Below are 57,671 nucleotides of genomic sequence, written 5' to 3'. Positions count from 1 at the left end.
CCGCTAGCGTAAACTTACAGTCCGGCAGACGGCGTTGCGCCTGATCGAGCATCGCCTGTGAGCTGTCAAGGCCCGTCACCTGAGCCTCAGGCCAGTTCTGATGCAATAATTCAGTGCTGTTACCCGGGCCGCAGCCGAGGTCAGTGACATAAGCGGGGGATAAGAGGGGAATACGGTTGAGGAGTTCCTGCGCCGGGCGCGTGCGTTCAGCTTCGAACTGACGATAAAGATCGGGGTTCCAGTCTTTCATTATTCCTCGCTCAGGGATGAAGTGGCAGTCAGGTCTACTGTAGACCTGGCTACCACTGCGATAAATAACAAAATTGCGTCAAAATACTAAGCCGTGTTTAGCGCGCCTGTTTCACCGCAAGCCCCAGTTGCCACACCGCCATCGCATAATGGTTGCTGTGGTTATAACGGGTAATGGCATAGAAGTTCGGCAAGCCGTACCAGTACTGGTAACGCGTCCCCATATCGAATTTCAACAGGCTGACCTGCTGGTTATTATCCAGAGGGATAACCGGTGACAACCCGGCTTCTGCCAGTTTAGCCACGGTATAGCGGGTTTTAAACCCGCTTTCCAGACCGGGCGCCTGACCATTGGCCTCCACGGCAACGGTACCGTTAGTCAGCCAGCCGTGCGCCTGGAAGTAGTGCGCCACGCTGCCAATCGCATCAACCGGGTCCCACAGGTTAATATGCCCGTCGCCGTTGAAGTCCACCGCGTACTGCTTAAACGCAGAAGGCATAAACTGGCCGTAGCCCATTGCGCCAGCAAACGAGCCACGCAGATCAAGCGGGTCATCATCCTCTTCACGTGCCATCAGCAGGAAGGTTTCCAGCTCACCGCTGAAGTATTCAGCTCGGCGCGGGTAGTTAAAGGACAACGTTGCCAGAGCATCAAGAATACGTGTTTTCCCCATCACGCGGCCCCAACGGGTTTCCACGCCGATAATGCCAACAATGATTTCCGGTGGCACACCATAGGTCTGCTCTGCACGCTGCAAGGCGTCCTGATACTGATTCCAGAATGCCACGCCGTTCTGCACGTTATCCGGGGTAATAAATTTGCTGCGATAACGCATCCACGCGCCGTTTGGCCCGGTCGGTCCCTGCGCCGTGGGGGTTGGCGCCTGACGATCCATCAGGCGGACAATCCAGTCGAGATTCTTCGCCTGAGCCAGCACGTTGTGCAGCTGCTCGCGTTCAAAACCGTGCTTACGCACCATTTTGTCGATAAATGCATTGGCAGCCTGGTTATTGGCAAAATCGCCACCCAATACGGCCCCACTGTGGGAGGGTTCCAGCAGGAATCCACCGTTGCCTTTAAACGGATTGCCATGAGGTTCAGCCGGGGCCGTCTTCGGCTGGCTGCTACACGCGGTGAGTAATGCGAGGACAGGGAGAAGCGAAACCAGATAACGCATTAGATATCCATATTGCCGTTTAATAGTGTCAGAAACAGATGGTAAAGCATTGATGAGGAGGAGTTAAGCGGATTTACCAAACCTGATAAGGGATTGGTGTGAAAATCTCCCCTGCCCGGGCAGGCAGAGGAGAAAAGAGGATCACGCCTGGCGGAAGACGCTGAGATCCTGGTGCTGCGAAAACAGATCATCCAGCTCGTTCTGATGGGTGATCGCCACCACCGTTGTCCCCGGCAGTTCAGCGCGGACAAGCGTAAGCAGTTGACGGGCAGCCCCCTGATCGAGACTGCTGGTTGCCTCGTCCAGATACAGAGTATCAGGCCGGGCAATCAGCGCACGGGCAAACGCCAGCCGCTGGCGTTCACCGCCGGAAAATACCCGATCCCAGTTCTGCTGCTCCGCCAGCTTGTCACACCAGGCCGACAACCCGACCTTGTCCAGCACATCCCTCAGGAATGCGCTATCCAGCAACGGTGGCTGCGGATAGCAGAGAATCTCCGCCAGCGTCCCCTGCCCGAGATAGCTCTGCTGCGGCAGCAGCAAACTGCGCCCTTCCTGTGCCTGCCACTCTCCATCGTAATAAGGCCACAAGCCGTTCAGGGTACGCAACAACGTCGACTTGCCCAATCCGCTGCGACCAGAGAGCTTGCTCCAGCTACCGGGTACACACTGCAATACCACATTACGCATCAGCGGCTGCCCCTGCGGCGTAGTCAAAGAGAGATCGCGGACGTTCAGCGCTGGCCCCGTCGGTGGCGGTGCCTGCTGCGTCTGGTGCGCCTGGATTTCCGCCCGAAACTGGGAAAGACGTTGCATACTGGCCGACAACAGCGCCAGCTCATGGTACATACGAATAAACCAGCTCAGGCCACTATGTACCTGACCAAAGGCACTGCGTATTTGCATCAATCCGCCCAGCGTCACCGCTTTACTGAGAAATACAGGCAAAGCAGCAAATACCGGGACAATCAGGCTGATGCGCATATAGCCCGTGGTAAATAAACCGAGGTTACGCTTAGCATTCATCAGTGAGCGCCAGTTCTGCACAATGGCTATAAAATTACGCGTCAGGTGGCGTTTTTCCTGCTGTTCACCACCATACTGTGCAATCTGTTCAGCATGGTCATGCTTACGCAGCAGCGAGGCGCGGAAATCGGCTTCCGCCTTCTGTTTATGGTAGTTCAGACCGTGCAATTTTTTCCCGATCAGATGCGTCACCAGGCTGCCCACCAGCGTATAAATCAGCACCACCCATACCAGATAGCCTTTTATCACCCACTCGCGACCCAACAGCGTGAAATGCTGCACGCCGGAGAGCTGCCAGAGAATGATGACAAACGAGAACAGCTGCGCCACTACGATGAGGAAATTGACCGTAAGACTGACGGTTTTATCGACAAACAGCTCCACATCCTGCGCAATACGCTGATCGGGATTGTCGGTATTTCCGGTGAGCGACATACGATAGAACGCCCGCTTTGCCAGCCAGCTGTCCACCAGCTCTGACGTCAGCGCAGTACGCCAGCGAATAATCAGTAGCTCAGTAAACCAGTCCTGATAGACAAACACCCCGATATAAATCGCGATATAGACAAAGTAATCTTTGATCAGCGACCAGAGCAGGCCGCTGTCATACGCCCCCAGCGCGTCATAAAAGCTTTTCGTCCAGCTATTAAACAGTACGTTAAGCCAGACGATGGTCCCCCCCATCGCCACAATCACGGCAATCAGCAGCCAGCCCTGCCAGCTGCGGCGGTTACCCCAGAAGGGCCGACACAGCGCCCAGAATTGTTCGGCAACCCTCTTCACGGTTTACCCTGCTGCGGCAGAGAAATATGGAGCACCCGGTTATCGGCACTCAACAGGTGACCCGCGGCCTCACGCACGCCCGCCAGGGTAATGCTGTCGGCGAGCTGTGCCACGTCGCTCAGATAACGCGGATCGTCGAAGTGGCGATAACTGAGTTCCAGGCGGCGTTGCAGCGTGGTGATATCCTGCTTACGGGCATTTTCAGCACGGATAAAGAGGTGTTTTTGTTCATCCACCTGTTGCTGAGTGATCTGTTCTGGAAGCTGCGCAAGCACCTGTTCAGCCCGCTGCCACAACTCCTGCGCCCGCTGCGGGGAGCTGGTAAATGTCACTTCCGTTTCGATACGCTGATGCAGGTCCGACAGCTCGCTGTTCATTTGCAGGCGATAAATCCCCAGCGCATCGTCACGCAGGCTGTTTTTCAGCGCCTGATTCGCCAGATTACGCGCAATACTCACCTGCACGGCGGCCTGTGGCGACCAGCTGACGGGCGTAAAGCTCCAGGCTTTGACCTCGGCGCGGGGTTCGATATTCACCGCCACGTGGGCATCAAAACGCCCTGTACGCGGCAACTCAGGCGCGGTGGCGTTCATCGGCGCGCGCGGAATGGAAGCCAGATAACGCTCTGCCAGTGGCAATAGTTGTTCAGATGGCATATCAGCCAGTAAATACCAGGTGACCGGGGCCGATGCCGTGATGTGCCACTGCTGCAGTAAGGTGGTGGACTCCAGTTGCTTTAACGCTTGTGCATCCGGTGCCTGCCACCCTGGCTGACCATAGCGCAACAGACGGATCTGTCGTGCACGGCTATCCTGTACCGTTTGTCTCTGCGTTGTTTGCTGACGGGCCAGACGCATCATATTGTCTTTCATGATGCGGGTATCAATACCCGGTTCAACCTGCAGCGCATGGCTCAGCGCCAGCAGATTTTCCAGCTCACTCCGCGAACTCTGGCCGGAATACTGCAATGCTTCAGCCTGCTGAGAAACGGACAGTGACAGCGATCGCTGCTGTTTCCACGCCTGTAGCTGCTCACTCTGCCAGCCCTGCGGGCCACTTTGACCCACCAACTGTGCCGCCAGCTGCGCCTGCCACGGGTTCAGCCCCTGTGAACGGAAGCCAGCCACACTGCTGCCGGATAACCAGACCTTATCTCCTGCCAGCGGCGTACGCAGCCAGACCAGGCGATCGCCGTTGCTCAGTGTCCACTGCTCCACCTGCTGCGCGGGCCAGGTTTTCACCGCCGTACGTGCCCCCCGCGCCTTAACAGCGTTCAACACCATCACGGTATGATCCACGCTGCGTTCTGGCGCTGCCAGCGGCGCCTTTTTCAACTGCTGCTCCTGGCGTAAAACAGCCTGAACCGTCGGCAGAGTGAAAGGCGTCAGCCCTGGGACGCTGAACTGCACCAGACGGTCCGGGAGACTTAACCAGCGCTGAAACAGTGCATTCACCTGCTGATTATCAATGCTGTCTAACAGCATCAGCGCCTGACGGCCGCGCTGCTGGCTGCCGGTATAAGGCTTGTCCTGTGCCCAGACGGTCGCAATCTGCTGCACCCAGTCGGCAAACTCGCGCTGCTCCTCTTTGCCCGCCATACGCTGAGCGACGTCGCGGATATCCTGCTTCACTGCCGCAATATCCACATCACTCAAGCCATAGCGCCGCATACGCTCCTGCTCACGCAGTAGCACCGTCAGCGCGGCGGCATGACCATCGGGCATCACATCGGCAAACAGGCCCAGCGCCTGGGTCGTTTTACCGATATCGGATTTCCGCACCACCAGACTGCTGACCTCCACCGGCAGATCAGACTTCTGACGGCGCATCTGGCGGCTCCAGGCTGACAGCGCAATCTGGCTGGTCAGCCGCTCACGCAGCGTGGTTTGTCCGGGATTAAAACGCAGCACCAAAGACACCTGGCTGCTGCCGCTCTCGCTGTCTTGCAGACGTACCACTTTTAACTGCGGTTTCAGCGGCGGCTCATAATAATCGCGTGCCGGGACAGTGCCGGCAGGCAGTGTGGCGAAGGCCCGGTGTATTTCTGCGGCCACCTCAGCCGGTGCAAAATCACCGATAATCAGCAGGCGCATATTGCCGGGGTGATACCAGCGCTGATAGAACTGCTGAAGGGTACTGGCAGGCGTTGTCCGAATCGAGGCTTCAGTGCCAATAGTTGGACGTTCCGGGTAGCGCGAACCGTGACGAATAGCCTGCACGCGCTGCTGGTTCATCCGTGTTGCCACACCCAACTTGCCGCGCCACTCTTCCAGAATGATGCGACGTTCGTCATCAAGATCGCGCTGCGTCAGGCGCGCATGGCCTACCATCTGGCTCAATGCCTGAAAGGCGCTGTTCAGATCCTTTGCACCACCCGGCGGGCTCATCATATACAGCGTGCGTTCGTAGTTGGTCATCGCATTATAGTGTTGTGCCCGCACCCAGCCTTGCTGGTGCAGCTGCGTCGCAACGCCCTGCGGGTAAGCCGCGCTGGCGCGGAACACCATATGCTCCAGCATATGCGCCACGCCGGACTGATCGTCCTGCTCATCAATCGACCCCACGTCGACGCTCAGGCGCACATCCACCCGCTGTTTCTGGCCACTGAGCGGCACCAGCGTGTAACGCAGGCCGTTATCCAGAACGCCCTGAGTGATCTGAGGCAGCGGGCTGAGTGGCTCTGCCGCCCGCACGCTGCTGAAAGAAAAGAGCAGGCTGAGGAGTGCCACCAGCCCGCTGAATTGACGCCATTGCTTCATTGCATTTTTCCTGTGCCGGAGTACGCAAGCACGCACTCACGGTGTGCTGACAAACAGGGCAGACCGGATGACCTGCCCTGGTGAAGAGTTACCAGTTGTAGGCTACGCCCAGCCAGAACTGTCGCCCGGTTTTGTAGGTCACCGTTTTGGTATTTGCCCCGGTGGTTTGTGAGGTTTCAATCACGTTATCCAGCACGTTGATCACGTCCAGCGTCAGATCCACGCTCTGATCTTTGTACAGCGGCTGGGTGTAGTTAAAGCGCCAGTCGTAAGTGAAGTAATCTTTGTATTTGGTTTTCTGGTATTCAGTGGCACTCCCCTCGTAGCTACCGCAGGCGCTGTTCGCATCCGGGCAACTGACTGTCACGGTGGTGTAACCGTTATAGCCAGCGGTATAACCAAAATTCTGATTCCAGTTCAGGCGTAGCGCCGGGAAATAGGTGTTGAGGTTAACGAAGGCGTTCCACGGCGTGTTGAAGTCCAGCGCATCCATTTCGCCTTTCTCCATCAGGCGACCATTAAAGATCACTTTCTTTTCATCATCCTCTCCATTGCCTGAATCGTAGTAAGCCTGGGAGCTGGACTTATTGTTCACATAGCTGGCGCCGAGTGACCAGCTCAGGTCGGCCCAGGCAAAGTGGGTCGGGCTGATCGGTTCCGCGGTGAGGGAGAAAGTGCTGCCCTGGGTTTTGGCGTTGTTATCCAGCACGTAGTAACGCTTGCCTTCATCATTGGTAATCGTTTTACGGCCAAACTGGTCCTGCCCGCTGCGCCCGGTCCATTTCACCGTCAGCAGCGTATCCGCCACGCGCTGAGAGACCCCCAGCGACAGCTCATCGCTGTACGGCGTTTTCAGATCGGAGATATCATAATCAATGGATGCGGTACGCACCTCACCGTCAGTCCAGGCGGCACCGGCATTGGCGCGGGTCCGGATAGAGTAGGAGCTGATACCGGATCGCAGTTTATAGGCCAGCAGATTCTGCCCGTAGTAGCGGTTCGCCCCACCGAATACGCGGGTGGTACGGTCACCGAACACATCATAGGAGGCAGCAAAGCGCGGGGCCAGCGTCAGGTTTTTCAGGAAGTCGTCATACTGCGCGCGCACACCCGGCGTCACTTCCAGATTGCCGACGTTCATACTGTCCTGCAGATAGAGCGCATAGTTGGTGTAGTTGCCTTCCACTTCGCGGGCAGGATAGAGCGTCACGTTTTTATAATACTGCTCACCGTCGATGCAATAAGCATCGTCAGACTGGCAGACCGTACTCGCACTGACAGTTGGAGTACTGCGTGAGAAATAAACATCGTTGAAACGCTTATAGCGCGCACTGTAAATATCGACTTCCCAACCAAGATCAATTTGATGCTGAAACCCGGCGAATTTCACAGGATTCAGTTCATAATCCTGTTTCAACGTTGTGGTCCGTTTTTCGGTAGCAAAACTACCATAACCGCCAATCAGTGAGTTTTGATAGGTCCGTGTTGGTACCGCACTTACCCAGTCAATTGTGTCTGACACATAATTACCTGGCGTATAGTAACGACGCCAGGTAATCATGTTATCGGAGTCATGCTCAATCTTATTTTCCTCGAACTGATAACCCGCCAGGCTGGTCATCTTGCCCCAGTCAGCATTATGTTCCCATTCCATATTGGCGCGGTAGCCACCACCGGTGTTGGTATAATCTCCATTTTTCACGTCTTTTTTTAAATATTTAGACTCGTGCGGCGCATACATACCGGTCAGGCGGAACATATCGCCGTTATCGGCCAGATAGGTCCCTTTCAGTAAATAGGTTTCGGCCAGGCGTTCCTGATCGTGCCACTCGTCCAGGTAAGCATGATAATTCGGGATCGTCGACTTCTGACGGTTATAGGCAAAAATAAACCCGGCCTTATCGCTTAATGGCTGATTGGCGCTAAAGGAGTAAAATTCTTTTTTAAACTTCGGCTGCTGCGTCAGCTTGGTTGCCAGTTCAAAGTCCTCGACCTCGCTGGCGTCAATATGGTATCGCGTCCAGCTGTCGCGCGTGGTGCGGTAAGAAATTTTCCCGGAGGCCTTTTCTAAATTGGGGTCTTTTAAGCGTGCATCCACCACGCCGCCGGTAAAGTCGCCGTACTTGGCCGACACGTTGCTGTCGAACACTTCCAACTGCTCCACCAGCTCAGAGTTAATCCAGAACGACTGCGTACCGCCTGCAGGCAGGTCGGTGGGACTGTAACCGTCGGGCGTGTTGCTCAACTCACCGCCGTTCGCACCGGGATTGATGGTGTTATTATTCGATAACCCATCAATCATAAAGTTGTTGTTATAAAACTTCTCACCGTGGAATGAGACATTCTCCGGGGCCAGTTCGCCAGGGGTATTACTGCTGTCCGTGGTATTAGAGAAGCGCACATTGGGATTGTGCTTCAGCAATTCGGTAATACTGCCGTTGGCAGTGGGAAACTGCTTAATCTGCTCTGCCGTCAGAATTTGCGTGCCCATCGACTGGCTGGTTGGCGTGGAGCGCACCAGAATCGTATCTTCTGTCTCTGTTGCGTCCTGTTCCTGCTGTGTTTCTTTTTTGCTGCTGGTTTGCTGTTGCGTCAGGCTATCGTCCTGCTGCGCCCAGGTGGCGGCAGGCAATAACGAAACGGCCATTATCAGGCCAAGTTTTTTATTCACGTCTTTCCCCAGAGATAAATAAACCCGTCATACGTCAAGCCTCCTTATAAGGGCTCGAATTATTTTGGGTATAAGATACATAATGAAAATGGTTATTTATTTTTCCAGCTCAACCTGGCCGTTTAATTTGAAAACGATGGTGACCGTTTGATCGTTCACTTCCGCCTGGGTCTGATAACGCCAGCGGGACATATCTTTGGCGATCGCGGCAGCAAATACGCCGGTCGGTGTTTCGGACAATATGCGCACATCGGTAATCGTACCGCTGGCGGTAATATTGAATTTCACTCTGACGCGCCCTTCCACGCCCATCGCTTTAGCACGCTGCGGGTAATTCACCCGGCGATGTAAGGCTTTCACATTTTGAGTTGCGCTGCTTCCCGCCCCCACCTGCGCACGGCCGCTGTCGCTGCTGCCGGTTCTTGCCGCGCTGACACTGCTGGCGGCCCCTGCGGTCGTATCCGTCTGCGCCGTCTTCTCGCCGGACGTATCTGTCGCTTTCGCGATCGGTGCCTGAACCGGTTTAACCGTCTGCGGCGGGTTCTGTGGCTGGTTTTCTACGCGCCGCACGGGTGGAGCTTCGCGAACGGACTTCTGCTGCGGCGTTTCCACTTTCCGTGGCGCACTCTCACGTTTTTTCTCATTAGTCGCAGGCAGTTTAATCACTGCGTCAGGCTGGGCTAACGCAGGCATTTTTATCGCCCGGGAAGGCAATTCCGTCTCTGTTTTTTCCTGCGGCGCAGGCTCCGTCAGCGGTTCAGCGGTCGGGGCCACGGGCAATCTGTGGCTGGCCACGCTAACCATCGTCATTGCCACCACGCCGCCTTCAGCACCAGCCATTAATAACGCAGGCACATTATCGTTACGCAAAAAACCGGCAATCAGCGCCAGATGCAGCAGTAGCGACACCACGACAAACACCGGCATACGCCAGGCATACCGCGCCGTAAAAGGGGGCATAACGTTTGCGGTAATGGACTGTGGGTGACTCACTGCGCCTTTCTCCTGATCGCCTGCATCCGTCAGACAAATGACCTGGGTCAGGTGAAGCGCGGATCTGATAAACAAATCAGGCGACACCCGAAGCAGACCTGCCTCTGCGCTGACTCATAAGAGTGCAAGTAAGATCAATAAGTTATTAATCGTAATGTTAATGATAATTATTTTACAGATCATAATGATTATCAATTAATATTTACATCTCACTCGAAGTGCATGACAAAAAACACGTTAAAAATGAGAGTAATAATCACACAGGTTATTGAATAAGAAAGGAAAGAAGTAATACTTAAAGATATGTCAATTTACGTCAGCGAGGAGTGAGACAAGAGTGGCACCTTCAGTACCACTCAACGTCAGGGGACGAACAGATGTTATCGTCCCGCCAGGGCTGGCGGGAGTCAGGGGAAACAATTAGCGCTTATAATAAATCTCACCCTGTTTCGCCTGCAGGATTTTTCCTTCCGCGTTGGTGATCAACACGTAGTTGCCGCCCATATAAGTCCAGTGGCTATCGGCTTCCGGTGCTGGCAGGTGGCGCACCTTCCACTGAACGATTTCATATTGTTTAGTGCGGTAGACTTCAGGCACCACATCACCAATAGCAAAACGCTTAAAATCAGCAAAGAAGTATTGCAGATCGTAAGGGTCGTTCGGGTTCGTTTGTGGGGCGGTAGCCGGTGGATCCTGCGACAACGAGTTCTGGCTTTCCGGGGTTTGAACGGCAGGTGCCTGTACTTCAGGGGCCGCTTCTGCACTCTGCTCACCTTCCGCCCAGGCGGCAGGGACGCTGGATAACGCCGCAGCCGAGAACAGCGCAGAACACAGTACCACTTTCAACTTACGCATACTTTCTCCAAAAATTAGGCTATCTGGCAGCGATCAGCTGCGAAATCAACAAATATAAATATGGCGATAATCCATCATCAGCCGGTCCCATCAATGCCCGATAATACTTAGAGATCCCCGCAGCAAGATGGTTCCGACACAGTTACTTGCGATAATAATGTGATGTCGGTCAGACACCGCAGAAATTATTGTTAAGAAACATGACCTGACCTGTTTCCGGGCCCCGTCATGCCGCTGCCCTGATACGCCCCGGCAGACTATTTCGGCTGGCGCTGCACCTCGCGCCAGACCTTCAATGCCAGCATCACAAGGCCACCTGCGCCAATAACTAACAGCGCCCAGAGCAGCCCTTTCTTCCACAGTTCGCTTTTCTCTGCCCCGGCAGTGGCGGTTAATCGTTCCCGTCCCCCAAGGGTTTGTATTGATGACGTGGTTCCGGCATCAGGCAGAACCAGCCAACGATTGGTTTCCGGTGGGATCAGCGTATCCAGACTTATCGCCTGCGCTGCGGCAATCTTATTGCCCCACACCAGCATAAACGGTGGACTGCCCTGAGCATTAAACACCAGCTTTCGCACCTCGCGCTCCCCACTGACCAGCGGTGGCATCCCGCTCCACTGCTGGTTAATGCCTTTAACCCGGATCGCCTGAATCAGCTCCCCCTGCAGCACCAGCGGCACGGAGGCGCTTTCCCCCAGGCTGTAAACCACCTGTTTGCCCAGCGGATGCCAGCTGTCCTGCGCGCTGCTGCGGTAATCAATTTCCAGCGGTAACACCGCATTACTCTGGGCAGGTTTAATACTCACCCGGCTGAACGGCTGCGGCGATGACCAGCTGTATTCGGCTTCACTCTCTGACAGCGTTTTTACTGTCGGCGCCAGGGTCACGTAGTGCGAGCGTGGTAACGGGTTGGTCGACTTCTCAATCCCGGTGATAGCGCTGAGGTCGAGATTCGCGGGCTGCGCATCGTCTTTAAACACCAACATCAGGTAGCGCGCACGCGGGGTACGGCGGTCATAAGGCAGGTCGATGGTATCCAGCAACAGCCGATCGCTGCCAGAGGTGAGATCCATCAACGGCGCATCGTCGTTCAACGTATCCCAGCTTTTCAGATCCTGACTGTAAAGCACGCTGACCCGCGCCTGCCAGTTCTGCGGCAAACGCGTCCAGGTCAGTTTCAACCCACTTAGCCTCGGATAGAAGTCTTCCCCCTCCTGCGGCACTTCCAGCAACAAACTGCGTCCTGAGGATTTTTCGCCCTCTGTGGGCAGCGTCACCTCAATCCCATTGGCTGCTTTCACTGTGATCTGCGACTGACCGCTGGCTCCACGCTGCGGATTATCCAGCGGGAAGACGCGGAGCGGCCAGGTCTGACTCTGCGTCTCATGGGTCTCTGTCGAATAGAGAGCAAACGGCACCGTCACACCCTGGCTGTTAAACACCCGCAGGTCGCGCATATCGGGCCAGGCCGTTTGCTGGTACACATCGCCAGGCAATGCGACTTTGAAGAACGGCTCAGAGCCCTGGGTGGTCAGCGGCAGACCATAAGCATAATCCTTCGGCGCTTCGCCCGTCTTCGCGCTCACGCTGGCTGACAGGCACAGTGCGGCCAACAACAGTCCGTGACTCAACTTACTCTTCATGTTTTCCCTCATTGACTGTCACAGCATCCTCTTTATGTCCGGTTTTCGGTGGCAGGGGTGAAAAATACCCGGCAATCAGCACCAGGATTGCCACACCGATAAAGCCCACTGCACGCGCCAGGCCACCGCCATGCGCACTGTCGACCAGAATTAATTTAATAATTACCACACCCAGCAGACCTGCTCCGCCAAACCAACCCTGGCGATCACGGCATCGCGTTGACCACAGCATGATCATCAGTGCTGTCAGCATCCACAGCAGCGCAAAGGTGGTCTGCACCAGACGCGATGACCATAGTGCTTCTGCCTGCCACGCAATAGCACCGTAGTGAGCCAGCAAACGCATCACCAGACCATTGCCCCACCAGAACATCAGGGCTACCGCGGCCAGGCGCAAGGCGAAATCACACCACGGAAGCACAGCGGCAAAACGGTCACGCAGCAGCCCGCCCCACAGTAAAAGTGCAAATATCAGTACCAGTGCGCCCTCTTCCAATGGGTTGAGCAGGGGCAGATAGTGCCAGTCAATCATAACGCCGTCATGCAGGTTACCCAGCAGCAGCAATAACAGCGCACAGGGTGCCAGCGGCAGCAGCCCCAACGTGCTATATAAACGTTGATGAGCCGCAAACGGCCAGAGCCCCCGGCGTAGCGCCCACAGCATCAGCAGAATAATCCCGGCGATAAATACCATCAGTACAGCAATACGCCATTCATCCATGCCCCACGGCAGCTTATCCGTGATACGCCAGACCTCTATCCCTGTCGTCAGCAGCATCCAGAACAGCGATAAATGCAACCCCTGTTCCAGCATCAGAGGTTTCAGTCTGCCTTCTTCCCGCTTCAACAGTGCGTAAGCCACACTCAGCACTGGCAGCCAGACCAGATTGAGCCAACCTGCCGCCAGCAGGGAGTTATCGATCACCTGTTGATAAAGCACGACCAGCAGCATAGCCAGCCACAATAGCCACGGCATGTAACCCAGTTCAGGCCAGGCAAAACGTCGGCTGGCCAGATGCCAGGCAACGGCTGACAGGGCAATAAGCCCCAGTAGCGGGAACAGGAAGTCATCATCCGGGACAGGTGTGGCTGCCAGCCCACCGATCAGTGCCGCCAGCCACCAGAGAATGCCGCCGCACAGCAGCACGCGCGACACCACGTTGTTAGCGTTACGCCACAGCCAGGCCCCACCGAGCCAGGTCAGAGCCAGTACGGCAAATATCAGACTGAAGGAGAAAGCATAGATGCCATTGAAGCAGGCCATCAGCGCGGAACCCAGAGCCAGCAGCAGCAATCCGGTACCACTGTAGCTGACACGTGACTGGCGCTGCGACTGCCCCAGCCAAAGGATACCCAGCCCTTCCAGCGCCCAGGCCATTGACGTCCATTGTGCAGAGAGTGCCAGCGGGATCGCCAGGGTGGTGAACACGCCTCCTAACGCCAGCCCGGCAACGGCCAGCTGCCGCCCCAGCGCAGGATAGCGGCGCAACGCGACCCAGGCCAAAAGCAAATAAGCCAGACCAAAGCCCAGCGCGGAGAAGGCCGGACCAAACGCCCAGTGCTGCGTTATGTGGTACTGCATGCCAAAGCCGACCAGTGGCGGCCCGAACAGCAGTATGCCATCGATCACCTTCTCGCCTTTCACCTGTCCGCGCAGCGATAACCCCAGAGCCAACACGCCGAAAATCACCATATTGGCGATCAGGAACAGCTGGCAGCTCAGGTAAAATTCTGGCTGATAATCCTTCAGGCCCCACAATCCCGCCACGCCAAAGGAGAAGGCAAAGCCCAGCAGATTAAGCGGCCGCCAGGGCTGCCAGACGGTGATCGCCAGAATCCCCAGCGACAGTAGCAGGTAATAGGAGAACAGCGCGATATGACTGCCGCCGCCGGTAGACAGCAGCAGGGGAGAAAGATAACCGCCGATACTGGCCAGCATTGCCAGACTGAGGGCGCGTTGCAGTACGGCCAGGCCCACGCTGGCGGCACAGATCACCAGCATCAGGGCAAAGGCCAGCAAATGGGGTAGCAAGGCATACAACCGGAAGGCACCAAACACCGTAATATAAAGTGCTCCCACCGCCCCGCCCTGCAGGATCAACGCGTAGAGTGACTGTTTTGTCCTGAGCCGCCAACCCAGCCCCAGCATCGCCAGGCTGGCCAGCGCGGCACCCGCCAGGCGCAACTCGATGGGCAGCATATCGCGCTCAACCGAATATTTGAGCAGATAGGCCAAACCGAAGAACATCAACAGCACGCCCAGTTTCGCCAGCGGGTTGCCTTTCATAAACCAGGCCAGCAGGCCGGAAAGCAGGCCCGAGACCCTATCAGGCTGCTTATCATGCGGTTGAGGCTGAACGCGAACCGGAGTGACAGAGGGGGTTTTCGTGTTCTGCACGGCGACAGTAGGGGCTTCTTGCCGGAGGCGTTCCTCGCCCGCCCTGGCCGATGCCTCCGTCGGCACCACCCGTTTCGGTGCATCATCGACGGAGGTTTCACCCCGCTGCCATTTCGCCAGCTTCTGCTGTAACTGGGTGACCGTCTGTTTGAGTTGCACCAGCTCACGCTCATTACGTTTGCTGCGCGACAGTGAAATCATCACCATTATTGGCAGTACGACTACGGTGAATACAGCAACCAGCCCGGCAAAGAGCAGAAGCTCATCCATGACACCATCCCATGTGTGAAATAATAGTTACATTCTGACATGAAAAAGAAGAAGTCATGCAATAAATCAATGCGCCTTTTCCTGCGCAGTTTGCGGGATGCTTTCAATTTTTACCTGTGACAGCGCGTGACCCGCTGGGATAATATAGTCACATTACATATCCTGATGCCTGTCATGCCGTCATGTGCGCGTAAGACCCGGTTTTCACCCCTATCAGCCATCTCCTTGCCAGGATGCTTCATCATAGTTACTGTTTGATATGGCAAGGATTTTCAATGGATTGGAGCATTCCACCTGATGAACAACACCGAAAATTTATCCTCGCACACGCCGATGATGCAGCAGTATCTTCGCCTCAAGGCTGACCATCCGGAGATTCTGCTGTTCTATCGTATGGGCGACTTCTACGAACTGTTCTATGACGATGCAAAACGCGCCTCTCAGCTGCTGGAAATCTCCCTGACCAAACGCGGTGCCTCGGCCGGTGAACCGATCCCGATGGCGGGCGTGCCTTATCATTCACTGGAAAACTACCTGGCGAAGCTGGTACAGCTGGGCGAATCGGTGGCGATTTGCGAACAGATCGGTGATCCGGCATTAAGCAAAGGTCCGGTTGAGCGTAAAGTGGTGCGCATTGTCACCCCTGGCACCATCAGCGACGAAGCCCTGCTGAATGAACGTCAGGACAACCTGCTCGCGGCGATCTGGCAAAGCCAGCGCGGCTTTGGTTATGCCACACTCGATATCAGCTCCGGCCGTTTCCGCCTGGCTGAACCGACCGATATTGAAACCATGGCAGCCGAACTGCAACGTACCAACCCGGCAGAGCTGCTGTACCCGGAAGACTTCGCCGCGATGGCGTTGATTGAAAACCGTCGTGGCCTGCGCCGTCGTCCGCTGTGGGAATATGAGCTGGACACCGCGCGCCAGCAGCTGAATCTGCAGTTCGCCACCCGCGATCTCAGCGGTTTTGGCGTCGAACAGGCGTATCATGCCCTGCGCGCGGCGGGCTGCCTGTTGCAGTACGTCAAAGATACTCAGCGCACCTCGCTGCCACATATCCGTGCGCTGACGATGGAGCGCCAGCAGGATGGCATTATTATGGATGCCGCCACCCGCCGTAATCTGGAGATCACTCAGAACCTCTCGGGGGGCATTGAGAACACCCTCGCCTCGGTGTTGGATAAAACCGTGACGCCGATGGGCAGCCGTATGCTGAAACGCTGGCTGCATATGCCGGTGCGCGATACCCAGATCATTAGTCAACGCCAGCAGAGCATCAGTGCGTTGCAGGATCGCCATGAGGGCCTGACGCCATTGCTGCGTCAGGTCGGCGATCTGGAGCGAATTCTGGCGCGTCTGGCACTACGCACCGCACGTCCACGCGACCTGGCGCGTATGCGCCACGCTTTCCAGCAATTACCTTTACTGAACCGCGAGTTGGAAAATACCGAGATTGCGCACCTGCAAACCCTGCGCGGTCAAATGGGTGAATTTACCGAACTGCGCGAGCTGCTGGAACGCGCCATTATTGAGGCACCGCCTGTGCTGGTGCGCGATGGCGGTGTGATTGCCCCCGGCTACAATGACGAACTGGACGAATGGCGTGCGCTGGCCGACGGTGCGACCGACTATCTGGATCGTCTGGAGATCCGCGAACGCGAAAAACTGGGGCTGGATACGCTGAAGGTCGGCTTTAATGGCGTTCACGGCTATTACATCCAGGTCAGTCGCGGACAGAGTCATCTGGTACCTATCCACTATGTACGCCGTCAGACGCTGAAAAATGCCGAACGCTACATTATTCCTGAGCTGAAAGAATATGAAGATAAGGTGCTGACCTCCAAAGGGAAGGCGCTGTCGCTGGAGAAAGCGTTATACGACCAGCTGCTCGATATGCTGCTGCCGCATCTGGAAGCCCTGCAGGACAGTGCGGCTGCGCTGGCCGAACTGGATGTGTTAAGTAACCTGGCGGAACGCGCCTGGACGCTCAACTACAGCTGCCCGACACTGACCGATAAGCCGGGAATTAAACTGACCGGCGGCCGCCATCCGGTGGTGGAACAGGTACTGAAAGAGCCGTTTATCGCCAACCCACTGTCGCTCTCTCCTCAGCGTCGCATGCTGGTGGTAACCGGGCCTAACATGGGCGGTAAAAGTACCTATATGCGTCAGGCGGCGCTGATCACCCTGATGGCATACATCGGCAGCTTTGTGCCTGCAACCCAGGCCGTGATTGGCCCGGTGGACCGTATATTTACCCGCGTCGGTGCAGCCGACGATCTGGCTTCAGGCCGTTCAACCTTTATGGTCGAGATGACGGAAACCGCCAATATCCTGCATAACGCCACCGAATTCAGCCTGGTATTGATGGATGAGATTGGGCGCGGAACCTCAACCTATGATGGTCTGTCACTGGCCTGGGCCTGTGCCGAAAGTCTGGCCAGCCGCATCAAGGCGATGACTTTGTTTGCCACTCACTATTTCGAACTGACCACACTGCCGGAACAGATTGAAGGCGTGGCGAACGTGCATCTGGATGCCGTGGAACATGGCGATACCATCGCCTTTATGCACAGCGTGCAGGAGGGAGCAGCCAGTAAAAGCTACGGGCTCGCCGTCGCTGCACTGGCCGGTGTGCCAAAAGAGGTGATTAAACGTGCGCGCCAGAAGCTGAAAGAGCTGGAAGCGTTATCAGGCAGCGCGGCAGCGACGAAAGCCGACGGATCGCAGCTTCCGTTGCTGGTGGAGGAGACTTCACCGGCATTAGAAGCCCTTGAAGCGCTGGACCCGGATTCACTCTCACCGCGCCAGGCGCTGGAGTGGATCTATCGGTTGAAGTCTCTGGTGTAACACAGCCAGGGCGGGTCATGACCCGCCCCTACGCTAATATCAAAGGTATATCGTAGGGGCCAGGCATGCCTGGCCCTCGGATGGTGAATTGCACTGAGATCATCAGCGACGGTTACGCACCAGTTGGTAGCGGCGCGTAAGGTATTCAACTGGCGCACTCCAGATATGCACCAGACGGCAGAACGGGAACAGTAAGAACAGCGTCATTCCCAGTACCATATGCAGACGGAATATTACCGCCACACCATCAAGATGGTGTGATGCCCCGCCCTGGAACGTCACGATACTCTGCGCCCAGCTTGTCAGCTTCAGCATCTCGCTGCCGTCCATATGCTGAGCCGAGAAGTGAATGGTGGTCAGCCCCAGCAACGCCTGCAGCACCAGCAGCGTCATAATCATAATATCAGCAGCACTACTGGTGGCACGGACCCGCGCATCGGTCAGACGGCGTTTAAGCAACAATCCCCCGCCAATCAGCGTCATCGCACCAAAAATCCCGCCCGCAATCATCGCCAGCAACTGTTTATGCGCCGCGGACAGAAAAGGCTCGTAGACCCAGTGTGGGGTCAGCAGGCCCACGAAATGCCCCAGCAGGATCCCGATAATCCCCACGTGAAACAGGTTCGATGCCAGCCTCATTCCTTTCTTACTTAACATCTGGCTGGAGCCTGCGCGCCAGCTGTATTGCCCGTAGTCGTAACGCAGCCAGCTACCCACCAGAAATACGGTCCCGGCGAGATAAGGATAAATATCAAAGAAGAACTGATTTAAAAATGCCATGATTTACTCTCCTCTCGCCGCCTGGCTTGACGCTGAAATATCGAGATACTGTGGCATCACTGCCGCAGAAGAACGCGGTTGCTGCGCAGGTTCGCAGCCACTACCGCCCGGATTCATCTGAGCGATAAACGCCACCTGCTCCTCTTCCCATACGGCATCCAGCGCAGCGGGCGTATCATCGCGCGCTTCCTGAGCCACCTGCTCCTGGAGCAATGCAGGGTTCGCACTGCTGCCAGACAGCGCCAGCAGTAGGGAAAACAGCGGCGCAAAATCACTCTGTCGCTCCCCCAGTCTTGCCGCCAGCAGCGCCAGAATCGGCGCGACATCCTGAAGGCCTCGCCGGATGCGAGCCCGATCTCCTTGCGCCAGATATTCCAGGTACAGCGGTAAAAAGTCCGGTAACTCTTTCGCATTCAGCTCCAGTCCATCAGCACGGTATTGCGCCAACAGATCCACCATTGCCTGGCCGCGATCGCGCGATTCGCCGTGCACATGTTCAAACAGCAGCAGCGATGTCGCCCGGCCACGATCAAACAGCTCGCAGTACTCTGCCTGCCTGTCCAGCAGGGGCCGGGAGGCTGATTTCTGGATCAGACTGACCAACAACGTCTGCTGCTCAGCATCCAGTTCTTCCGCCTGTGCCAGGGCGGCAAGCACCTCATCCTGATGGTCGACAAAGTCCTGCTGCGGATAATCAAGCAAACGGGCAATAATACGCAGAGCAATCATGAGTTGTTCTCCGCGTCATAAGGGGTTTTCTTCGATACATCGATCGCATCAATACGACGGCTGTTAAACAGGTTAAATTTAACGTCACTGCCGTGGCAGCCATCACCAAAACTAAAACCGCATCCTTTGCTTTCCGGGAACGCATCACGCGCCATTTCGCGATGACTGCTCGGGATAACAAAGCGATCTTCGTAGTTAGCAATCGCCAGATAACGATACATTTCCTGCGCCTGCGCTTCCGTCAGCCCCACCTGTTCCAGCGCACGGACATCATGAACGCCGTCAACGGTTTCTGCGCGCTTGTAGTGACGCATCGCCATCAGGCGATTGAGTGCCTGCAGTACCGGTGCAGTGTCTCCGGCCGTCAGCAGATTAGCCAGGTACTGCACCGGAATACGCAGGCTTTCCACGTCCGGAAGTACACCGCTGTGCGCCAGCATCCCGGCATCCGATACCGACTGAATCGGTGACAGCGGCGGGACGTACCACACCATCGGTAACGTGCGATATTCAGGATGCAGCGGCAGCGCCAGCTTCCAGTCCATCGCCATTTTGTAGACCGGGGACTGTTGCGCCGCATCGATCACGCTCTGCGGCACACCGTCTTTTAGCGCCTGGGCAATCACGGCCGGATCGTGGGGATCGAGAAACACATCCAGCTGACTTTGATAGAGATCTTTTTCGTTCTCTACCGCAGCAGCCTGCTCAATACGATCGGCGTCATACAGCAGCACACCGAGATAGCGAATACGGCCGACGCAGGTTTCCGAGCACACTGTCGGCTGGCCGGATTCGATACGCGGATAGCAGAAAATGCATTTTTCCGACTTGCCACTTTTCCAGTTGAAGTAGATCTTTTTGTAAGGGCAGCCGGTAATGCACATACGCCAGCCGCGACACTTATCCTGGTCGATCAGTACGATGCCATCTTCCTCACGCTTATAGATCGCTCCACTCGGACAGGTTGCCACACAGGCTGGATTCAGACAGTGCTCACACAATCGTGGCAGATACATCATGAAGGTGTTTTCGAACTGTCCGTACATCTCCTTCTGCATGTTGTCGAAGTTTTTATCCTCTGAGCGTTTTGAAAATTCGCCGCCGAGGATCTCCTCCCAGTTCGGGCCATTTTCGATCTTCTTCATGCGTTTGCCGGTGATCAGCGATCGCGGGCGGGCAATCGGCTGATGTTTCCCGGCAGGGGCGTTGTGCAGATGCTGATAATCAAAGTCGAACGGCTCGTAATAATCATCCAGCCCTGGGACATCAGGGTTGGCAAAGATTTTCGCCAGCACGCCCACACGGTTTCCCATACGTGGCACCAGCCTGCCGTTGATTTTACGGATCCACCCCCCCTTCCATTTTTCCTGATCCTCCCAGGCATGAGGGAAGCCCACACCCGGTTTGCTTTCAACGTTATTGAACCAGGCATATTCCATACCTTCACGGCTGGTCCAGACGTTTTTACAGGTCACCGAACAGGTGTGACAGCCAATACATTTGTCGAGATTGAGCACCATCCCGACCTGAGAACGAATTTTCATTGGCCTGCCTCCTGCTGACTACCCTGGCAATCATCGTTGCCTTCACCATCTAACCAGTTAATCTGATTCATTTTTCTCACAATCACGAACTCGTCCCGGTTGGAACCGACGGTGCCGTAATAGTTAAAGCTGTAAGCCAGTTGCGCATAGCCACCAATCATATGAGTCGGTTTAGGGCACACGCGCGTGACGGAGTTATGGATACCACCGCGCTGGCTGGTGATCTCCGACCCGGGAATATTCACGATGCGTTCCTGAGCGTGATACATCATGGTCATGCCCGCCGGGACGCGCTGGCTGACAACCGCACGGGCGGTCAGTGCACCGTTGGCGTTAAACGCCTCGATCCAGTCGTTATCGACGATCCCCAGCGCCTGCGCATCCTCCTCACTCATCCAGACAATCGGCCCGCCGCGAGACAGCGTCAGCATCAACAGGTTGTCGCTGTACGTGGAGTGAATGCCCCATTTCTGGTGCGGCGTCAGGAAGTTCAGCGCTCTTTCCGGGTTACCGTTCGGCTTTTTGTTCAGCAGCGGCTGCACCGTGCGGGTATCAATCGGCGGACGATAGACCAGCAGGCTTTCACCAAAGTCACGCATCCACTGATGATCCTGATACAGCTGCTGGCGGCCACTTAGGGTACGCCACGGGATCAGTTCATGGACGTTGGTATAGCCAGCGTTATAAGAGACGTGTTCATCTTCCAGGCCTGACCAGGTCGGGCTGGAGATAATTTTGCGCGGCTGCGCCTGAATATCGCGGAAGCGGATCTTTTCATCTTCTTTATTCAGCGCCAGATGGGTGTGATCGCGTCCGGTAAACTCGCCCAGTGCCTGCCAGGCTTTTACCGCAACCTGACCATTGGTTTCCGGTGCCAGCGACAGGATGACCTCGGCAGCATCAATCGCGCTGTTGATGTTCGGACGGCCGGCTGCCGGACCTTCTGCCTTGACGTAGTTGAGTTTTTTCAGGAAATCGACTTCCGTCTGGGTATTCCAACTGATGCCTTTACCGCCATTGCCCAGCGTATCCAACAGCGGGCCCAGCGAGGTAAAGCGTTCCCAGGTCGCCGGATAGTCGCGCTCGACGGTGACAATATGGGGTGCGGTTTTCCCAGGGATCAGATCGCACTCGCCCCGGTGCCAGTCCTGTACCCCCAACGGCTGCGCCAGTTCCGCAGCCGAGTCATGCTGAATCGGTTGGAGCACCACATCGGTTTCTTTACCCAGATGACCGATGCAAAGTTCAGAGAAAGTTTTGGCAATGCCTTTGTAGATCTCCCAGTCACTGCGGGATTCCCAGGCCGGATCGACCGCCGCCGACAGGGGATGAATAAACGGATGCATATCCGAAGTATTCATATCGTCTTTTTCATACCAGGTGGCGGTTGGCAGAACAATATCGGAATAGAGGCAGGTGCTGGACATACGGAAATCGAGGGTCACCACCAGATCGAGTTTACCTGTGCCCGGATTATCCTGCCACTCAACCTCCTGCGGTTTGACGGCCCCCTGCGCACCCAGGTCGCTCCCCTGAATACCATTTTCCGTCCCCAGCAGATATTTCAGCAGGTACTCATGCCCCTTACCGGATGACCCCAGCAGGTTGGATCGCCAGACAAACAGGTTACGCGGGAAGTTCTGCTCATTATCTGGCTGTTCAGCGGCAAAGCGCAGGCTGCCCTCTTTCAAACCGTCGACGGTGAAATCCAGCGGTGTTTTACCTGCAGCCTGTGCCTGCGCAGCAAGGCGCAGCGGATTGGTATTTAATTGCGGGGCGGAAGGCAGCCAGCCCATGCGTTCGGAACGCACGTTAAAGTCAATCAGGCTGCCGCCGTAGCGCGATTTATCGGCCAGCGGTGACAGCAACTCATCAGTGCGCAATGTTTCATAGCGCCACTGGCTGGAGTGGTTGTAGAAGAATGAGGTGCCGTTCATCTGGCGCGGTGGACGCTGCCAGTCAAGGCCGAAGGCCAGCGGCAACCAGCCCGTTTGCGGACGGAGCTTCTCCTGACCAACATAGTGCGCCCAACCGCCGCCGCTCTGCCCCACGCAGCCACAGAACACCAGCATATTGATCAAACCCCGGTAGTTCATGTCCATGTGATACCAGTGGTTCAGGCCGGCACCAACGATAATCATCGAACGTCCACGGGTTTTTTCGGCGGTTTCTGCAAATTCACGCGCTATACGCACAATATTCTGGCGGGATACGCCAGTGATCTGTTCTGCCCAGGCCGGGGAATATGCTTTCACTTCGTCATAGCTGGCGGCACAGTTAGCATCATCCAGCCCGCGATCTACGCCGTAGTTTGCCAGCGTCAGATCATACACGCTGGTGACAAGGGCACTCGATCCATCGGCCAGTTGCAGCCGTTTTACCGGCAGCCTGTGCAGCAGAATTTCATCCAACTGCACGCGGTTGAAATTCGGGTTATCTATTGCACCAAAGTAAGGGAAGCCGACATCGACCAGCTCGTCATACTGGCCCAGCAGGCTCAGTTGCAGCTCCACTTCCTGCTGGTTTTTACCTTCACGCTGCTCAAGGTTCCATTTGCCTTTCTCACCCCAGCGGAAACCAATTGACCCCTGCGGGGCCACCAGTTCACCGTTTTTCTGGTTAATGGCGATGGTTTTCCACTGCGGGTTATTCTCCTGCCCCAACCCGTCCACCAGATCGCTGGCGCGCAGCATACGTCCGGCTGCGTAAAAGCCGCCTTCGCGCTCCTCCAGCAGCACCAGCATCGGCATATCGCTGTACTGGCGCACATAGTTGCGAAAATACTCCACCTCACGCTGCTGGTGGAACTCGGTCAGGATCACATGACCGAACGCCAGCGCCAGCGCGCTGTCAGTACCCTGCTTCGGGCTCAACCAGTGATCGCACAGCTTGGCAATTTCGGCGTAGTCCGGGGTGATCGCAACGGTTTTGGTGCCTTTATAGCGGACTTCGGTAAAGAAGTGTGCATCCGGGGTTCGCGTCTGCGGCACGTTACTGCCCCAGGCAAGAATATACGCAGAGTTATACCAGTCAGCCGACTCGGGAACATCGGTCTGCTCACCCCACGTCATGGGTGATGCTGGTGGCAGGTCGCAGTACCAGTCATAAAAGCTCAGACAGATGCCGCCAATCAGTGAGAGATAGCGTGAACCGGCCGCATAGGACACCATCGACATCGCCGGAATAGGCGAGAACCCGATAATACGGTCAGGCCCGAACGCTTTAGCCGTATAGATATTGGCGGCGGCAATCAGTTCATTCACTTCTTGCCAGTCGGCACGAACAAAACCGCCGCGCCCACGAGCCTCTTTATAGCTTTTTGCCTGCTCCGTATTTTCCACAATCGACTGCCAGGCGAGGACCGGGTCACTGTGCTGCGCTTTTGCCGCGCGCCAAAGACTGACCAGGCGTTTGCGCACCAGCGGGTATTTCAGGCGGTTGGCGCTGTACAGATACCAGGAGTAACTGGCACCACGCGGACAACCGCGCGGCTCGTGGTTAGGCAGGTCGGGTCGGGTACGCGGGTAGTCCGTTTGCTGGGTTTCCCAGGTCACCAGACCATTTTTGACATAGATCTTCCAGCTGCACGAACCGGTGCAGTTCACACCGTGAGTAGAGCGGACGATTTTGTCATGCTGCCAGCGGCTGCGGTAACCATCCTCCCAGTCACGGTTGGTGTTCAGTGTTTGCCCGTGCTGGCCGGAGAACGGCTCACCCAACTGTTTAAAATAACGTAACCGATCAAGAAACTTGCTCATTCGACATGCTCCAAAAACACTAAAAGGATGCTCGCGTTTATTTCGTTTTTTTACGGCCGTAAACCAGCCAGGTAATCGCGATACAGATCAGATAAAACACCAGGAACACCTTCATCGCTCCGGCGGGTGAACCGCTGAGTGACAGTGACATTCCGAAAGTTTGCGGGATAAAGAACCCACCCAGTGCGCCAATTGCCGAGATAAAACCGAGTGCGGCACTGGTATCGGTAACGGCTTCGTGCTGGGCGGCTTCATCGCTTCCGCCTGCTGCCTTAACCCGATCAATGGTGATTTTGCGGAAGATGACGGCAATCATCTGGAAGGTGGAACCACTCCCCAAGCCCGCCGCGAAGAACAGCACCATAAACACGCCATAAAAGGCGATAAATGAACCTGACTGGCCTTCACCCGGAAGCGTCAGGAACAGCAGTGCGGTAAATACCGCCATCAGAATGAAGGTGAACAGCGATACCCGCACGCCACCAAGGCGATCGGAGACGATGCCACCCGCAGAGCGTGCCAGTGCCCCAATAAAGGGACCAAAGAAGGCGTAATGCATGATGACCACATCGGGGAATTGTGTTTTGGACAGCATGGCAAAACCGGCAGAGAAACCGATAAACGATCCGAACGTTGCAAGGTACAACAGCGACAGAATCCACAGATGCCCGCGTTTCAGCACGGGCAGTTGCTGGCGCAGAGAACTTTTCGCCGCAGCCAGATCGTTCATACCAAACCAGGCGGCGAACGTGGCGATGAGCAAGAACGGCACCCACATCCAGGCCGCATTTTCTAACCACAGCCCATTTTCTGCATGAGAAGACGGGCCGCTAAACCAGCTAAACAAGGCTACCGAGATAGCGATGGGCGCAAACAACTGCATCACGCTGACACCCAGGTTACCTAACCCGCCATTAATGCCCAGCGCGGCACCCTGACGGGCCTTCGGGAAGAAGAAGCTGATGTTGCCCATGCTGGAAGCGAAGTTAGCCCCGGCAAAACCGCACAGCAGAGAGATCACCACAAATACGGCAAAGGGCGTGGCTGGGTTTTGCACGGCAAAACCCAGCCAGATGCAGGGCACCAGCATTAGAGCAGTGCTGAACGCCGTCCAGCGACGGCCACCAAATACCGGGACCACAAACGAATAGGGGACTCGCAGTAGCGCACCGGAAACCGACGGCAGCGCGGTCAGCAGGAACAGTTGATCGGTAGTGAAGTTGAAACCGACTTTATTGAGATTGACTGCAACGGTGCTAAACAGCATCCAGACGCAGAAGGCGAGTAACAGGCAGAACACAGAAATCCACAAATTGCGGCTGGCAATCCGTTTACCAGTTTGTTGCCAGAAAACGACGTTCTCAGGCTGCCAGTCCTGAATAAGCGCACGATTTTCCGTCCCTGGCGATGCGTTAATTTTCGACATAATTTTCTCACTGACTGTGTATTTATCAGCCTATCCTGGGCATCTCAGGCATTGTTTAAATTGACGTGTATCAATCAGGTTGCAGGTGAGAACATGCCCATGCAGAGGGAGTATGTCGGTTAATGTGGAGGGGGTAGGATATTAAGATGAATATAATCAGTTAGTTAATATCATTATATTGTTTTATTTGCTGAACCATCAAAATACAGATATTTAGTATTACCACAAAATAGGTATGGGAATAGAAGGGCCAATCGGTGACAATCCTCCGCTGCCACTTCATCTGAAGAGCTAGCATTCCGCGAATCGGCCACCAGCAGGAAGACAGGATGACAACCCAGCTTACGCAATTGCTCTCCAACAAACCCGCCAGTGTATTATTGATCGACGATCATCCGATGATCCGTAACGGGCTTAAGCAACTTATCGGTCTCGATTCACGTCTGTGCGTAGTAGGGGAAGCCAGTAACGGGGCAGATGGTGTGGCGCTGGCAGAACAGCTTGAAGCGGATTTGATCCTGCTCGATCTGAATATGCCCGGCATGAATGGTCTGGACACACTGGAACAGCTGCGGGCTATTGATGCCTGCGGTCACATTGTGGTTTTCAGCGTGTCAGATTATGAAGATGATGTGATCAATGCATTGAAACGTGGGGCTGATGGCTACCTGTTGAAAGATATGGAGCCTGAAAGCCTGTTGGAGTGCCTGCATCGGGCTGCTGCCGGGGAGCTGGTATTGAGTCATACCCTGCCCTCTTTGCTGGCCGCCAGTCTTCGCCAGCAACGCGCCCCACCACTGGCCGAAAAACCGGACTTCACCACACGCGAGCGCGATGTTCTCCGGTTAATCGCCCAGGGCATGAGTAATAAGCTGATTGCCCGCAGACTGGGGATCAGTGAAAGTACTGTGAAGGTGCATGTCAAACATCTGTTGAAAAAACTGAATATGAAATCCCGCGTCGAGGCCGCCGTCTGGGCACTTCAATGCGGAGAGGTGTGAGATAACCTGTAGGCAAAAAAAAACGGTGACCGAAGTCACCGTTTCTCGCATTACTTTATTCATCAGGCGGTTGCGCAACCTGTCCCGCTTAATTATTCACGAAACAGGGCTTCAATGTTCAGCCCCTGAGCCTGCAGGATCTCACGCAGGCGGCGTAAACCTTCAACCTGAATCTGGCGTACACGCTCGCGGGTCAAGCCAATTTCACGACCCACATCTTCCAGTGTTGCCGCTTCATAGCCCAACAGGCCGAAACGACGTGCCAGCACTTCACGCTGCTTGGCGTTCAGTTCGAACAACCATTTAACGATGCTTTGTTTCATATCATCGTCCTGCGTGGTGTCTTCCGGGCCGTTCTCTTTCTCATCGGCCAGGATGTCCAGCAGCGCTTTTTCAGAATCACCGCCCAGAGGCGTATCAACTGAGGTAATGCGTTCGTTGAGACGCAGCATCCGGCTGACATCATCAACAGGTTTATCTAACTTCTCGGCAATCTCTTCCGCACTTGGCTCATGGTCGAGCTTATGGGAAAGTTCACGCGCGGTACGCAGATAAACATTCAATTCTTTCACGATATGAATCGGCAGGCGGATAGTACGGGTTTGATTCATTATCGCCCGTTCAATCGTCTGACGAATCCACCATGTGGCATACGTTGAGAAGCGGAAGCCTCTTTCCGGGTCAAACTTCTCTACGGCGCGGATCAGACCGAGGTTACCTTCTTCAATCAAGTCCAGCAGTGCCAGACCACGATTGCTGTAGCGACGGGCGATCTTCACCACCAGACGCAGGTTACTTTCGATCATGCGACGACGAGAAGGAATGTCACCACGGAGTGCACGACGAGCGAAGAACACTTCTTCCTCTGCCGTAAGCAACGGAGAATAACCAATCTCTCCTAAGTAGAGCTGCGTTGCATCCAGTACGCGCTGGGTTGCGCCCTGTGATAACAGCTCTTCTTCTGCTAAGTCGTTATCACCAGGTTCATTTCCGACAAGTGCCTTCTCGTCAAAAACCTCAGCTCCGTTTTCGTCGAATTCCGCGTCTTCATTTAACTCGTTAACTTTCAGCGTATTCTGGCTCATAAGCGGCTCCTACCCGTGATCTCAGGGCAGAACACCAGGGTTCTGCCGGATTAACGTTGCGGTAAATAGCGCAACGGATTTACGGATTTCCCCTTGTAACGAATTTCAAAGTGCAATCTAACCGAACTCGTGCCGGTACTACCCATTGTGGCGATCTTCTGACCCGCTTTCACTTCTTGTTGTTCACGGACCAGCATGGAATCGTTGTGGGCATACGCACTCAGGTAGTCATCATTATGTTTGATGATAATCAAATTACCGTAGCCACGCAGAGCGTTACCGGCATAAACCACGCGGCCAGAGGCGGTGGAGATGACGGACTGACCGCGCGAACCCGCGATATCGATGCCTTTATTGCCCCCTTCGGAAGCAGAGAAGTTATCGATGATCTTACCGTCTGTCGGCCAACGCCAGCTTCCCACAGGGGTAGCGCTGTCTGTTGTACTACTGACGGTCGGGGCGGTAACCGGAACTGTTGTCGTTGCAGCAGTTTTCCCGGACGAAGGCAACATTTTGCCTTCACTTGGTGTACCTGAATCCTCAGAATACGTAATTACCGGTTGGTGTGCAACCGTTCCGGTGTTCATTTGTGAACCGGAAGAGGCCGTGGTCACGCCACCCGCATTCGCATCTGCTGCCGTGACTGCGTTGCCCCCAGTGATTGGGGTACCAGAGCCGTTAGCTACCTGTAATTGCTGGCCAACGTTGAGCCCATAAGGCGCGGCAACGTTATTGCGCTGGGCAAGATCACGGAAATCGTTACCGGTAATCCAGGCAATATAGAACAGCGTATCACCCCGTTTTACGGTGTAGGTATCGCCGCCATAACTACCTTTAGGAATATTCCCATAACTACGGTTGTACACAATTCGACCGTTTTCGGTAACCACATTCTGATTCTGGCTCGCGCTGGCAGAAGAGGAGGAAATCATTCCCCCACCCGACGCCGGAGGGCGAGCCGGGCGGATAAACCCGCCGTTGCTGCCACCGGAGCTGCTGTTCATGCCCGGGTTGCCAGAATTGCTGCTCATCATGCCGGAGTCATTTCCGCCAACAGAGCTGATGGGGGCCTGCGCGTTATCGCTGCTGGTACAACCTGCCAGCCAAAATCCTACCAATGAAACGGCCGCAAGACGGCGTAACTTAAATACTGGGCTTCCCGTGCTCATTCAATCCCCCATTACGGCAATGCTTTGACGAAAAAAATATAAACAACATAACAGCTGCACGACCGACGGCATTAAGCCCGCATGCGCAAATTTAGTCAGATACTAGCAATATCAATGACTGCGTGCCATGAAACAGTTGTATAGAAATATCCTGGTTGTTGCGGATATCAGGCAAGATCACCTTTTACCAGTGGGACAAAACGGACGGCCTCCACGGTATCGATGATAAATTCGTCACCTTTACGGCGAATGCGCTGCAAAACCTGCTGCTCTTCCCCCACAGGCAACACCATGATACCGCCCTCATCAAGCTGCGACATCAATGCTTCAGGAATTTCGGGCGGTGCTGCCGTGACAATAATTGCATCAAACGGCCCACGCGACGGCCAGCCAAGCCAGCCATCACCATGACGGGTAGAGACATTATGCAGATCCAGCTGCTTCAGGCGGCGCTTGGCCTGCCACTGCAAACCTTTAATCCGCTCGACGGAGAAAACATGTTCCACCAGATTGGCCAGAATGGCGGTCTGATAACCGGAGCCCGTGCCGATTTCCAGCACGCGTGACTCCGGCGTCAGGGCCAGCAGGGACGTCATTTTTGCGACCATGTAAGGCTGGGAAATCGTCTGCCCTGACCCTATCGGCAACGCTGTATTTTCCCAGGCTTTATGTTCAAAAGCCTCATCAACAAAGCGTTCACGCGGCACATCTTCAATGGCTTTCAGCAGCCGTTCATCATCAATACCCTGTTGCCGCAATTGTGCCAACAGTGTATCTATCCGCCCACTCACCATTCGCGATTGACCTCAACATTGGCTAACCAGGAAGAGACGACCTCCTGCGCGGCATGAGCAGTCAGGTCAACATGCAGTGCGGTCACCGAGACATAACCCTCATCAACAGCGGCAAAATCCGTGTCCGGGCCGGCATCAAGCTTTTCACCCGGCGGCCCAATCCAGTACATCGTATTACCGCGCGGGTCCTGCTGTGGGATGGCCTGATCGCTGGGATGGCGGCTGCCACAACGGGTGACGCGAATCCCTTTGATTTGATCGAGCGGCAAATCTGGCACATTAATATTCAAAATACGCCCGGTGCGCAGTGGCTCGCGCAGTAACGCTTTCAGGATTGAACAGGTGACGGCAGCGGCGGTGTCGTAATGCACATGCCCGTCAAGGGAGACCGCCAGCGCAGGCAGGCCCAGATGACGTCCTTCCATCGCAGCGGCTACCGTGCCTGAATAAATCACATCATCGCCCAGATTGGGGCCCGCATTGATTCCTGACACCACGATATCCGGCTTAGGACGCATCAGGGTATTCACCCCGAGGTAGACGCAGTCAGTCGGCGTGCCCATCTGCACCGCAATATCCCCGTTAGGATAGTTAAAGGTACGCAGAGGGGTTTCCAGCGTCAGCGAGTTCGACGCTCCACTACGATTACGATCGGGCGCGACAACCTGCACCTCAGCAAACTCACGCAGCGCTTTTGCCAGCGTCTGTATGCCTGGCGCATGGATACCGTCATCGTTACTCAGTAAAATGCGCATTGAGACCTAACCTGTTGATAAATTTTGTTCACCCTCCCCCGAAAACTGACTCGTGTTCCCGGGGCGTCGGATGCGGCTGAAAACATTTTAGCTGGATGCGCCAGGGAGTGGTAGGTGTAAATATCTGGTAAATAAAGGATGCCAGTGAGCCATCGCAGGGCGGGCCGATCAGCTTTCGGCCTTGTCTTCCCCCAGTTCCTGTAAAAAACGTTGCTGCGAACTCATCAGTTGAGTGAGCGTCAGGCACTGATAATCATAACCATAACGTGCGGCGATCTGCGCAATGATCCCCGCCAGCATCGGGTAGTGACGATGGTTCCAGTGGGGGAACAGATGATGCGTTAAGTGCAGATTCATTCCGCCCAGCCAGTAACCCAGCCAGTGCGGCCGCGTCGTCCAGTCGCAGGTTGTCGCAAACAGGTGACTGTAGCGGCTGTGGGGCAATTTCCCCTGTTCGGTGGGCTGGTAGCTGTTTCCTTTCGCCCAGTGAGTACCGATAATCAGCATGACAAAAACCAGCGATGCCAGCATCTGACAGGAAAGATAAACCAGCACGATTGTGCCGATGCCTAATGAAGGCGGCAACAGCCATAAGGGCAGCGCCAGCACCAGTAAAAAATGGCCCACTTTTACCAGTAAAAAAGCCGCCCAGCCTTTAATACCCTGCAAGCGCATTTTCGCCCCTACGCGTGTCTGCCCGGCGCGATCCAGCCAGTCAAACAGCCAGATATAATAGGGAAACGTCAGAGCAGCCACCAGCGGCCAGTAATAGCGCTGATAGCGCATTAGCGGGCGCAGTCGCTGAAAACGCGACTGGCGAAGAATGCCATTCTCTTCCATATCCGGGTCATACCCGATGACATTATTTCCGGTGTGATGCATCAGCACATGGCGCACACGCCAGCACTCCGGGTCCAGCCCCAGCGGAATGGTAGCCAGCACATTCAGCCAGCGATTGGCCGATTTTGACCTGAAAAAAGCCTGATGCGAGGCATCATGTACCACGTTGATCGTCAGCAGCATGGCAAAGAAACTGACCCCGGCCTGGCAAGCCGCCCAGCCCGTCCAGTGAGTCTGCTGCAGGCCAAGCCAGCCGCAACCGGCAGCCAGTAAGGCCAGCAGCACCGCTTTGGCGATCATCGCCCCGTTGGCAAAACGGTGGTCGCCGTGCTGATCGAGCCACGCCTGAGTGGCTCGCGTCAACTCGCGGTGAAATTGCAGATTTTCACGGGAAAAACGCAGCGGTGGCGGGTTCATGCAACCTCCTCCGGCTGTCCCATCCGGCGTAAAAACGTCTGCTGACGCCGCAGCAGTTCGCGATAACTGATACAGCGGTAATTCATGCCGTGTTCGCTGGCAAGCCGGGCAAGTCTCTCCGCCAGTGCCGGATAATGCCGGTGATGCCATCCGGGAAACAGATGGTGCGTCAGGTGCATATTTAGCCCGCCAGTGAAATGCCCGATCCAGGCAGGCGAAGGCAGCCAGTCGCAGGCGGTGGCGAAGTTATGGCGATACCAGCCTTGCGGCAGCTTCCCGTCAGGCCCGACCTCGAAAAACTCCGCCTCAGCCCAGTGGGTGCCCAGCAGCAGGAATACCACCAGCAAAGAAGCCATCATCTGGCTACACAGCCAGGCACCCAGCACTACGGACATCGCGATGCCATTCTGCTCTGCCGCCCACAGCGGTACAGCGAGAACCAGCAGCAGATGCAAGACTTTACTGCCGCAAAACAATAGCCAGCCGCGGACACCCGGCATCACACGCCTTTCCGCCAGCGGCGTTTTTCCACAGCGGTCGGCCCAGTCAAACACCCAGGCCAGATACGGCAGCGACAGTGCGGCCACCAGTGGCCAGTAAAGATGCTGCCAGCGCATCCACGGTCGCCAACGCTGATACGGGGTTTGCCGGAAGAAACCGTTCTCTTCGGTATCGAGATCGTAATGTTCGATATTGGCGTAAACATGATGAAAATGGACATGGCGCACGCGCCAGTAATCCGGGTCCAGCCCCAGCGGCAACGTCACCAGGCGGCTGATAAGACGATTAACACGCGGCGAATGGCTGAAGACACCGTGGCTGGCATCATGGTTAACCACAATATTAAGCAGCATTGCCATCAGCATAAACAGGAGATAGCAGAGAACAAATCCACCGCTGCTGGACTGAAGCAGGCTCAGCCCATAGCAGGAGACACAAAGTATCAGTAACACCCCTGCTTTCAGCCAGTCGCCGCGTCCGGCGAAACGATGATCTTTGGATGCGGAAAGATACTGATGCGCTGCACGCTGCAACGCCTGGTGGAATGCCTGTTCGCCGTCCGGAGGATAACGCAGCGGTGGCAGTGAATCAGCCATGTTCTGCCTCCGGGATCAGCACCTGACGCCCCCACCCCGCCGCCAGTGCGATGCTGTGCAGCATCACCAGCAGTGCGCCAGCCAGCCAGATCTCAACCGACTCGCGGCACAGGATAAACCACGCCGGATACGCCAGCCCCACCACCAGCCACAGCAGCGGGCTCCAGCGCCGTCCTTCCGACAACCCACCTAATGCCACCGCCCCGAGCGCCAGTAACACAAACAGCGCCACCTGCTCCCGGCCGATATTTTGATAGCCGTAGCCATATATCCAGACATAACTCACCACCAGCACAAATAACAGCAGCATACCGCTGGTCAGTGCGCGGGCGCGGCAATGAAACGTGGCCGCGCTTTTCGCCGGAGAAAATGGCAGTTTAAGCAGCCGGAAAAATGGCCGGTTACTGGCCCAGAACGGGTTACGGGATGAGCGCTCCCCACCGGTGCCGAAGCGATACTCTGTTTCTGGCAGGCGGGCAAACGTCCCAAACATTTTGTCCCAGAAAATAAAGCTGCCGCCAAAGTTCTTATCGGAATAAGCGCGATCGCAAACGTGATGGACACGGTGATGATTCGGCGTCACCAGAATATATTCCAGCCAGCCCAGCTTCGGCGTCAGCGCGTTGTGGTTAAACAACTGCACGCTGTAGTGGAAAATCGATACGGTGATAAACACCGACAGCGGCACACCGGCTATCGCCAGCAGCAGGAAAAAGGGAATCGAGGTCAGTGAAGAGTACCAGGAGTTACGCACCCCCAGCGACAGATTAAAGTGCTCGCCCTGGTGATGGACGACGTGCACGGCCCACAGCAGACTGAAACGATGATGCAGGCGGTGCAGCCAGTAAAAGGCAAAATCCCAGGCCAGCAGCGCAAACAGCCACAGTCCCCAGGTCGGCAGCACATCCAGCCAGTGCTGGCTGAAGTGCAGCGCCACATAGCCGTAACAGGTCACCTCAAGGCCACGAAACAGCCACAGCATGATATGGCCGGAGTTGAGGTTAAACACCACATCATGCCAGTTGACCCGCTGCTTATCCTGACGGTTCAGCACCAGCGCCTCGGCCATCACCAGCAAGACCATCGCCACAATCGGCACGACCAGATCACTCATTGCCGCTCTCTCCATGAATAAGGAAACGTCTGTGCTGCCCGCAGGCAGATCCAGCCGCAGACCAGCGCCACCAGCGCACCGCTGACCAGGTCAATAAACAGGTGGCGGCGCAGTTGCAGAATCGATACCGCGATCAGCGCCCCCCACAATAACAATAGCCCGCTGCGCCAGCGTTGTTCAGGCTGATACAGCGCCCAGACCGCCAACAGCGACAGCGCCATATGCAGCGAGGGCAAACAGTTCTGTGTTGAGTCGGCGGCCACCAGCTGCGCCAGCAGATGCGAACTCAGCCCCTGACCGTGATCGATGGGATAGACCAGCGTGGTGGGCCACAGCAAATACACCGCACCGCATACCAGCGCGGTGAGGATCATTGAGCCCGTTAACCAGCGCAGTTTCTCCGGACGGCAGAACAGATAACCCGCGGGGATCAGCAGGAAAAAAGAGAGGTAGAGCCAGATGCCATCGGCACTGAACGGAATCATCCGGTCAACGAAACCGGGGTGCATCACCGTGCCGGGCCCCTGCCAGCGATCGCTGAACGTGTAGATCACGCCGACACTGCCCCAGCCCAACAGCATTGCCACTAAGCGACGTAACAGATTCATACGCCTTCTCCTTTTTGGCGAATAATACGCCGCCGCTTGCGGTCAAACTGCGGCATCAGCGGCTGTACACTGAGCTGCCAGCACAGTCTCTCCGTGGCGATCCCCTGCTGTGCGAACAGCGCAATCAGCGCCTGCTGGCAGGCGACCAGCGACGCTTCATCCGCATCGCTAATCAGCTGCACATCGAGCATCCCCGTCTGCACCAGCCGGTAATCACTGGTCAGCGGCAGGGAACGGGCAATCGCGCGGCTGCACACATCGGCAAAGACGGCCTGCACGTCACCCTTCATATCAGGTAGCAGAAGCTGGTCATCGCGACGTCCTTCTATAGCCTCCAACACCCGGGTCGGCTGCCCGCAAGGGCAAGGTTCATTTGCGGCGACCAGCACATCGTCCAGCCGGTAGCGAATCACGGGCTGAGTGCGGCGACTGAAATCCGTAATCACCGGCGTAAAGCGCCGCTCATCAATCCACTCCGGCTCCACATGGATAAATTCTTCATTAAGATGCAGGCGCCCATGAGAACAGCTGGCCGCGAGAAACCCCTCGGTGGCCTGATAGACCTCGGCCACATCGCCGAACACCGTTTCTAGCAGCTGGCGATCCTGTGGTTCCAGCACTTCCGCTACAGAGATCACCCGGCTGACGCTCAGTTTAAGTTGCCCACCCTGCACGGCCAGTGCCAGCGCCCGCAAGACCTGCGCTGGCGCCACAATGATCGTCGGCGCAAACGCTGGCAGCGTACGCAAATGCTCACTGAACGGTGCGAACAGATCAAAGAACGCCAGGCTCAGCCAGCGGGTATTCACGCTGTGATAGAGATGATTATCGGCACGCAGAAACAGCGCCACACGTTCACCTGAGAGCAGCCCGCGTGGCAGCATCTTCGCCAGCATACCGCCTGCCCAGATGCGCTGCTCCCGTGGACTCACCACAAACACGCCGCGCCGCCCGGATGTGCCGGACGATAAGCCCACGCTGAAGCGCCCGACTTTCGGCGCAAAATCGCGGTCTTGTTCACTTTTCAGGGCACACTGGAGCAGCGTATCGACCTGCAGCCCGGCGGTATTCATCTGATCAAAATGGGTCATCATCTGCGCTTTGTCACTCAGCGGCCATGACGACAACGGCTGATGACAGAACGGGGCATAGAACGGACTTTTCGCCATCACCTGACGGGCAAAACGTTGCAACTGCCTGGCCTGCCACCGCTCAAGCGCGGCGCGATCGCGAAACCGCAGCCGCCGCGCACGGAAGTAGTGCCACAGCATACGTACCGGGATCATAAATCCCCCTCGTGACACAGCAGAATACGCACTTTGCCGCCACGCCAGAGCTGGTGCAGCTGGGTGAGCGTGCGGTAATAGGCGGCGCTGTCATCCATAATCAGACTGGCCAGCCGTGAGGGGCCGCGCAATTTCTGGTAGTTATCCGGGCACCAGGCGGCATCGCTGGCCAGCAGCGTCCAGCCATCATCCTGCAGGATAAACGCGCCAAGATGCCCGGCAGCATGGCCCGGCAGCGCGACCAGCACAATTTCGCCGTTGCTGTCCGGCAGTTGCCAGCCGCGCTCAAAAGGATGAAGTTCAGCGGGAAGATCGACAACGTCGAAGCGCTCAACAAAATGCAGGCGTGACTCAAAATCGGCCGGGATCAGTCCCGGCACAAAAGCATTTTTCAGCGCGCGCACACCTTTCAGGCTGCGGGTTTTCTGCCAGCCCTCCCCGGAGGCGATCATTGGAACGCCCGGAAAATCGTGCAGACCGGCAATATGGTCGCCGTGGAAATGGGAAATAATCAGCCCCTGGATATCATCAGGTTGATATCCGGCCTGGCCGAGCTGCGCCACCAGCGCCTGCTCTGGCGAGAAATAGACCGGGGTCAGCTGTGCATAGAGACGGAAAATGCCCTGACGGGTGTGATCAATAAAGTGGCTGGCATAGCCGGTATCCCATATCCAGCGACGGTTATTGGCCTCCAGCAACCAGGCTCGGGCAGGAAACTGGCAGACGCGCAGCCCGGCACCGCGCAGTGCCATGCAGCCACGGTGAGTGCAGTAACCCGCTTCGAACGTCGTCAGTTTAGCCACGCTGACCCACTCCCTGCTGCCGCCACCATGCCCCGGTCAGCGCAATCGCCTCATCCATAGAATAATGCGGGCGATAACCCAGTTCATCGATGACACGCTGCTGGCTGAGGGTCATATCCAGGCTCACCGCGCCGACGCTGTAGCGGGTCAGTAACGGCTCACGCCGCGTCAGTAACGCCGCCCCCTCCATCAATGCCGCCACACCGTAAAGCAGGCTGGCTGGCAGTGAGCGGATCGCGCAGTTCAACCCAAGCTGCTGGTTAAGCAACGGGCGCAACACCTCCGCCAGCGTTACCGGCTGCTGATTGGTCACGTTATACACCGCGCCAGAAGCCAGGTCGGGTACATCGGTCGCCAGCCACATTGCCTGCACCACGTTGAGTACAAAGGTCAGATCGAGCAGCGTATTCCCGCCGTTGGGCAGCCGCAGCACGCCATTATCACGCTGAATCTGTGCCAGCAGGCGCGGCACAATCACCCGATCGTGTGGACCAAACAGCGCACGCGGACGCAGCATGACAAAGGTGGTGGCAGGATGCTGTGCCACCCGCTGCAACACCACCTGCTCGGCGGCATATTTGCTGGCAGCATAGTGATTGGCAAAACGCCGGGCGCGGAAGGTTTCATCAATATCGTGATGAGGGGAATAATCGAAATAGATTGAGGGCGTGGAGATATGAATAAAACGCCGAACGCCCCGCTGCCCGGCGGCAGCCGTCAGACGCTCAGTGGCCGTAACATTGGCCTGCCAGAAATCGTCACGCGGCCCCCAGGGCGAGGACTTGGCAGCGCAGTGCCACACGGCCTCAGCCTCGCCGACCAGGTCAGCGCAATCGGCAGCCGAAGCCCGGGCCAGATCCAGGGCGGTAAACTGCGCCCCGCACTGCCGCAGTATCTCTCCCACCGCATCATCACGCCCGGTTGCCAGCACCTGATGCCCGGCCGCCAGCAGCCACTCAACGACGTTGCGCCCCAGACCACTGGTGGCTCCGGTGACCAGAACCTTCACGGCAGCAGCACCATGCCACCCAGGGTTAACCCGGCGGCGGTACCAATCAGCATCACCGGGCCTTTTTGGAAACGATCGGTGACCATCGCTTCATGCAGCGCGCTGGGAATCGATGCCGCCACCTGGTTTCCGCGATAACGGTAAATATCCACCAGCGCATCACTGCTGACGTTCAGCCGTTTACGCATATGTTCCAGCGACAGGTGGCTGGCCTGATGCGGCACCACCGTGGCGATCTGTGCCAGAGTCAATCCGGCCATCGCCAGCAGGCGCGCCAGATAATCTTCGATCAGCCCCGAGGCCTGACGGAACAGTTTTTTGCCCTGCATATGGAACAGAAAATCGCTGTCGCGCATGCCCGCACGCGGGTTGCAGCGCGTGCCTCCGGCACGGATCTCACAGAGTTCACTGCCATCCGGCCAGCTCTCCATCAGGCAGGAGAGAATGCCGCTTTGCCCGTCACCGCGTTCCACGATGGCGCAGGCCGCGCCGTCGCCGAAGATCAGCGATGACTCTTCATGCTCCCAGTCAATACCGCGTGACGCCAGCTCAGTCGACACAATAGCAATGCGCCGATAGGCACCGCAGTTCACTAATCCCCCCGCCACCTGCAACGCCGAAATAAAGCTGACGCAGCTGCTGTTAATATCAAACACCGCGGTGCCCGGCGTCAGAGGCGACAGCTTGAGCACCTGTATGGCACTGCATGGCAATGCCTGGACGGCGATGGCCGAGGCGAAGATGAGCAAATCAATGGAAGCCGGGTCGATATGTTGTGCACTTAGTGCAGCGGCCAGCGCATCGGCGCCCAGTTGCGCCTGACTGGCCTGGTGATCGGCATGAAAGCGATGAGCGATACCCGAGCGTTTTTCAACATAGCCGGGTTTCATACCCAGACGTTCGTCGAGCATCGCTGAGGTGACGCAGCCGGGAGGCAGGGCCACACCGCTGGCAATAATCTTCAAAGGCACGAAAGCCGTTGTGCTATCCGGCACTGGCAGATGGGGTTGGTTCATCCGTATTCCCATTAACAAAATTGTTAAATTATTGCGCATTGTAACGGAAGTACGGGTTCTCGCAAAATCGCCAGAAAAGAAGAAGATAGCGGGGAGAAAACAGTGAAAGGAACGACTGACTTAAGCGGATAAATCAGCAGAGCCTGCTGAGAATCAGGCTCTGCTGCAAGGGGAATTACTCGTCAACCTCGGCTGCGCTGCCCTGGGTCAACAGCAGTTCGCGCACCACGCTGGTGGCAAAGCTGCCCGCCGGGAGCCAGAAGTTCATCTCCAGCGTGACGTCATCCAGCCAGTTCCAGCGGAGATCGCGCGGGATCACCAGCATTGCACGACGTGCGGCATCCACACGTTCACGATCCATCAGCGCGAGCAGCGCAGCTTCACCGGCCAGGCTGTTTTGCTCAAAAGCCAGCGCTTCGTCACGCGTACCCCACTCGCCGCTGCCCGGCAGCGGTGCAGTAATGCGCAGTTCACTGGCATCAACGCGCTGTTGCAGGGTATCCAGCTCCGCAGCCTCAGCCACAAACCAACTGCCGCGCCCGGTCAGCTGCAAGGCATCGCCCGGCAGCACCTTACACAGTGAGCCCTGCTGCGCCAGACGGTCACTGACCACCTGATTAAACATGGCGCTGCGGGCAGCCGACAGAATAAAGCTGCGTTTATTGCGCTCACGCACGCGGATTTCATCTGCCGCCCAGCGCTGCGCCATCGTCAGATTGTTACCCTCATGGCCGAAACGCTGGCTGCCAAAGTAGTTGGGTACGCCGTCACGAGCAATCAATTGCAGGCGCTGTTCCACCGCATCACGGTCAGAAATCTGGCGCAGTACCAACGCAAAGGCATTGCCCTGTAACGCCCCGGTACGCAGCTTGCGGCGATGGCGGGCGCTTTCCAGCACCTCAACGCCTGTCAGCTCAAACGCGCTGAGGTCCGGAGTGACTTTGCCCGGTACACGCAGGCAGAACCACTGCTCGGTCACCGCATGGCGATCCTTCATCCCGGCAAAACTGACGTCACGCGGATGAATGCCAACAAACTTTGCCAGCGCTTCGGCAACAAAACGGGTATTGCAGCCATTTTTGCGAATACGCACCAGCAGCTGTTCGCCGTCACCGTCCGGGGCGTAGCCGAGGTCTTCGATCACAACGAAATCTTCCGCGTGAGCCTTCAGCACACCGCTGGCAACCGGCTGACCGTGCAGCCAGCCCTGTTGGGTTAAATCCATCGGTTACACCTTCATCAACAGGGCAACGGCTTCACAAGCGATGCCTTCACCGCGCCCGGTAAAACCGAGTCTTTCGGTGGTGGTCGCTTTCACATTGACCTCATCCATATGGATCCCGAGATCTTCAGCAATATTGATGCGCATCTGCGGCGCATGGGGCAGCATTTTCGGTGCCTGAGCAATAATCGTCACATCGACGTTGCCCACGCGATAGCCTTTTTTGGCGATCTGGCGCATCGCTTCGCGCAGCAGTTCGCGGCTGTCCGCGCCTTTATAAGCCTCATCGGTGTCCGGGAACAGTTTGCCAATATCGCCCAGTGCCGCCGCACCCAGCAGTGCATCTGTCAGCGCATGCAGGGCAACATCACCATCAGAATGCGCCAGTAACCCTTTTTCATAAGGGATTCGTACGCCGCCAATAATCAGCGGGCCTTCGCCACCGAAGGCATGGACATCAAAACCGTGACCGATACGCATTATGTGTTCTCCTAACGTTGTATTTGGGTCAGATAAAATTGCGCCAGCGCCAGGTCTTCCGGCCTTGTCACCTTCAGGTTATCACTGCGCCCGCTCACCAGCTCAGGGTGGTAGCCACAATATTCCAGCGCAGAGGCTTCATCCGTGATCGTGGCGCCTTCATTCAGCGCACGCAGCAGGCAGTCATGCAATAACGCCTGCGGGAAAAGTTGCGGTGTCAGCGCATGCCACAGCGCTTCGCGCTCAACGGTATGATCAATATTGCTGCGGCCCCCGATGGCGCGTTTCATCGTATCGCGCACCGGGGCGGCAAGAATACCGCCCACTTCGCTGGTGGCGGTCAGTGCCAGCAGTCGGGTCAAATCGCTGAGATGCAGGCAGGGCCGAGCCGCATCATGCACCAGCACCCATTGCGCCTCTTTTGCCGCCTGCAAACCTGCCAGTACCGAATCAGCGCGCAGTCCGCCGCCGACCACCGTCGTCACACGCACATCCGCGGCCACCGGCAACTGGCGAAAATGGATATCCTGCGGGCTGAGCGCCACGATCACCCGGCTGACAGCCGGATGAGCCAGCAGCGCATCGATGCTGTGTTCCAGAATGGTTTTTTCACCAATGGTGAGATATTGCTTGGGGCACTCGGAGAGCATACGGCTACCGATCCCCGCAGCGGGGACGATGGCGATGATCTCCGGAGAGGATTCGGCGTTATTCATGATGCTCATGGTGATGGTTACTGACTGGCTGTTCGCTGCTGCGCGTTTCGTTTGTTTTGATCCGGCACAAGGCGATAGAAGGTCTCGCCGGGTTTAATCATCCCCAGCTCATTGCGTGCGCGTTCCTCGATCGCTTCCGAACCGCCGTTTAAATCGTCGATTTCGGCAAAAAGCTGATCGTTACGCGCTTTAAGCTTGGCGTTATTGGCCTGTTGCTGAGCAACATCCTCATTAACGCGTGTATAATCATGAATGCCGTTCTTGCCCAGCCAGAGCGAATACTGCAGCCAGCCGAGAAGTACAAGTAACAGCAACGTAAGTTTGCCCATCCCCGCCCCCTGAAAAACGGCTCAATCATCCCATAACTTTTGGTATGACTCCACTCCGTCGATGAAATAGAACCACTTTCTCAGAATACGGCGTCAATACGCGTTAAAAAACAGCAAAAAAGAGCATTAAAACGCCCTGCACTGATAGATTTTGTAACGTTGCGATGTATTTGCACATCTCACTGACGGGTCACCAGCCGGTGAGAAGCGTAAATAACAGCCAGAAAAGGGCGATCACCAGCAGCACCGTCGCCAGCGCAGCCCAGACAAAATGCTCACGCAGCAGCATAGTCGCGGCGATTCCCACCAGCACCGACACCGGTAACAGTGCCAGGAAGAAAGGCCAGGTGTAGAGGAAAAAAAACAGGGTAGTGGAACCATACAGCAGGAAAGGGATCGCCAGCGCGACCCACCATGAAACAAAGCCCATCGCGCCACCAGGGATGGCCCATGACGGCTCTTCCCGCTCGCGTTCGTCTTTACCTGCCAGCATGGGGGTAACGTTTTGCATAGACTTCCCGTTGATGCTTAGGCGGAGGCCAAACTGCCTCCGCCTGATAACTGCCCGCAAACGGGCGTTAGCCGAAGCTCTCTCAGGGTTTGATAATATCTCGCTGGCGCAGCACGTCTAATAACTGGCGGGTTAAATGTGTTACCAATTGTTCACCATCCAGATGAATATCCGCTCGTTCAGGGGCTTCATACACTGCATCGATACCGGTGAAATTTCGCAGCTCCCCGGCTCGGGCTTTTTTGTATAACCCCTTCGGATCGCGTACTTCACAGATAGCCAGCGGCGTGTCGACAAAGACTTCAATAAAACGCCCTTCCCCGACCATGTCGCGCACCATCTGACGCTCGGCACGATGAGGGGAGATAAAGGCGGTTAATACCACCAGCCCGGCATCCACCATCAGCTTCGCCACCTCACCGACGCGGCGAATATTCTCTTTACGATCGTCATCACTGAAGCCGAGATCGCGGCACAGGCCGTGACGCACATTATCCCCGTCCAGCAGATAGCTGCTGACGTTCAACCGATGCAGTGCCTGCTCCAGCGCGCCAGCGACGGTGGATTTACCGGAACCTGACAGCCCGGTAAACCACAGCACTACGCCCTGATGACCATGCTGCTGCTCACGCTGTTCCCGGCTGACCGGATGCGCGTGCCACACCACATTTTCATCATGCTGCGCCATATTACTTACCGCCCAGCAGGTCGCGTGCATTCCAGTGTGGGAAATGACGACGCACCAGTGCATTCAGTTCCAGTTCAAAGGCGCTGAAATCACCGCTGCTCTGTTGCACATCGTCCAGCGGCTGACGGATCATACCCGCGCCAACGGTCACGTTGCTCAGGCGATCGATAAAGATCATCCCGCCGGTCACCGGGTTTTGCTGGTACGGATCCAGCACCATTGGCTCATCGAAGATCAGATCCACCAGCCCGATACCGTTCAGCGGCAATTCATCGGTGTTGTGCTGCGTCAGGTTGTTGATCTCCACCTGATGCTGAATGCGCTCCACGCGCGCACGGGTTTTCTTCCCGGCAATTTTCACGTCGAAACTCTGGCCCGGCACCAGCGGTTTTTCCGCCATCCAGACCACATCCACTGCCGCAGCCTGCACCGGCGTCAGGTCAGCATCCGCGGCCACCAGCAGGTCGCCACGACTGATATCAATTTCGTCTTTCAGCACCAGAGTAATCGCTTCCCCGGCGGCAGCCTGCTCCAGATCGCCATCGAACGTCACGATGCGCGCAACAGCAGACTCCACGCCAGATGGCAGCACCTTCACCCGCTGTCCGACCTGAATAATGCCGGAGGCCAGCGTCCCGGCGTAGCCGCGGAAGTCGAGGTTCGGGCGGTTAACATACTGTACCGGGAAGCGCATTGGCTGCTGCTCCACCACGCGTTGTACATCCACGGTTTCCAGAACGTCCAGCAGCGTTGGGCCGCTGTACCAGTTCATCGCGTCGCTCGGGGAGGCGACGTTTTCGCCCTCCAGCGCCGACAGCGGCACAAAGCGGATATCAAGATCGCCTGGCAACTGCCCGGCAAAATCCAGGTAATCCTGTTTGATCTGCTCGAAGGTCTCCTGGCTGTACTCCACCAGATCCATCTTGTTGATGGCGACGATCAGATGCTTGATACCCAGCAGAGTGGAGATAAAGCTGTGGCGACGGGTCTGATCGAGCACGCCTTTGCGCGCATCGATCAGCAGGATCGCCAGATCGCAGGTTGAAGCGCCGGTCGCCATGTTGCGCGTGTACTGCTCATGGCCCGGCGTGTCGGCGATAATGAATTTACGCTTCTCGGTGGAGAAGTAGCGATAGGCCACGTCAATGGTAATGCCCTGCTCACGTTCAGCCTGTAAACCATCAACCAGCAGCGCGAGATCCAGTTTTTCGCCCTGGGTGCCATGACGTTTACTGTCGTTGTGCAGTGACGAGAGCTGATCTTCGTAAATCTGACGTGTGTCGTGCAGCAGACGGCCAATCAGCGTACTTTTGCCATCGTCCACGCTGCCGCAGGTAAGAAAGCGCAGCAGACTTTTATGTTGCTGGGTGTGCAGCCAGGCTTCCACGCCGCCCTGGTCGGCAATCTGTTGTGCAATTACTGTATTCATGACGGTTCCTTAGAAGTAGCCCTGGCGTTTTTTCAGCTCCATTGAGCCGGCCTGATCGCGGTCAATCATGCGCCCCTGGCGCTCACTGGTGGTGGAAACCAGCATCTCTTCGATGATCCCAGGCAGCGTTTGCGCTTCGGACTCGACGGCGCCGGTCAGTGGCCAGCAGCCGAGGGTACGGAAACGCACCATACGTTGCTCGATCACTTCGCCCGGTTGCAGGTCAATGCGATCGTCGTCGATCATCATCAGCATACCGTCACGCTCCAGCACCGGGCGTTCCGCGGCCAGATACAGTGGCACAATCTCGATATTTTCCAGGAAGATGTACTGCCAGATATCCAGCTCTGTCCAGTTGGACAGCGGGAAAACACGGATGCTTTCGCCTTTGTTAATCTGACCGTTATAGTTGTGCCAAAGCTCAGGCCGCTGATTTTTCGGGTCCCAGCGATGAAAGCGGTCACGGAAGGAATAAATGCGCTCTTTCGCACGAGATTTCTCTTCATCACGGCGTGCGCCACCGAAGGCCGCATCAAAACCGTACTTATTCAGCGCCTGCTTCAGCCCTTCAGTTTTCATAATGTCGGTGTGTTTGGCACTGCCGTGAACGAACGGGTTAATGCCCATCGCCACGCCTTCCGGATTGCGGTGGATCAGCAGCTCTGCACCAATATTTTTCACCATGCGATCGCGGAATTCGTACATTTCGCGGAATTTCCAGCCAGTATCAACATGCAGCAGCGGGAACGGCAGTGTTCCCGGATAGAAGGCTTTACGCGCCAGGTGCAGCATCACCGATGAGTCTTTGCCGATAGAGTACATCATCACCGGGTTGCCGAACTCTGCGGCCACTTCGCGGATAATATGGATGCTTTCCGCCTCCAGTTGACGCAGATGAGTGAGTCGTTTCTGATCCATATCTTTTCCTCAAGCCAAATTCACAACAGGGGACTCGCGTCCGTCCTGCTGCGCTGAATGTTGAAACCATGCCAACTCGTCATGCAGTTTGACCACTTCGCCAATCACTAACAGCGCCGGAGTTGGGGCGTTTCGTGCCAGTTCTTCAAGTTGTTGTAAGGTCCCGGTCAGTACCTGCTGATCCTGACGGGTGCCGCGGCTAATCACCGCAGCCGGGGTGGCCGGATCGCGCCCGTGCGCCATCAGTTGGCTGGCAATGTCGCCTGCCGCCATGGCCCCCATATAAATAGCCAGCGTCTGACGTGAACGGGCCAGCGATGGCCAGTCGGTGCCGTTGCCATCCGCACGGCATTGTCCGGTGACGAACAGAACGCTTTGTGCATGGTCACGGTGAGTCAGTGGGATGCCCGCGTAGGCGGTCGCCCCTGCTGCTGCGGTCACGCCCGGCACTACCTGGAAGGGAATGCCAGCGGCCACGGCGGCCTGAAGCTCTTCGCCCCCCCGGCCAAAGATAAACGGGTCACCGCCCTTCAGGCGCACAACGCGTTTGCCCTGCTTCGCCAGTTTTACCAGCAGGCGGTTGGTTTCCTCCTGCGGAACACTGTGGGCGTTAGCGCGCTTACCCACGCAGATGCGGTCAGCATCGCGGCGCACTAAATCCAGAATTTCATCGCTGACCAGATGGTCATACAGCACCACATCAGCCAGTTGCATCACCTGCAAGCCACGCAGGGTCAGCAGGCCACTGTCGCCAGGCCCGGCACCCACCAGAATAATCTCTCCCTGCGGGGCTTCCGGGTCAGTCAACTGCTGGTCCAGCGTGCGTTTAGCCCCTTCAAGATTGCCGGAGGCGACCTGATTGGCGAATAAGCCGTTGAAGGCTTTTTCCCAAAAACGGCGGCGGTCGGACATCTTGTTGAAGCGGGCTTTCACCTTCCCGCGCCACTGGCCGGCAATATGCGCCATCTGTCCCAGGTTCGCAGGCAGCAGCGATTCCAGTTTTTCACGCAGCAGGCGTGCCAGTACGGGCGCAGTGCCGCTGGAGGAGATCGCGACCACCAGCGGGGAACGATCAACAATAGAAGGAAAAATAAAGGAGCATTTTGGCTGGTCATCAACCACGTTGGCCAGCAGACGGCGCGCAGTGGCATCCAGATAGACCTGACCATTGAGTTCGCCATCATCGGTGGCGGCAATCACCAGGAACACCTGATCAAGCTGAGTGGCCTGATAATCCTTTGCCAGCCATTCGATACTGCCGCTGTCATGCAATGCGGCCAGTTCTTCACACAGATGGTGTGACACGACCAGCACATGCGCACCGGCGCGGCGCAGCAGTTCGATTTTGCGTGCAGCGACATCGCCACCGCCAACCACCAGCACCGGCTTGTGTCTGATATCAGCAAAAAGAGGGAGATAATCCACGTGAACCCTGTCTATATCACTATTGTTAAGGGGACTATACGTCCCGCGCTTAAGGCTTATGAAATTACTAATTGGAATGAGTAGTTACCGAATGGAATAACGCCCCGGTAAAGCTGAGAACAAAATGTGCTTAACAGATGATATTTCGCACCTTTCAGAGAGATTAAAATTGTTTAACGGCCGTCACAATTTCATACTAACTGCGCAAAAATTTTCGTACGTATCGTCACTGACGACGTATCAATGCCTAAATGATTAGGCGTAATTGTCGCAGCCAGTTTGGACCCGGACAGCGCTCAATCCCGCAGCGTACACGCAGTACGTGAGGATTTTGAGCACTGCCCAGGTTCAAAATGGCAAGTAAAATAGCCTGATGCGACAGGTTTTAAGGAATGATCCATGGTAACCCTTCTGCGCCAGGGGATGCTGGCAGCACTGCTCATTTGCGGCATCAATTTCAGTACGAATGCCGTCAGTATAAAGACAGGCAGTATCGCCGAACAGCAACTGCGGCATATTGCCACCTATTTTCCCGGCAGAATGGCGGGCAGCCCGGCGGATATGCTGACCGCCGATTATCTGCAGCAGCAGTTCACCCAGCTTGGCTATCACAGCAACCAGCGTCGTTTCACCACGCGTTATGCCTATCAACATCAGAGCGGTGATGTGACATGGCGCAACGTCAATGCAACCTCGGTGATTGCGGCCCGGGAAGGTCAGGTCGCACAGCAGATTGTGATTATCGCCCACAGCGACAGCTGGACGCCGCACAATGATAGCGAGATGCAAAATAACCTCGGTGGGCTCACCAATCAGGGCGTGGATGATAATGCCTCCGGCCTGGGGGTAATGCTGGAACTGGCACAGCGGCTCGGTACTCAGCCGCTGCATTACAGTTTGCGTTTCGTTGCTCTGAGCGGCGAAGAGATTGGTCATCAGGGCAGCGAAGACTACCTTTCGCGTATGACCCCCGAAGAGAAACACAATACGCTGCTGGTAATTAATCTCGACAGCCTGATTATCGGCAGCCATCTGACGTTTACCAGCGGCAGCAAAACCCCCAAAGCCGTGGCCCGGCAGACGCGCGATCGCGCCATGACACTGGCCCGTCATCTGGGCATCAAAAGTTCGGCGCAGACAGCGAGTGAAGAGACCCCCTTCGACCGCGCCGGCTTCCCGCTGCTGTCGGTCAACGCCAGCGATGCGCCATCCGGCAAGCTGCCGCGTAGTATCGCCCAGCACTTCCCTGTTGCGCTGCGCCATCAGGCACAGCGTGATAATCTGACCTATATTGACCGCTGGTTACCGGGGCGTATCACCCACCGAGCACATGATTCGGTGGCGGTGCTGCTGCCCTTGATTCGCGAACTGGCTAATCCTTAATGTTTTGGAGTGATGAATGTATATCGTCTTTCTGACCTACACCCGTCCCATGGAAGAAGTGGAAGCGCTGCTGGAACCTCACGTTGCCTGGATTAATCGTTACTTTACCGCCGGGGCCTTTATCAGCGCCGGGCGTAAAGATCCGCGCACCGGCGGCATGATCATGGTGAAAGAAATGGACAGAAAGCAGCTGGACGTTATCCTGGCGGAAGATCCGTTCCAGAAAGTCGCCAGCTACGAAGTGACAAAAGTGAATATCACCCGCTCTGCGGATAAGTTTGCGGCACTGACCGGGATTTGATGGTCCCGATACCAACAGCTACCCCGCTTTAATACAGAGCACCGGTGACCGCAATGGGCAGAACGCCAGGACGCCGTAAACCCTTCCCTGGGGGCTTCGCTGCGGCATCCATGCCGCAGAGACCTGGCTAACCTGTCCCATCACGTTCACCTCTCTGGCAACAGCATCGCGGCCAGAAAAGGCGAAAATCCCACGGAAGGATACGTCAATTTCAAGTAGTCGCTGTGATCCTCGGCCTGGCAACGACAGCCGTTCAGCCCGCAATGGCCATTTTTGGCTGTGATCATTTTGGTGGTGCTGATTATGGGGATAGTACAATCCTGAATGCGATCGCGCCGAGACTTCTGATAATCCAGGTAAATTCACTACTGATGTTGCAGCAGATAACTGATAGGGTCCCCATTTCTTTTATGGGGCCTTTTAGGCTTCGCTTGCGGCACCATAACAGAGGAAGGCAGCACGTTATCACTGAATGCCCATAACAAGGAGAATGTATGGCTCAGGATATGTTTATAAAAATCAATGGCGTTGAAGGTGAGTCACTGGATTTTTCTCATAAAGGGGAAATCGAAGTCTTGAGGTGGAACTGGTCAGTCGCTCAGCCAGCTAATATGCACTCTGGAAGTGGCGGAGGTGCAGGAAAATCAACCGTACACGATTTATATTTCAAACATTACATTGATAGATCCTCGACAAATCTCATTCAATATTGCCTGACGGGAAAACATATCCCGGAGGCTGTTCTGACCGTCAGAAAAGCCGGTGGTTCTCCATTAGACTTCTTAAAAATAACATTGCAAGAACTGATTATTACTTGTGTCGAGCCGATTGGCATGGTCCATATGCCAATACCAATAGAGAAAGTAGGTCTTTGTTTTTCAAGAGTGAAATTCGAATACTTACCACAGAGTGCAGAGGGGAAGATAATGGGCATGGTAGCAATGGGTTATGACATTAAAGCTAACGCGACTATTTAGATCCTAATGGGATAGGCTCTTAGTGCATTTATAAAGGAAGATAATATGTATATAGATGAAGACGGTTATATTTATGATGACCGCATCGAGAGAAAGATATTTAAAACGATTGAGAGAGGGAGTCTCGATAGCGTTAATGGTATTGTCGTGCATCAAACTGATAGTTCGTCAGCTCAAAGTACTTTTAACAGTTATGCCAACAAGGCTGCTAATGGAGCACATTTTCTAATAGATAAAGATGGCAAGGTTTATCAAACAGCGTCGTTATTTAAAACAACCTGGCATGTTGGTTTGATGCAATCTAAATGCTTCTTAAAAAAAACATGTCAACCTACCGAAGTTCGTTTAATAGCATTGCACACTAAAAAATTTTGGGAACGAAAAATATCCAAGGAAATATCTGATATAGAAAGAGAAAAGAACTTCCCGGAGCGTTTTCCAAATAACACCGATAGCATAGGCATTGAAATAGTTGGAAAGGCCGCAGGCCCTAAAGGTAATGAAGTTTACGAGACTGTTACAGATAAGCAGAACGAGTCTCTTAAATGGCTCGTTGCAGAGCTTACTTCAACATTTAACGTTCCTATGACTGAAATCCATAGACATCCCAATGTAGGCAGAAAAAACAACACGGAAGCGAGTACAGCAAAATGGGAATAAAAAAAAATTTATTCTACCCCCTGCTATTTTTAACTTTATACACTCATGCGGGCAGGGAGGTGGATCATATTGAAATATTAGAGGGTGGTCACTATGCTTCTAGTGTTGAAGATACAGAGGGATATTCTAAATGGTGTAAGCTTTTCAACCCCACAAAAAAGGAATTAATCGATTACTTTGCCAAGGCCAGGGAGGACGAATTTGGCGTAGGATGGGTTCACGAATACTACTCTCCTTGTATCGCTTCTGGCACTGTTACATTTAAAGATGGATCTTATGGGGTTTGGGGACTGCACGATAGCGGCCTTGGCTCTGTATATTTTGAGGATAAAGTGAACGCAGGGAAGAAGAGGTTATTCCTTTATCTGAATAACAAATGGGAAGATGAATGAAAACTGTAAGTTTCCTGTCAAAAAATGAGGGGACAAACGGGGTCGAATACAAGAAATGGGAATAAGAAAAGTGATTTTTTGGTTTTCATTACTTTTCCCTGTATTTGTTCAGGCGAGTAGAGAATTCACTCCAGTGGGCTTGGATGGGTGGACTTCACCCAAGGGAGTAGAAAATATTTCTACCACATCGATAATGAGTGGGAAGATTAAGCGAACCAGCAAAACAGGAATGGAAAAAATAAATTTTTATAGTCATCTTAACTGGCCGACCGGAAAAGAAGGTCGGCCACTACAGATGCTTAAAGAAACCAGGCCACGACGCTAATTTGGTAACAAGTAACACTACTCGTGCAGGCCGCACTCGCGCTTCAGGCCAAAGAAACGCGTCTCTTCTTCTGCCATTCCAGGTTCCCACTTACGCGTGGTGTGGGTATCCCCCACCGAGAGATAACCCTGTTCCCACAGCGGGTGGTAGCTCAGGCCATGCTGTTGCAGATACTGATATACCTGACGATTATCCCAGTCGATGATCGGCAACAGCTTAAAGACGCCTTTCTTGATCGCCAGCACCGGCAAATGCGCCCGGCTCCCGGACTGATCGCGGCGCAGGCCGGCAAACCATGTCTGGGCGTTCAGCGTCTCCAGCGCACGGTTCATGGGTTCAACCTTGTTGATCTGGTTATAACGCTCAATGCCCTCTACGCCCTGCTCCCACAGCTTGCCATAACGCGCTTCCTGCCACGCCGGGCTGTGCTCTGCGCGGAACACCTGTAAGTTAAGATCCAGCTTCTCCGTCAGTTGATCGATAAACTGATAGGTTTCCGGGAACAGATAGCCGGTATCCGTCAGGATCACCGGAATATCTGGCTTCTGACGCGCAACCAGATGCAGACTGACCGCCGCCTGAATGCCAAAACTGGAGGTCAGCACGGCCTCGCCCGGCAGGTTCTCCAGACCCCAGATCACCCGATCTTCGGCAGACAGTTTATCCAGCGTGTTGTTGATTTCGGCGAGCGCCATGACGCGCTCCACCTTCGGTAATGCGTTCAGTGTCGTCAGATCGAGAACTGCCATATCACGCCTCCCTCATTCCCAGAAATCACGGGCCGGATCGAGTACCGGCCGGACGATCCCGGCACGGATGGTGAAATCACCGAAACCTTCGTCAGCTTCGCGCTCTTTCGCCCAACGGCCAACCAGCTCATCCAGCGTTGCCAGAATCTGCTCTTCATTGATGTTCTCACTGTGCATCCGCGGAATGCGTGTACCCACGCGGTTACCGCCCAGATGCAGGTTGTAACGCCCCGGCGCCTTGCCGACCAGGCCCACCTCAGCCAGCAGCGCACGGCCACAGCCATTCGGGCAACCCGTTACGCGCAGGACAATATGCTCATCACCCACGCCGTGCTTATTCATGATGCCTTCAACACGCGTCACAAACTCTGGCAGGAAACGCTCCGCTTCAGCCATTGCCAGTGGGCAGGTCGGGAAGGCCACGCAGGCCATCGAGTTTTCACGCTGATGACTGACGTTTTCCATCAGACTGTGTGACACCGCAAGCTGTTCAATCTTCTCTTTCTCTGACTCCGGCACCCCGGCAACAATCAGGTTCTGATTCGCCGTCAGGCGGAAGTCGCCCTGATGGATCTTAGCGATCTCGGCCAGACCGGTTTTCAGCGGCCGGCCTGGGTAGTCCAGCAAACGACCATTTTCGATAAACAGCGTCAGGTGCCATTGATTATCAATGCCCTTAACCCAGCCAAAACGATCGCCACGTGTGGTGAATTCGTACGGACGGGTCGGCTCGAAGGTCAGCCCTGCACGGCGCTCCACCTCCGCTTTAAACACATCCGGGCCAACGCGCTCCAGCGTGTATTTAGTTTTTGCGTTCTTACGGTCGGTACGATTACCCCAGTCACGCTGAGTGGTGACGACGGCTTCGGCCACATCGAGAATTTTTTCCAGCGGCAGATAACCGAACTCACTGGCGGTGCGTGCGTAAGTGGCTTTATTCCCGTGGTCGATAGACAATCCGCCGCCCACCAACAGGTTAAAGCCCACCAGCTTGCCATTCTCGGCAATCGCAATAAAGTTCAGGTCGTTGGCGTGCAAATCGACGTCATTATGCGGCGGCACCACTACGGTCGTTTTGAACTTACGCGGCAGATAGGTTTCACCCAGGATCGGCTCAACGTCAGTGGTGGCCACTTTTTCCTGATCCAGCCAGATTTCGGCGTAAGCGCGGGTCTGTGGCAGCAGATGCTCAGACAGCTTTTTGGCCCACTCGTACGCTTCCTGATGCAGTTCAGACTCAATCGGGTTTGAGCTGCACAGCACATTACGGTTCACGTCATTGGCGGTCGCCAGCGCATCCAGACCCACTTCATGCAGCATCTGATGCGCCGGTTTAACGTTGCCTTTCAGAATGCCGTGAAACTGGAAAGTCTGACGGTTGGTCAGACGAATACTGCCGTAAATCGTGTTATCGGTGGCGAACTTGTCGATCGCCAGCCACTGTTTCGGCGTCATGATACCGCCCGGCAAACGGCAGCGCAGCATCATCGCATGGCGTGCGTCCAGTTTCTGCTCTGTGCGTTCAGCACGGATATCACGGTCATCCTGCTGGTACATACCGTGGAAACGGATCAGCAGGAAGTTATCGCCGTTGAAGCCGCCGGTCAGCCCGTCGTGCAGGTCTTCGGCAATGCCACCACGCAGATAGTTACTCTGTTTTTTCAGGCGTTCAGCGTCGACCAGCTTGCCTTCGACCACCAACGGCCCTGGGTATTTTTCATTGCTCATTAGTACACATCTCGCTGATAACGGCGCTCAATGCGCAGCTCACTTAAAAATTCATCCGCCGTTTCGGTGTCCATTGCACCGAATTCGGCTACCACTTCCAGTAATGCCTGCTCAACGTCTTTAGCCATACGATTTGCATCGCCACAGACGTAAATGTGCGCGCCCTCTTCGATCCAGCGCCACAGTTCCGCACCTTTCGCACGGATTTTATCTTGTACGTACACTTTATGATCCTGGTCGCGGGACCAGGCTAAATCAATGTTTGTCAGCAAACCGTCTTTCACGTAACGCTGCCACTCAACCTGATACAGGAAGTCTTCGGTAAAGTGTGGATTACCGAAGAACAGCCAGTTTTTACCGCCAGCCCCTTCCGTATCACGCTGCTGCATAAAGGCGCGGAACGGTGCAATCCCGGTGCCCGGGCCAATCATAATCACCGGTGCATCCGGGTTGGCTGGCAGACGGAAATTATCGTTGTGCTCAATGAAGACACGGATTTCTGCATCCTCCTCCAGACGATCAGCAAGATAGCTGGAAGCCCCGCCAGCACGCGCACGGCCTTCAATCTCAAAGCGCACAGCACCAACGGTGATATGCACTTCGGTTTCATTCTCAGCCTGCGAAGAAGCAATCGAATAGAGGCGCGGCGTCAGCGGACGCAGCAAGCCGAGTAACTGCTCAGCGTTCAGCTCAGTCGGGGCGTAACGCGCCATATCAACAATCGGCGTGTTCTGCGCGTAATGGTGAAGTTTGGCTTTCTCGTCAATCTGCGCCAGTAACGCTTCATTACGGGAAAGCTGGGCATACTGCTCGACGATCTGCGGGGTATTGACCGTCAGTTCATAATGTTTTTGCAGAGCCTCTGCCAGTGGTAACGTCTCGCCGTTCACGGTGACTGTCTCGTCGCCTTTCAGCCACAGCAGTTCAAGCAGCTCTTTGACTAACAGCGGGTCATTTTCGAACCATACGCCGAGTGCATCGCCCGGCTGATAACGCAACCCGGAATCACCCAGATCAATTTCAATATGGCGCACATCTTTATCGGAGTCACGGCCCGTGATTTTCTGATTGACCGCAAAGCTGGCGGTCAGCGGAGTTTCTTTGGTGTAGGGGCTGCTGTGAATTTCATTCACGCTACCTGTTGCCGCTGCGGCAATCTGACCCGCGCTGGCATCCGGCACACGAGCTTTAAGAACATCCACCACCTGCTTACGCCAGGCTTCGGCCTGTTGCGCGTACTCCACGTCAGCATCAACGCGATCGAGCAGACGCTCCCCGCCCAGTTCAGCCAGTTTGTTGTCAAAATCTTTTCCGGCCTGGCTGAAAAATTCGTAAGACGTATCCCCCAGACCAAACACCGCAAAGGCGCTGCCGTCCATTTTTGGCGCTTTCTTCGACATCAGGAATTTATGCAGCGCAACGGCTTCTTCCGGCGGCTCCCCCTCGCCCTGCGTGGAGGTCACCACGACCAGTAGCTTCTCCTGCCCAATCTGCTTGAATTTGTAATCACCGGCATTCACCAGGTTAACGTTCAGTTGCACGGCCAGCAGGTCATCACGCAGCTGTTCGGAGAGACGTCGTGCATTCCCGGTTTGTGACGCAGAGAGAATAGTGACGGTTGGCACCTCAACCGCAGCGGGAGCGCTGGCGACTGCCGTACCCGGCGTCTGATTGACCATGCCCCAGAAATAACCGGAAAGCCACGCCAGCTGGGTGGGGGAATAATCACCGGTGGCTGCCTGTAAGCGGGCAAGCTGGTCCGGATTTAACGGAAGCATGTTAGAGGGTGCCTGAGTCGTCATTACGTTGAAAATTCCACAGTCAGAGAGCTATTAACAACAGGGTAAGGGCAAGCATAATAACCCTTAAATAAGGGTTGGAAATAATTAATAACCAAAATGACTAAACGGTTTTTATGGTAAGCATTAGCGACAAAACAGGTTAATTATTTTCATACTATTCAATTAGTTAAAAACAACACCTTTAACAGGTATTTCCCTTTATCGCGTTTAGCCGGGAAACGGGTGCGAAAAAAGCTGTTTTCCGGTATCCTGCGGCGGTTTTATTGATAAAGACTGAGACTGTCACTATGGCGACTACGCTGTTTAAAGATTTTCAATTCGAAGCCGCGCACCATTTACCGAATGTGCCAGCAGGGCACAAATGCGGCCGCCTGCACGGGCATTCCTTTATGGTTCGTCTGGAAATTACTGGCGAAGTGGATGCGCATACGGGCTGGGTAATGGATTTTTCAGAGATCAAGGCGGCGTTCAAACCCGTTTATGATCGTCTGGACCATTATTATCTCAACGACATCCCTGGGCTTGAAAACCCGACCAGCGAAGTGCTGGCAGAGTGGATCTGGCAACAGATGAAGCCGGTTCTGCCACTGTTAAGCGCCGTACTGGTGAAAGAGACCTGCACCGCTGGCTGCGTCTATCGCGGTTGATTGCCAGACAGGCCTGTCAATCAGGCCTGCTTTTCTATACCCGTCATACTTCAAGCTGCCTTCATGCACCTCGAATTATTTTCGGTCTATATGCGTTTTTCAGAAAAGCTTATGAATTAAATATATATTCTTAGAGAATATATTATATCATTTCAAGATATAAGCGCTCCTTACACCACCGTGATATTCTCTCGCCACAGAACAAAAATCGATATTTATTTTTTAAGATGGGTGAACAATGCCAGCATGGCTTACGTTAGCAATTGATTCATTCTGGCCGATGCTGTACGCCGGTGTGACATTTACCATCCCTTTAACGCTGGTCTCTTTTGCACTGGGTTTATCGCTGGGTTTTATCGTTGCACTGGCACGATTATATGGGCCTAAGCCCCTGCAATATATTGTGCGATTTTATGTCTGGCTTATTCGTGGCACGCCATTATTGGTACAGCTCTTTCTGATTTTCTATGCACTTCCTGGCGTAGGCATTACGCTTGATGCTTTTCCGGCTGCGGTTATTGGCTTCACGCTGAATATTGGTGCCTATACTTCTGAAGTGATCCGCGCCACGTTGCTTTCTGTGCCAAAAGGTCAGTGGGAAGCGGCGCACTCCATCAGTATGAGCTGGGTTCAGGCACTGCGTCGCATCATTATTCCACAGGCTGCACGCATTGCCGTCCCGCCGTTATCCAATACCTTTATTTCGCTGGTCAAAGATACCTCTCTGGCCTCGGTCATTACCGTCCCTGAGATGTTTCTGGCCGCACAGCGTATTGCGGCCGTCACTTATCAGCCATTAATACTGTATACCGAAGCCGCCATTATTTATTTATTAATCAGTTCTGTTTTATCTGCATTACAGACCAGACTGGAAAATAAGCTCGCCAGCAATAGCACGGTAAAGGAAAGAGATAATGATAAAATTATCCAACATTGAAAAACAATTTGATGGCAATCCGGTTTTAAAGAATATCGACCTGACAATTAATGAAGGTAGCGTGACGGCACTTATCGGCCCTTCAGGTAGCGGCAAGAGCACATTATTACGCTGCATCAACCTGCTGGAAATACCGCAGGCGGGCGAGTTAACCATCGGTAACGAACATATTGTATTTTCCGGCAGCCAACGTGTTGCCCGAAAAGATATCCGTCGTATTTGCCAGCAAACCGGCATGGTATTCCAAAACTTTCAGCTGTTTCCACATCTGACCGTCATTGAAAACATTATGGAAGGGTTGATTACCGTCCATAAACAGCATCCCGCTCAGGCTCGCGAACGTGCCGAAGCGCTGCTGAAGAAAGTGGGCATGATCCACAAGCGCGATGCCTGGCCTGCCACCCTGTCCGGTGGTCAGCAGCAGCGCGTGGCGATTGCCCGCGCACTGGCGCCGTCACCCAAGGTGCTGCTTTGTGATGAACCCACATCGGCGCTGGACCCGGAGCTGTCGCTTGAAGTTGTTGCGGTGCTGAAGGATCTGGCAAAAGAAGGAATGACCATGCTGATGGCAACGCACGACCTGCGTCTGGCCGCCAATATTGCTAACAACGTGGTGTTTCTCGAAGCGGGGGAGATCGTGGAGACGGGAACCTCCCGCGATCTGTTTACCCGCGCCGAGAAACCCAGAACGAAAGCCTTTATCTCGACCCTGACCGACACCCTGCCCGATTCCTGGGAAATATAATTTAAGACCCCATCACAGACAGCATTCAGGAGTTTTTAATGAAAAAGATCGCAACGTTATTATTGGCAGGCCTGGTCCAGCTGAGCTTCTCCTCTGCCGCACTGGCAGAAACTGATCTCGCTAAGATTCAGTCGGCCGGCGTGCTGAAAATTGGTACGGAAGGAACCTATCCACCGTTTACTTACCACGATGCTTCCGGCGCGTTAACCGGTTTTGATGTCGAGATCGGCCGCGAAGTGGCTAAACGCCTGAACGTGAAAGCGGAATTCGTAGAAGGGAAGTGGGATGGTCTGATCGCCGGGCTGGATGCCAGGCGTTATGAAGCGGTGATTAACCAGGTGTCTATCACTCCGGAGCGTCAGCAGAAATATGATTTCTCTGTACCCTACATCGCCTCA

At 55.3% G+C, this 57,671-nt stretch carries 49 protein-coding genes (2 of these 49 running past the window's edge); 11 read left to right on the top strand and 38 right to left on the bottom strand.

Going from position 1 to position 57,671, the window contains the following annotated elements:
• From tam to FY046_RS17385, 9 genes are all read right to left on the bottom strand, one after another.
• Nucleotides 1–250, bottom strand: partial view of a trans-aconitate 2-methyltransferase gene (tam, locus tag FY046_RS17425; protein ID WP_167863254.1) — the 5' end (the start) only. The gene continues 524 nt to the left of window position 1, outside the view; the window shows 250 of its 774 coding nt (coding positions 1–250); it begins with the start codon at nt 248–250; the stop codon falls past the left edge of the window.
• 97 nt (nt 251–347) lie between these two features.
• Nucleotides 348–1,427 carry a lytic murein transglycosylase B gene (mltB, locus tag FY046_RS17420; protein ID WP_133845999.1) on the bottom strand — a complete coding sequence of 360 codons (1,080 nt, stop codon included), beginning with the start codon at nt 1,425–1,427 and terminating at the stop codon, nt 348–350.
• A gap of 141 nt (nt 1,428–1,568) precedes the next feature.
• Complete coding sequence (locus FY046_RS17415) at nt 1,569–3,236, bottom strand: ABC transporter ATP-binding protein/permease (protein WP_133846000.1); 1,668 nt, start codon at nt 3,234–3,236, stop codon at nt 1,569–1,571.
• A complete protein-coding gene (locus FY046_RS17410; RefSeq protein ID WP_171149917.1) occupies nt 3,233–5,995 on the bottom strand; it encodes a M16 family metallopeptidase in 2,763 nt (920 codons plus the stop codon). The genes FY046_RS17415 and FY046_RS17410 overlap by 4 nt, the downstream gene beginning before the upstream one ends.
• Nucleotides 5,996–6,083: 88 nt before the next feature.
• On the bottom strand, nt 6,084–8,666 hold the full coding sequence (locus FY046_RS17405) for a TonB-dependent receptor plug domain-containing protein (protein ID WP_446186316.1): 2,583 nt from the start codon (nt 8,664–8,666) through the stop codon (nt 6,084–6,086).
• A 96-nt stretch (nt 8,667–8,762) separates the two neighbouring features.
• Nucleotides 8,763–9,659, bottom strand: a complete 897-nt coding sequence (locus FY046_RS17400) for a TonB family protein (RefSeq protein ID WP_446186315.1) — start codon at nt 9,657–9,659, stop codon at nt 8,763–8,765.
• Between the two features lie 420 nt (nt 9,660–10,079).
• Entirely contained in the window at nt 10,080–10,514 is a 435-nt protein-coding gene (locus tag FY046_RS17395) for an RcnB family protein (RefSeq protein ID WP_159337959.1), read from the bottom strand.
• A gap of 257 nt (nt 10,515–10,771) precedes the next feature.
• Nucleotides 10,772–12,157, bottom strand: coding sequence for a DUF3999 family protein (locus FY046_RS17390; RefSeq protein ID WP_166653756.1), 1,386 nt, complete (start codon nt 12,155–12,157; stop codon nt 10,772–10,774).
• Nucleotides 12,147–14,825, bottom strand: a complete 2,679-nt coding sequence (locus tag FY046_RS17385) for a DUF2339 domain-containing protein (protein ID WP_167863259.1) — start codon at nt 14,823–14,825, stop codon at nt 12,147–12,149. The genes FY046_RS17390 and FY046_RS17385 overlap by 11 nt, the downstream gene beginning before the upstream one ends.
• A 297-nt stretch (nt 14,826–15,122) precedes the next feature.
• On the opposite strand from FY046_RS17385, the gene mutS reads away from it, so the two are divergent.
• Entirely contained in the window at nt 15,123–17,678 is a 2,556-nt protein-coding gene (gene mutS, locus FY046_RS17380) for a DNA mismatch repair protein MutS (protein WP_446186314.1), read from the top strand.
• A 102-nt stretch (nt 17,679–17,780) separates the two neighbouring features.
• On the opposite strand, the gene narI is transcribed toward mutS, so the two are convergent.
• Genes narI through FY046_RS17355 form a run of 5 tightly spaced genes read right to left on the bottom strand, consistent with a single transcriptional unit; the run spans nt 17,781 to nt 25,915 of the window.
• Nucleotides 17,781–18,458 (bottom strand): respiratory nitrate reductase subunit gamma, encoded by a 678-nt coding sequence (gene narI, locus FY046_RS17375; RefSeq protein ID WP_133846007.1) that lies wholly within the window; start codon nt 18,456–18,458, stop codon nt 17,781–17,783.
• 3 nt (nt 18,459–18,461) lie between these two features.
• Nucleotides 18,462–19,187 carry a nitrate reductase molybdenum cofactor assembly chaperone gene (narJ, locus tag FY046_RS17370; protein ID WP_167863262.1) on the bottom strand — a complete coding sequence of 242 codons (726 nt, stop codon included), beginning with the start codon at nt 19,185–19,187 and terminating at the stop codon, nt 18,462–18,464.
• The gene (gene narH / locus FY046_RS17365; RefSeq protein WP_167863263.1) at nt 19,184–20,731 is read right to left on the bottom strand and encodes a nitrate reductase subunit beta; all 1,548 of its coding nucleotides are present in this window, start codon (nt 20,729–20,731) and stop codon (nt 19,184–19,186) included. The genes narJ and narH overlap by 4 nt, the downstream gene beginning before the upstream one ends.
• A complete protein-coding gene (locus FY046_RS17360; RefSeq protein WP_167863264.1) occupies nt 20,728–24,489 on the bottom strand; it encodes a nitrate reductase subunit alpha in 3,762 nt (1,253 codons plus the stop codon). The genes narH and FY046_RS17360 overlap by 4 nt, the downstream gene beginning before the upstream one ends.
• Nucleotides 24,490–24,526: 37 nt before the next feature.
• Nucleotides 24,527–25,915 (bottom strand): NarK family nitrate/nitrite MFS transporter, encoded by a 1,389-nt coding sequence (locus tag FY046_RS17355; RefSeq protein WP_133846011.1) that lies wholly within the window; start codon nt 25,913–25,915, stop codon nt 24,527–24,529.
• 329 nt (nt 25,916–26,244) lie between these two features.
• Between FY046_RS17355 and narL the strand changes: the two genes are divergently transcribed.
• Complete coding sequence (narL, locus tag FY046_RS17350) at nt 26,245–26,916, top strand: two-component system response regulator NarL (protein ID WP_133846012.1); 672 nt, start codon at nt 26,245–26,247, stop codon at nt 26,914–26,916.
• Between the two features lie 92 nt (nt 26,917–27,008).
• On the opposite strand, the gene rpoS is transcribed toward narL, so the two are convergent.
• The 21 genes from rpoS to cysG all read right to left on the bottom strand — a co-directional run bounded on the left by rpoS (nt 27,009) and on the right by cysG (nt 46,627).
• Entirely contained in the window at nt 27,009–28,001 is a 993-nt protein-coding gene (gene rpoS, locus FY046_RS17345; RefSeq protein WP_133846013.1) for an RNA polymerase sigma factor RpoS, read from the bottom strand.
• Between the two features lie 50 nt (nt 28,002–28,051).
• Nucleotides 28,052–29,170, bottom strand: a complete 1,119-nt coding sequence (gene nlpD / locus FY046_RS17340; RefSeq protein ID WP_133846014.1) for a murein hydrolase activator NlpD — start codon at nt 29,168–29,170, stop codon at nt 28,052–28,054.
• 167 nt (nt 29,171–29,337) lie between these two features.
• Nucleotides 29,338–29,964, bottom strand: a complete 627-nt coding sequence (locus FY046_RS17335) for a protein-L-isoaspartate(D-aspartate) O-methyltransferase (protein WP_133846015.1) — start codon at nt 29,962–29,964, stop codon at nt 29,338–29,340.
• Entirely contained in the window at nt 29,958–30,719 is a 762-nt protein-coding gene (gene surE, locus FY046_RS17330) for a 5'/3'-nucleotidase SurE (RefSeq protein WP_133846016.1), read from the bottom strand. Before surE ends, FY046_RS17335 begins: the two co-directional genes overlap by 7 nt.
• A 168-nt stretch (nt 30,720–30,887) precedes the next feature.
• Nucleotides 30,888–31,976: a fatty acid desaturase family protein gene (locus FY046_RS17325; protein WP_133846017.1), complete on the bottom strand. Its 1,089-nt coding sequence runs from the start codon at nt 31,974–31,976 to the stop codon at nt 30,888–30,890.
• Entirely contained in the window at nt 31,973–33,073 is a 1,101-nt protein-coding gene (locus FY046_RS17320) for an acyl-CoA desaturase (protein WP_446186313.1), read from the bottom strand. Before FY046_RS17320 ends, FY046_RS17325 begins: the two co-directional genes overlap by 4 nt.
• The gene (locus FY046_RS17315; protein WP_446186312.1) at nt 33,066–34,187 is read right to left on the bottom strand and encodes a sterol desaturase family protein; all 1,122 of its coding nucleotides are present in this window, start codon (nt 34,185–34,187) and stop codon (nt 33,066–33,068) included. The genes FY046_RS17320 and FY046_RS17315 overlap by 8 nt, the downstream gene beginning before the upstream one ends.
• Nucleotides 34,184–34,795, bottom strand: a complete 612-nt coding sequence (locus tag FY046_RS17310) for a phosphatase PAP2 family protein (protein WP_227534984.1) — start codon at nt 34,793–34,795, stop codon at nt 34,184–34,186. Before FY046_RS17310 ends, FY046_RS17315 begins: the two co-directional genes overlap by 4 nt.
• On the bottom strand, nt 34,792–36,081 hold the full coding sequence (locus tag FY046_RS17305) for a F390 synthetase-related protein (RefSeq protein WP_133846020.1): 1,290 nt from the start codon (nt 36,079–36,081) through the stop codon (nt 34,792–34,794). Before FY046_RS17305 ends, FY046_RS17310 begins: the two co-directional genes overlap by 4 nt.
• The gene (locus FY046_RS17300) at nt 36,078–36,884 is read right to left on the bottom strand and encodes an MBL fold metallo-hydrolase (RefSeq protein ID WP_133846021.1); all 807 of its coding nucleotides are present in this window, start codon (nt 36,882–36,884) and stop codon (nt 36,078–36,080) included. Before FY046_RS17300 ends, FY046_RS17305 begins: the two co-directional genes overlap by 4 nt.
• Nucleotides 36,877–37,893, bottom strand: coding sequence for an NAD-dependent epimerase/dehydratase family protein (locus tag FY046_RS17295; protein ID WP_446186311.1), 1,017 nt, complete (start codon nt 37,891–37,893; stop codon nt 36,877–36,879). Before FY046_RS17295 ends, FY046_RS17300 begins: the two co-directional genes overlap by 8 nt.
• Complete coding sequence (locus FY046_RS17290) at nt 37,890–38,909, bottom strand: 3-oxoacyl-[acyl-carrier-protein] synthase III C-terminal domain-containing protein (protein ID WP_133846023.1); 1,020 nt, start codon at nt 38,907–38,909, stop codon at nt 37,890–37,892. Before FY046_RS17290 ends, FY046_RS17295 begins: the two co-directional genes overlap by 4 nt.
• A 175-nt stretch (nt 38,910–39,084) precedes the next feature.
• On the bottom strand, nt 39,085–40,134 hold the full coding sequence (truD, locus tag FY046_RS17285; protein ID WP_133846024.1) for a tRNA pseudouridine(13) synthase TruD: 1,050 nt from the start codon (nt 40,132–40,134) through the stop codon (nt 39,085–39,087).
• A 3-nt stretch (nt 40,135–40,137) separates the two neighbouring features.
• Nucleotides 40,138–40,611, bottom strand: coding sequence for a 2-C-methyl-D-erythritol 2,4-cyclodiphosphate synthase (ispF, locus tag FY046_RS17280; protein WP_133846025.1), 474 nt, complete (start codon nt 40,609–40,611; stop codon nt 40,138–40,140).
• 11 nt (nt 40,612–40,622) lie between these two features.
• Nucleotides 40,623–41,327, bottom strand: a complete 705-nt coding sequence (gene ispD / locus FY046_RS17275; RefSeq protein ID WP_133846026.1) for a 2-C-methyl-D-erythritol 4-phosphate cytidylyltransferase — start codon at nt 41,325–41,327, stop codon at nt 40,623–40,625.
• A 17-nt stretch (nt 41,328–41,344) separates the two neighbouring features.
• Nucleotides 41,345–41,656, bottom strand: coding sequence for a cell division protein FtsB (ftsB, locus tag FY046_RS17270; protein ID WP_133846027.1), 312 nt, complete (start codon nt 41,654–41,656; stop codon nt 41,345–41,347).
• A 190-nt stretch (nt 41,657–41,846) separates the two neighbouring features.
• Nucleotides 41,847–42,167: a DUF3561 family protein gene (locus tag FY046_RS17265; RefSeq protein ID WP_133846028.1), complete on the bottom strand. Its 321-nt coding sequence runs from the start codon at nt 42,165–42,167 to the stop codon at nt 41,847–41,849.
• 82 nt (nt 42,168–42,249) lie between these two features.
• The gene (gene cysC, locus FY046_RS17260) at nt 42,250–42,855 is read right to left on the bottom strand and encodes an adenylyl-sulfate kinase (protein WP_133846029.1); all 606 of its coding nucleotides are present in this window, start codon (nt 42,853–42,855) and stop codon (nt 42,250–42,252) included.
• A 1-nt stretch (nt 42,856) separates the two neighbouring features.
• Nucleotides 42,857–44,284: a sulfate adenylyltransferase subunit CysN gene (gene cysN, locus FY046_RS17255; protein WP_133846030.1), complete on the bottom strand. Its 1,428-nt coding sequence runs from the start codon at nt 44,282–44,284 to the stop codon at nt 42,857–42,859.
• Between the two features lie 9 nt (nt 44,285–44,293).
• Nucleotides 44,294–45,202 (bottom strand): sulfate adenylyltransferase subunit CysD, encoded by a 909-nt coding sequence (gene cysD, locus FY046_RS17250; protein WP_133846031.1) that lies wholly within the window; start codon nt 45,200–45,202, stop codon nt 44,294–44,296.
• A gap of 9 nt (nt 45,203–45,211) precedes the next feature.
• Nucleotides 45,212–46,627, bottom strand: a complete 1,416-nt coding sequence (cysG, locus tag FY046_RS17245) for a siroheme synthase CysG (RefSeq protein ID WP_133846032.1) — start codon at nt 46,625–46,627, stop codon at nt 45,212–45,214.
• A 399-nt stretch (nt 46,628–47,026) separates the two neighbouring features.
• Here cysG and FY046_RS17240 point away from each other — a divergent pair, with 399 nt between their 5' ends.
• The 5 genes from FY046_RS17240 to FY046_RS17220 all read left to right on the top strand — a co-directional run bounded on the left by FY046_RS17240 (nt 47,027) and on the right by FY046_RS17220 (nt 50,340).
• The gene (locus FY046_RS17240; RefSeq protein WP_167863276.1) at nt 47,027–48,010 is read left to right on the top strand and encodes an aminopeptidase; all 984 of its coding nucleotides are present in this window, start codon (nt 47,027–47,029) and stop codon (nt 48,008–48,010) included.
• 16 nt (nt 48,011–48,026) lie between these two features.
• Nucleotides 48,027–48,311 (top strand): YciI family protein, encoded by a 285-nt coding sequence (locus FY046_RS17235; RefSeq protein ID WP_159337947.1) that lies wholly within the window; start codon nt 48,027–48,029, stop codon nt 48,309–48,311.
• A gap of 494 nt (nt 48,312–48,805) precedes the next feature.
• Entirely contained in the window at nt 48,806–49,288 is a 483-nt protein-coding gene (locus FY046_RS17230; protein ID WP_167863277.1) for an Hcp family type VI secretion system effector, read from the top strand.
• Between the two features lie 45 nt (nt 49,289–49,333).
• The gene (locus FY046_RS17225; protein WP_159337945.1) at nt 49,334–49,948 is read left to right on the top strand and encodes a peptidoglycan recognition protein family protein; all 615 of its coding nucleotides are present in this window, start codon (nt 49,334–49,336) and stop codon (nt 49,946–49,948) included.
• A gap of 59 nt (nt 49,949–50,007) precedes the next feature.
• Nucleotides 50,008–50,340, top strand: coding sequence for a hypothetical protein (locus FY046_RS17220; RefSeq protein ID WP_159337944.1), 333 nt, complete (start codon nt 50,008–50,010; stop codon nt 50,338–50,340).
• A 342-nt stretch (nt 50,341–50,682) separates the two neighbouring features.
• Here FY046_RS17220 and FY046_RS17215 read toward each other — a convergent pair whose 3' ends face one another.
• The 3 genes from FY046_RS17215 to cysJ are packed head-to-tail and all read right to left on the bottom strand — an operon-like array spanning nt 50,683 to nt 54,944.
• A complete protein-coding gene (locus FY046_RS17215) occupies nt 50,683–51,414 on the bottom strand; it encodes a phosphoadenylyl-sulfate reductase (RefSeq protein ID WP_133846036.1) in 732 nt (243 codons plus the stop codon).
• A 12-nt stretch (nt 51,415–51,426) separates the two neighbouring features.
• The gene (gene cysI, locus FY046_RS17210; protein WP_133846037.1) at nt 51,427–53,142 is read right to left on the bottom strand and encodes an assimilatory sulfite reductase (NADPH) hemoprotein subunit; all 1,716 of its coding nucleotides are present in this window, start codon (nt 53,140–53,142) and stop codon (nt 51,427–51,429) included.
• Complete coding sequence (cysJ, locus tag FY046_RS17205; RefSeq protein ID WP_446186310.1) at nt 53,142–54,944, bottom strand: NADPH-dependent assimilatory sulfite reductase flavoprotein subunit; 1,803 nt, start codon at nt 54,942–54,944, stop codon at nt 53,142–53,144. The genes cysI and cysJ overlap by 1 nt, the downstream gene beginning before the upstream one ends.
• A 287-nt stretch (nt 54,945–55,231) precedes the next feature.
• Between cysJ and queD the strand changes: the two genes are divergently transcribed.
• The 4 genes from queD to FY046_RS17185 form a co-directional block, all read left to right on the top strand.
• Nucleotides 55,232–55,591, top strand: a complete 360-nt coding sequence (queD, locus tag FY046_RS17200; RefSeq protein WP_133846039.1) for a 6-carboxytetrahydropterin synthase QueD — start codon at nt 55,232–55,234, stop codon at nt 55,589–55,591.
• A gap of 238 nt (nt 55,592–55,829) precedes the next feature.
• Nucleotides 55,830–56,528, top strand: a complete 699-nt coding sequence (locus tag FY046_RS17195; protein WP_133846040.1) for an amino acid ABC transporter permease — start codon at nt 55,830–55,832, stop codon at nt 56,526–56,528.
• Entirely contained in the window at nt 56,506–57,273 is a 768-nt protein-coding gene (locus tag FY046_RS17190) for an amino acid ABC transporter ATP-binding protein (protein WP_167863281.1), read from the top strand. The genes FY046_RS17195 and FY046_RS17190 overlap by 23 nt, the downstream gene beginning before the upstream one ends.
• Nucleotides 57,274–57,311: 38 nt before the next feature.
• Nucleotides 57,312–57,671: the beginning of an amino acid ABC transporter substrate-binding protein gene (locus tag FY046_RS17185; RefSeq protein ID WP_171149564.1), read on the top strand. The gene runs 414 nt beyond the window's last position; only the first 360 of its 774 coding nucleotides appear in the window; its start codon is at nt 57,312–57,314; its stop codon lies off the right edge, out of view.

Source organism: Erwinia sp. 1181_3, from assembly GCF_052824965.1.
This window is presented reverse-complemented; position numbering and strand designations above follow the sequence as displayed.

Excerpts from the sequence above, each read along its gene's own strand:
- FY046_RS17240 (WP_167863276.1), top strand. The coding sequence starts at position 47,027 with ATGGTAACCCTTCTGCGCCAGGGGATGCTGGCAGCACTGCTCATTTGC.
- FY046_RS17320 (WP_446186313.1), bottom strand. The coding sequence starts at position 33,073 with ATGGCTGATTCACTGCCACCGCTGCGTTATCCTCCGGACGGCGAACAG.
- surE (WP_133846016.1), bottom strand. The coding sequence starts at position 30,719 with ATGCGCATTTTACTGAGTAACGATGACGGTATCCATGCGCCAGGCATA.
- mutS (WP_446186314.1), top strand. The coding sequence starts at position 15,123 with ATGAACAACACCGAAAATTTATCCTCGCACACGCCGATGATGCAGCAG.
- FY046_RS17265 (WP_133846028.1), bottom strand. The coding sequence starts at position 42,167 with ATGCAAAACGTTACCCCCATGCTGGCAGGTAAAGACGAACGCGAGCGG.
- narH (WP_167863263.1), bottom strand. The coding sequence starts at position 20,731 with ATGAAAATTCGTTCTCAGGTCGGGATGGTGCTCAATCTCGACAAATGT.
- ispF (WP_133846025.1), bottom strand. The coding sequence starts at position 40,611 with ATGCGTATCGGTCACGGTTTTGATGTCCATGCCTTCGGTGGCGAAGGC.
- queD (WP_133846039.1), top strand. The coding sequence starts at position 55,232 with ATGGCGACTACGCTGTTTAAAGATTTTCAATTCGAAGCCGCGCACCAT.
- cysC (WP_133846029.1), bottom strand. The coding sequence starts at position 42,855 with ATGGCGCAGCATGATGAAAATGTGGTGTGGCACGCGCATCCGGTCAGC.
- FY046_RS17195 (WP_133846040.1), top strand. The coding sequence starts at position 55,830 with ATGCCAGCATGGCTTACGTTAGCAATTGATTCATTCTGGCCGATGCTG.
- FY046_RS17315 (WP_446186312.1), bottom strand. The coding sequence starts at position 34,187 with ATGAGTGATCTGGTCGTGCCGATTGTGGCGATGGTCTTGCTGGTGATG.
- cysI (WP_133846037.1), bottom strand. The coding sequence starts at position 53,142 with ATGAGCAATGAAAAATACCCAGGGCCGTTGGTGGTCGAAGGCAAGCTG.
- FY046_RS17310 (WP_227534984.1), bottom strand. The coding sequence starts at position 34,795 with ATGAATCTGTTACGTCGCTTAGTGGCAATGCTGTTGGGCTGGGGCAGT.
- FY046_RS17290 (WP_133846023.1), bottom strand. The coding sequence starts at position 38,909 with ATGAACCAACCCCATCTGCCAGTGCCGGATAGCACAACGGCTTTCGTG.
- FY046_RS17325 (WP_133846017.1), bottom strand. The coding sequence starts at position 31,976 with ATGAACCCGCCACCGCTGCGTTTTTCCCGTGAAAATCTGCAATTTCAC.
- FY046_RS17215 (WP_133846036.1), bottom strand. The coding sequence starts at position 51,414 with ATGGCAGTTCTCGATCTGACGACACTGAACGCATTACCGAAGGTGGAG.
- FY046_RS17410 (WP_171149917.1), bottom strand. The coding sequence starts at position 5,995 with ATGAAGCAATGGCGTCAATTCAGCGGGCTGGTGGCACTCCTCAGCCTG.
- FY046_RS17230 (WP_167863277.1), top strand. The coding sequence starts at position 48,806 with ATGGCTCAGGATATGTTTATAAAAATCAATGGCGTTGAAGGTGAGTCA.
- FY046_RS17190 (WP_167863281.1), top strand. The coding sequence starts at position 56,506 with ATGATAAAATTATCCAACATTGAAAAACAATTTGATGGCAATCCGGTT.
- ispD (WP_133846026.1), bottom strand. The coding sequence starts at position 41,327 with ATGAATAACGCCGAATCCTCTCCGGAGATCATCGCCATCGTCCCCGCT.
- narI (WP_133846007.1), bottom strand. The coding sequence starts at position 18,458 with ATGGCATTTTTAAATCAGTTCTTCTTTGATATTTATCCTTATCTCGCC.
- FY046_RS17235 (WP_159337947.1), top strand. The coding sequence starts at position 48,027 with ATGTATATCGTCTTTCTGACCTACACCCGTCCCATGGAAGAAGTGGAA.
- narL (WP_133846012.1), top strand. The coding sequence starts at position 26,245 with ATGACAACCCAGCTTACGCAATTGCTCTCCAACAAACCCGCCAGTGTA.
- ftsB (WP_133846027.1), bottom strand. The coding sequence starts at position 41,656 with ATGGGCAAACTTACGTTGCTGTTACTTGTACTTCTCGGCTGGCTGCAG.
- mltB (WP_133845999.1), bottom strand. The coding sequence starts at position 1,427 with ATGCGTTATCTGGTTTCGCTTCTCCCTGTCCTCGCATTACTCACCGCG.
- cysJ (WP_446186310.1), bottom strand. The coding sequence starts at position 54,944 with ATGACGACTCAGGCACCCTCTAACATGCTTCCGTTAAATCCGGACCAG.
- FY046_RS17305 (WP_133846020.1), bottom strand. The coding sequence starts at position 36,081 with ATGATCCCGGTACGTATGCTGTGGCACTACTTCCGTGCGCGGCGGCTG.
- narJ (WP_167863262.1), bottom strand. The coding sequence starts at position 19,187 with ATGATTGCTCTGCGTATTATTGCCCGTTTGCTTGATTATCCGCAGCAG.
- cysN (WP_133846030.1), bottom strand. The coding sequence starts at position 44,284 with ATGAATACAGTAATTGCACAACAGATTGCCGACCAGGGCGGCGTGGAA.
- FY046_RS17390 (WP_166653756.1), bottom strand. The coding sequence starts at position 12,157 with ATGAAGAGTAAGTTGAGTCACGGACTGTTGTTGGCCGCACTGTGCCTG.
- FY046_RS17335 (WP_133846015.1), bottom strand. The coding sequence starts at position 29,964 with ATGGTGAGTGGGCGGATAGATACACTGTTGGCACAATTGCGGCAACAG.
- FY046_RS17395 (WP_159337959.1), bottom strand. The coding sequence starts at position 10,514 with ATGCGTAAGTTGAAAGTGGTACTGTGTTCTGCGCTGTTCTCGGCTGCG.
- nlpD (WP_133846014.1), bottom strand. The coding sequence starts at position 29,170 with ATGAGCACGGGAAGCCCAGTATTTAAGTTACGCCGTCTTGCGGCCGTT.
- FY046_RS17225 (WP_159337945.1), top strand. The coding sequence starts at position 49,334 with ATGTATATAGATGAAGACGGTTATATTTATGATGACCGCATCGAGAGA.
- FY046_RS17385 (WP_167863259.1), bottom strand. The coding sequence starts at position 14,825 with ATGGATGAGCTTCTGCTCTTTGCCGGGCTGGTTGCTGTATTCACCGTA.
- truD (WP_133846024.1), bottom strand. The coding sequence starts at position 40,134 with ATGGATTTAACCCAACAGGGCTGGCTGCACGGTCAGCCGGTTGCCAGC.
- FY046_RS17355 (WP_133846011.1), bottom strand. The coding sequence starts at position 25,915 with ATGTCGAAAATTAACGCATCGCCAGGGACGGAAAATCGTGCGCTTATT.
- rpoS (WP_133846013.1), bottom strand. The coding sequence starts at position 28,001 with ATGAGCCAGAATACGCTGAAAGTTAACGAGTTAAATGAAGACGCGGAA.
- cysD (WP_133846031.1), bottom strand. The coding sequence starts at position 45,202 with ATGGATCAGAAACGACTCACTCATCTGCGTCAACTGGAGGCGGAAAGC.
- FY046_RS17360 (WP_167863264.1), bottom strand. The coding sequence starts at position 24,489 with ATGAGCAAGTTTCTTGATCGGTTACGTTATTTTAAACAGTTGGGTGAG.